The organism is Bradyrhizobium frederickii, assembly GCF_004570865.1.
Classification (GTDB): Bacteria; Pseudomonadota; Alphaproteobacteria; order Rhizobiales; family Xanthobacteraceae; genus Bradyrhizobium; species Bradyrhizobium frederickii.
Map to the genome: position 1 here is coordinate 224,153 of NZ_SPQS01000008.1, position 56,819 is coordinate 280,971.

Here is a 56,819-nt window from a genome sequence, read left to right on the forward strand (position 1 = left end):
TGCCGATCCATGGCGGGTCCTACGGCGTCGGCGTTTCGCGCCTGTTGGGTGCCATCATCGAGGCCTGTCATGATGATGCCGGCATCAAATGGCCGGAGGCGGTGGCGCCGTTCCGCGTCTCGATCCTCAACCTCAAGCAGGGCGATGCCGCCGTCGATGCGGCCTGCGAGAAGCTTTATGCCGAGCTCACCGCCAAGGGCGTCGATGTGCTCTATGACGACACCGACCAGCGCGCCGGCGCCAAGTTCGCCGCCGCCGACCTGATCGGCATTCCCTGGCAGATCATGATCGGGCCGAAGGGGCTCGCCGACGGCAAGGTCGAGATCAAGCGGCGAAGTGACGGCTCCCGCGAGACCATGTCGCCTGCGGATGCGGTCGCAAGACTTGTGGGCTGATAAGGCTGGTCGGCTGAATATTGTTCATCGCGATATCGCGGCCGCCAATCCGGCCACAATTGACCCCGAATCATGGGATTATCGAGCGATGGATGAGACCATGACCGAAACCGTGCAGACCGCGCCTTTTGCGCCATTCGAGTGGATGCTGTCGGCGCGCTATTTGCGGGCGCGCCGCAAGGAGGGATTCATCTCGGTCATCGCCGGGTTCTCCTTTCTCGGCATCATGCTGGGCGTGGCGACGCTGATCATCGTCATGGCCGTGATGAACGGTTTCCGCAAAGAGCTGCTCGACAAGATCCTCGGGCTCAACGGCCACATCCTGGTGCAGCCGCTGGAATCGCCGCTGACCGACTGGAAGGATGTCGCCGACCGCCTCAGCCAGGTCGGGGGCATCCGGCTCGCCGCGCCCGTGGTGGACGGCCAGGCGCTGGCGTCGTCGCCATGGAACGCCTCGGGCGTCCTGGTGCGCGGCATCCGCTCCGACGACCTCAACAACCTCACCTCGATCGCCAAGAACATCAAGCAGGGCTCGCTCGAAGGCTTCGACGAAGGGCAGGGCGTGGCGATCGGCCGGCGCCTCGCCGACCAGCTCTCGCTGCATGCCGGCGACAGCATCACGCTGGTGGCGCCGAAGGGCGCGGTCACTCCGATGGGCACGACGCCGCGCATCAAGCCGTACAAGATCGTCGCGGTGTTCGAGATCGGCATGTCCGAATACGATCTCGGCTTCGTGTTCATGCCGCTTGCCGAAGCGCAGGCCTATTTCAACCGCAGCAACGACGTCACCTCGATCGAGGTGTTCACCACAAACCCCGACAGGATCGACGCCTTCCGCAAGGCGGTGACGGAGGCCGCGGGACGTCCGGTGTTCCTGGTCGATTGGCGGCAGCGCAACTCGACCTTCTTCAACGCGCTCCAGGTCGAGCGCAACGTGATGTTCCTGATCCTGACCATGATCGTGCTGGTCGCGGCGCTGAACATCGTGTCCGGCCTGATCATGCTGGTGAAGGACAAGGGCAGCGACATCGCGATCCTGCGCACGATGGGCGCCTCGCAGGGATCGATCATGCGGATCTTCCTGATCACGGGCGCCTCGATCGGCGTGGTCGGCACGCTGGTCGGCTTCTTCGTCGGGCTCGTGATCTGCCTCAACATCGAATCGATCCGGCAATTCCTGTCCTGGCTGACCTCTACCGAGCTGTTCTCGCCGGAGCTCTATTTCCTGTCGAAGCTGCCTGCCGAAATCGACATCGGCGAGACCACGGCCGTCGTCATCATGGCGCTGACGCTGTCGTTCCTGGCGACGCTGTATCCGTCGTGGCGCGCCGCGCGCCTCGATCCCGTCGAAGCGCTGCGGTACGAGTGAGGGGCTGATGGAGCAGCAGGGGGCTGACGATGTACCGGTCATTTATCTCCACGAGATAAAGCGGCAGTACTTGCAGGGCGAGGTGCCGCTGACGATTTTGGACGGCGCCAAGCTGGCGCTGTGGGCCGGTCAATCGGTCGCGCTGGTGGCTCCGTCGGGATCCGGCAAGTCGACGCTGCTGCACATCGCAGGGCTGCTCGAGGCGCCGGATTCCGGTGAGGTCTATGTCAACGGCGCGCCGACCTCGCAGCTGCCCGACATCGAACGCACCCAGCTGCGCCGCACCGATATCGGCTTCGTCTACCAGTCGCACCGGCTGTTGCCGGAGTTCTCCGCGCTCGAGAACGTCATGCTGCCGCAGATGATCCGTGGCCTGAAGAAGTCCGAGAGCGTCACGCGCGCCAAGGAGATCCTCGGCTATCTCGGCCTCGGCGAGCGCATCACCCATCGCCCCGCCGAGCTGTCGGGCGGCGAGCAGCAGCGCGTGGCGATCGCCCGCGCGGTGGCCAATGCGCCGCGGGTGCTGTTCGCGGACGAGCCGACCGGCAACCTCGATCCGCACACGGCCGATCACGTGTTCCAGGCCCTGATGCAGCTGGTCAAGGCGACCAGAGTGTCGATGCTGATCGCGACCCACAACATGGAGCTCGCCGGCCGCATGGACCGGCGCGTGTCGCTGTCGAACGGCCAGGTGGTCGAGCTCGACTGACAAAACTGCGAAAACAACCCCATGCACAGTAGCCAAGTGTTTGGCGGGACTTGCGAAAAAAATCGGCGATCGCGCTCCGCCGCGCCGCAAGCGGTCAAGGCCGGATCACCGTCATCTTGAACGGCCCGCCATTGGCAGCGGCGTGCGCCACGGCCTCGTTGGTATGGTCGAGGTCGAACGCCGTCGTCTCGTACTCGTCCAGCCTGAGCAGTCCCGCGCGCACCAGCGCGATCAGGCGGCTCGCGGCATCCGGCGGGTACATCCAGACGCCGTGGATGCTGATGCAGTTGCGCATGATCCAGGGGTAGGGCAGCTCGAGCCCGGCGCCGCCGGCCATGCCGACGCCGCCCATCAGTGCGACGCGTCCATAGGGGCGCACGGTCATGATCGCCGCGCGCACGACGGTCGGGCTGACCGAGGGCGGCATGATGTCGAGCACGCAGTCGATCGGGCCGGACGCCGCGCGCTTCATCGCCTCGCGGTCGTCGTCCTCATCGCCAGTGAGCTTGACCGGCTTCACCCGCGGGCCGAAGCGGCGGACGAGATCGGCGAGGATCGTCTCGTTGCGGCCCGGTGCGACCACGCAGGCGGCGCCCATCGCCAGCGCGACGGAGACGGCTGCGCTGCCGAAATTGCCGGTGGCCCCGCTCACCAGCACGGTCTCGCCCGGTCGCAGGTTCGTAGCGAGGAAGCCGCCGTAAGGCACCAGCAGCGTGCCCAGCGCGCACCATTGCGCCGCTTCCTCCGACGTGATCGTGCCGATCCGTTTGACGTTCTCGGTCGGCAGGCGCATCTGCTCGGCAAACGAGCCGTGGCGAAAATGCTGTTGCAGGCGCATGCCGCCGGGACCGGCGGCGGTGAGCCCTTGCAGCGCGATGTCGGGCGCCGCCGCGTCGTCGCGCGAGCGCACCGTCGGATCGCAGAACACCCAGTCGCCGACGCTGAGCCTGGTCGCGTCCGGGCCGATCGCGCGCACCCGGCCGATGCCGCCAGGACCCGGGATGATCGGCAGGTCGAGTGCGTAATTGCGCGTCCCGTCGAAGACTTCGTTCATGTACGACAACACACGCGTGGCGACGACGTCGACGATGACCTCGCCGGTGCCGAGCACCGGCTCGGGGACATTCTCGATCGCCAGCGGCGAACCGAAGGAATTGAGCACGGCAGCTTTCATGATGATCACCTCGACGTCGGGTGATGCCGATATGCGCTGCCTTGGAGGGAACAAAAAGGCCTGGTATTATCCTAGTATTCCAGGGGCCCTCCATGCAGGAGCGACAGCGATGGCCGACCCGCGCCGCGTCGAATTCGGCGATTTTCTCAGGTCCCGCCGCGAAAAGCTGTCGCCGAAGACCGTCGGGCTTCCGGCTGGCCGCCGCCGGCGCACCGCGGGGCTGCGCCGCGAGGAGGTCGCGCAGCTCGCCGGCATCGGCGTCGATTGGTACATCCGGCTCGAGCAGGGCCGCACCGTCAGCCCGTCCGTCACCACCATCGACGCGCTCGCCCGTGCGCTCCGTCTCAGCAAGGCCGAGCACGCGCACCTGAAGGCATTGGCGCGTGACGGTGCCAGAGGCGCGTTCACGCGCGAGATCGTGCCACCGCCGATCCGGCGGATGATCGCGAGCCTGCACCAGCCGGCCTATGTCACCGGGCGGCGCTGGGACGTGCTGGCCTGGAACGAGGCCGCCGAGGACATCTTCGCCTTCGGGCAATTGCCGGAGCAGGATCGCAACACGCTGCTGCTGGTGATGACCAACAAGCAGATGCGAAAATTCTACGGTGCGACCTGGACCGAGGTTGCGAAAAGCATGGTCGCGATGTTCCGCGCCACCCATGACGTCTGGGCCGGCGATCCCGCCTTTACGGAGCTGCTGACGCGGCTGCGCCAGGGCAGTCCGGAATTTGTCAAATGGTGGGAAGCCCACGACATCCGCAGCACGATGTCCGGCCTCAAGACCATGAACCATCCGACCAGGGGCCTGCTCCGGTTCGAGCACACCAGCTTCCAGGCCAACGACGACCCCGCGCTGAAGCTGGTGATTTACACGCCTGTGTGAGGTGTGGAGACGTGAAGGCCAGCGCACATGCCGTCGGGAGGCGCTGTTGCGGGCAGTCCGTACTGCACCGCTTGAGCTGCATTGGACATTTCGAGGGCACCGAGCAGCGGATCAAGGATTTGACCGTAACCACTCCGAGAAGGCGCGGATGGTCCGCGCGCGAGGATGGTTCGGCTTGCTGACCACATGGAAGCTGTAGCCAGGCAAACTCAACTTGAACACTTTCACGAGCGTTCCAGCTGCGAGGTCGTTGGCTACGAGCACATCACTGAAAACCCCCACTCCCTGTCCAGCGATCACCGCCTCGATAGCGTGCAGTTCCTCCCGGAAACTCAAGTGTTGCATGTCCTTGAAGTGGGGCACTTCGCGCCACCTGCGCTGAGCCGTGGCGAGCCATCTCTGCCATGTGGGTGGCTCGCGATCGGCAGGAGACCAATAGGAGTGGATCAGAACGTGGCTTGCAAGGTCGAGTGGTCTTTTCAGCCGCCCCGTTGCAAGTAGACGCGGACTGCAGACGGGCCAGAATGTATCGCTGAAGAGATCATCGACGATTCCGTCTGTCGGCCGGACCCGGCTGGTCGCATAGCGAATGGCGACGTCGCCATCTCCGGCTTGCAGATCGAGCACACTGTCCGTGCCGATGACGTCGAGCCGGACGTCGGGATGCAACGTCCGCCAGAGGGGCAGGCGAGGCACGAGCCAGCGGCTGGCGAAAGCGTTGGTCGTCGTCACCCGAAGAGGCTGTTGGTCGCCTTCCTGCCTGACGGCCATAATTGCAGTCGCAAACACCTCGAGTCCGTCGCGGATGGCGGGAAAAAGCCGCGCGCCGGCATCGGTCAGAGAAAGAGGCCGTGGCCTGCGGCGGAATAGAGCGCGACCACAATATTGCTCAAGCAGTCCGATTTGGTGGCTGATCGCCGTTGGCGTAACGCCGAGTTCGGCCGCGGCCTTCTTGAAGCTCAGGTGGCGAGCGGCAGCTTCAAAGGCGCGAAGCTCGATCAGGGGCGGCAACTTGTGCATGAGGTCAGTGTAGGTGAAATCAATTCACCGTCACCTGAATTCTTCGGATTTGCTCCGAGACAGCCCGCGATCGAGGATATCGCCAGTCAGGCTGAGGAGACCATGTCATGTCGTCGATCGCATCTGTCGCCAGCGCTGCCGCCGATCTTGGCGCTTCCTTCGGAGGACAACTCCTCAAGCCAGCCGACGAGGGTTATGAGGAGGCGCGAAGGGTCCACAATGGGCTGGTCGACAAACGGCCGGCATTGATCGCCAGGTGCCGTAGCGTGGCCGATGTCGTTGATGCCGTCGCGCTTGCGACCAAGCTCGGCCTCGAGGTCGCGGTTCGCGGCGGCGGCCATAATGTGGCAGGGCGCGCAACCATCGACGGCGGGATCATGATCGACCTCTCGCCCATGAAGGGCGTTCGGGTCGACCCCGTCGGCAAGACCGTGTGGGCGCAGGGCGGCGTCACCTGGGGCGAGGTTAATCGCGAAACGCAACTTCACGGGCTTGCGGTCACCGGGGGTGTGGTCTCGACCACCGGGATCGCCGGCCTGACCCTCGGCGGAGGCCTGGGCTGGCTGATGGGCAAGTACGGCCTTGCACTGGATAACTTGCGGGCGGTCGAACTCGTCACCGCAGAGGGCAGGGTTCTACGGGCCAGCAAGCAAGAGGAGCCCGATCTGTTCTGGGCCGTCCGCGGAGGCGGCGGAAACTTCGGGATCGCCACCGGCCTCGAATACGATCTTCATACGGTCGGGCCAATCATCGCCGGCGGCCCGATCATCCACCCGATCGAGCGCTCCCGTGACGTGCTCGAATTCTTCAGGGCCAGCACGCGATCGCTCGCGGACGAGCACATGCTGTTTGCATCCCTGACCCACGCGCCCGACGGGTCCGGCACGGAGGTCGCCGCCCTGGTCACCAGCCATTGCGGTCCGGTCGCGGATGCCGAGGACGCGATGCGGCCGCTCAAACAGTTCGGGGCTCCGATCCTGGATGCGGTCGGACCGATGCCCTATTGCGAACTCAACCGCATGCTAGACGCCAACTATCCGAAAGGCGCCTTCAATTATTGGAAATCGAACTTCCTGACGGAGCTGAGCGATGGTGCGATTGCGACCATGGTCGATTGTTTCGCGCGCTGCCCGACCCCGATGGGTCAGTTCCTCCTCGAACACATCCATGGTGCGGCGGCCCGCGTCGATACAGCGGATACGGCATTTCCGCACCGGCAGGAGGGCTATAATTTTCTGATCCTTGCGCAATGGATGCAACCCAGCGACACGAGCCGCAGCATCTCCTGGGCACGCGAGACCTACGAAAGGATGCGGCCCTTCTTTGCCTCAGGCCGCTATGTCAATTATCTCGACGATGACGAGACCGGCGATCCTGTCGCTGCCGCCTATGGACCGAACTACCGGCGCCTACAGCGGATCAAAGCGAAATACGACCCGACAAACTTCTTCCGCATGAACCAGAACATCCGGCCGCTGGCCTGATTTCCAGACAAGGATTTCGTCGCTCTCATTCTGTTAAGACGTCAGTCAAAGATGACGATGCTGCGACCCGCTTCGTTAGTTGGCCGGGCGTGGCGATTCCGGGGAGGACTCGAATGGCTATCGTGTGCCGGCCCGCTCGCATGGAGGACTTGAAGCAAGCCGACGAAATGGTGGTCGCCAGCATCAATGAACTCACCGAACGGCGGGGCTTCGGAAGGATGGCGTCCTCCCGTCCGCAGGATTTCCAAGCTTTCTCGCTAGCGGACGATCCCGAAGGTCTTTGGGTAGCAGATGACGACGGAGAAGTTGTCGGTTTCGCGTGGAGCTGGGTTTGTGGGGAGCTTTGGTTTCTGGCGCAGCTGTTCGTGGCCCCTGATCGCCAGAGCGATGGCATCGGCAATCAACTCATCAGTAAAACGTTCGCCCAGGCAGATATGCGCGGAGCATCGATCAAGGCGCTAATCACCTTTACATTCAACAACGTTTCTCAAGGATTATACATCCGTCACGGACTGTTCCCGCGCTTTCCGATCTACATGGTCAGCGTGCCTCGTGACCGCTTGGCGTCGCGGTTGGCTGAGCCGCGGCTCCGTCTTGAATCTCTCGCGGACGGGACCGCCGGGTTCGATGAGCTGGGACTCATTGACGTCGGTGCTCTCGGTGTTTCCAGAGCGAAGCATCATCGCTATCTCCTGAGCGATGGCACGACAGGCGGGTACACCATTCACTCGGACAGCGAGTGCGTAGGGTATGTCTATATTTCGGACGGACACATTGGCCCGCTTGCAGTCCGCCGACCGGATCTCGCGGGCTCTGCGCTTGCTGCTGCGTTGTCGTGCGCGGCAAAGAGTGGTTTTCCAACCATTTCGGCCTTCCTACCGGGTGCGAGCGAGCCGGCGCTAAAGGCAGCGATCGACCACGGGATGCGTTTGACATTCCCGATGCTGCTGATGTCGAATCGAACGTTCGGCGATTGGGCCAGCTACCTCCCGCGCAACCCGGGTTTCATGTAGTTCAATTCAGGCTCGTATGGGCGACTCGCCGACGTCCGGGCCGCGAGCATGCGCCCCGCGGAATTGGCGGCGCGGCGGCGGCAAGATTCTCCGGCAGTGCGCTCCGGTTTGCAAGCCGCCCACGCAAACGCTATGCCCCGCTTTTCGTAGAGAGCCCCGACATGACGATCTCCGATGACGACGACCTGACGCGCCTGAAAGAGATCGGGCGCATCGTCGCCAATACGCTGGAGGCGATGGGGAAGGCGATCGAGCCGGGCATGACCACCTCCGAGCTCGACCAGATCGGCCGAAAGCTGCTGGAGGCCGCCGGGGCGCGTTCGGCGCCGGAGCTGGCTTACGATTTTCCCGGTGCGACCTGCATCAGCGTGAACGAGGAGATCGCTCACGGCATCCCCGGCGAGCGGCGGATCGCGAGCGGCGACCTCGTGAACATCGACGTGTCAGCCGAGAAGAACGGGTTCTTTGCCGATACCGGTGCCTCCTTCGCCGTTCCGCCCGTCGCCCGTGCGATTCAGCGTCTTTGCCGGAACGGCCGGCGGGCGATGTGGACAGGCCTGCAGCAGGTTGGCGCCGGCAGGCCGATTGCCGGGATCGGCCAGGCGATCGGGACCTTTGCGCGGAAGAACGGCTACAGCCTGGTCAGGAATCTTGCCAGTCACGGTGTCGGCCTGTCGCTCCATGAGGAGCCGACGGAGATCGCAACGTGGCCCGATCGCTCCGAACGCCGCATCATGACCGATGGCCTGGTGTTCACCGTCGAGCCGTTCCTCTCCATGGGCGCCGAGTGGGCGGAGAATGGCGATGACCCATGGACGCTCTACAGCAGCCCCGAGGCGCCGACCGTGCAGTACGAACACACCGTGGTCGCCACCCGCAACGGACCTTTGATCCTGACGCTGGCCGGTTGAGGCCGCGCGACTTCGCGTCATTCCTGGCTGCATCGCCATCGCCTGTCGCGGTTGCCGCACGATCGCCGCCGACGCACCTTGCTTGCATCCGCATTCGCTCTTGCACTCGACGCGCGCCCAAATGTGGCGAGCGCGAGCGAGAAATGTGGCGACAATGGGCGGAGCTGTTCATCTACGCATTTTCAATTCGGCATCACGCGAATGTGCGCGCGACGTCGTTACGCGCGTACGCAGCTTGCGCCCTCCAGCGAATATGGGAACTACGGAAAACACTTGTTTCAAAGGGTTTCGGACGCGCGCTGATAAATCTTCATTAATGAAGCGCGGGCCTTTGGCGCGAACTGTGGCGTCGAGGTTACAGCAATTCTGTCGATCGCTGATATGACGACGGCACGGCCCGGGGGCCTCTGAAGAAACTGGAACGGGAATCAAATGAAGAAGAATTTGTTGCTTGCTGCTGTGAGCTTGGTCGCGCTGAGCGCGGCGGCGCCGGCGCTGGCTGCTGACCTCGCGGCGCGGCCCTACACCAAGGCGCCTGCGATGGTTGCCGCGATCTACGACTGGAGCGGCTTCTACATCGGTATCAACGGCGGCGGTGGTTCGTCGCACTCCACCTGGGATCTCGTCGGCGGCGGCCGTGAGGGTTCGCACGACGCGACCGGTGGCACTGTCGGTGGCCAGATCGGCTATCGCTGGCAGTCCGGCCAGTGGGTGTTCGGCGTGGAAGGTCAGGGCAACTGGGCCGACTTCTCGGGCGACAATGTCAGCGCGCTGTTCGCCACTCGCAACCGCTCGAAGATCGATTCGTTCGGTCTGATCACCGGTCAGGTCGGCTACGCCTGGAACAACGTCCTGGTCTACGTCAAGGGCGGTGCGGCTGTGGTCGGCGTCAAGTACGACGTGTTCAGCACGGCTTCGGGCGCGCTGCTGTCGTCGAACGACCAGACCCGTTGGGGCGGTACGGTCGGTGCCGGCCTCGAGTACGGTTTTGCGCCGAACTGGTCGGTTGGCGTCGAGTACAACCACATCTTCCTGTCGGACAAGGACGTCACTTTCGCAGGCTTGGCGGGTACCGACCGCATCAAGCAGGACGTCGACATGGGTCTCGTCCGCCTGAACTACAAGTTCGGCGGCCCGGTGCTCGGCCGTTACTGATCCTGATCGCTCTCCTTGGAGCGGTCGTAGAGAAGCCCCGGCCTTGGCCGGGGCTTTTTTATTGCGTGAATTCAGCGAGTTAACCATTGCCCTTGGAGGCCGTCCGCCGCGCTTGACTCTTCAGAACAAAATGAGAACAATGTTCTTCATACGTTCTGGAAAGGGAGCGAGACATGTTCAGGGTTTTCGTCGAAGAAGCCGCCGCACTGGCGTCGATCACGCTGTTCGTCGGGATGATCGCGATCTGGGCTCAAGTCATACCGCAGCTCTGATTGCGGCGCTCCAGGGCGGGAGCCCCGTTGGCCCTTGGGGAAAAGCAGGACGGCGCGGCCAATTGGCCGCTCGGGCGTGGACTCTGAAGCTGCGGCACCTCACCATTGCGAGGCGAGTCGGCAGAAGAGGGCAGATGCGGGTGCATGATGCCTTGAGGCGCCGGCGACCGCTCCATTCCATCTGCAAGAGGCCGTCACGCGACCATGCCGAGCGCCGGATTTGTCCACCTTCACGTTCACTCGGCCTATTCGCTGCTCAAGGGCTCGATCAAGATCGGCAAGCTCGCCGAGCTTGCCAAGAAAGACCACCAGCCGGCCCTGGCGCTGACCGACACCGACAACATGTTCGGCGCGCTGGAGTTCTCCGACAAGATGGCGAGTTCCGGCATCCAACCGATCGTCGGCTGCGAGCTGGCGATCGATTTCGGCGATCAGGATCCGAATGCGCGCAACGCGATGGGGCCGTCGCGCGTGGTGCTGCTGGCGGCGCAGGAGCGCGGTTATCGCAGCCTGATGCGGCTGAACTCGCGCGCGTTCCTGGAGACGCCCGACACCCATGCCTCCCACATCAAGTTCGACTGGCTCGAGGGCGAGACCGAGGGCCTGATTGCGCTGACGGGTGGACCGGACGGGCCGATCTCGCTGGCGCTTGCCGGCGGTCATGCCGAGCTCGCGGCCTTGCGCTGCGAGCGTCTGGCCGCCCTGTTCGGCGATCGCCTCTACATCGAATTGCAGCGCCACAACACCGAGAAGGAGCGGCGCGTCGAAAGCGGCTTGATCGACATCGCCTACGCCAGGGGCCTGCCCCTGGTCGCGACCAACGAGCCTTATTTCGCGACGACCGACGATTACGAGGCGCATGACGCGCTGCTCTGCATCGCCGGCGGGCGGCTGATCGCCGAGACCGAGCGCGAGCAGCTCACGCCCGATCATCGCTTCAAGACGCGCGCCGAGATGGCGGTGCTGTTCGCCGACATTCCGGAGGCGCTGGCCTCAACGGTGGAGATCGCCGAGCGCTGCTCCTTCCGCCCGATGACGCGCAAGCCGATCCTGCCGCTCTTCACCGTCGGCGCCGCGCAGAGCTCGGACGCTGCGGCAGTCGAGGCGGCGGAATTGAAGCGCCAGGCGGAGGAGGGGCTCGCCAAGCGCCTCAGCGTCCACGGCCTGTCGCAAGGCACCAGCGAAGAGGATTACAACAAGCGCCTGGCGTTCGAGCTCGACGTCATCATGCGCATGAAATACGCGGGCTACTTCCTGATCGTGTCCGACTTCATCAAATGGGCGAAGAGCCAAGGCATTCCGGTCGGGCCGGGCCGCGGCTCGGGCGCGGGCTCGCTGGTTGCCTGGGCGCTGACCATCACCGACCTCGATCCGATCAAGTTCGGCCTGCTGTTCGAGCGCTTCCTCAATCCCGAACGCGTCTCGATGCCGGACTTCGACATCGACTTCTGCCAGGACCGCCGCGGCGAGGTGATCAAGTACGTCCAGGAGCGCTACGGCCGCGACCAGGTCGCGCAGATCATCACCTTCGGAACGCTGCAGGCGCGCGGCGTGCTGCGCGACGTCGGCCGCGTGCTGCAAATGCCCTATGGCCAGGTCGACAAGCTGACCAAGCTGGTGCCGCAGAATCCGGCCGCACCGGTGACCCTTGCGGCCGCGATCGAGAGCGAGCCGAAGCTCCAGGCGTTCCGCGACGAAGATCCGATCGTGGCGCGCGCCTTCGACATCGCGCAGCGCCTCGAAGGCCTGACGCGGCACGCCTCGACCCACGCCGCCGGCATCGTGATCGGCGATCGCCCCTTGAGCGAGCTGGTGCCGCTCTACCGCGATCCCAAATCCGACATGCCGGTGACCCAGTTCAACATGAAATGGGTCGAGCCGGCCGGCCTCGTCAAATTCGACTTCCTTGGCCTGAAGACGCTCACCGTCCTCGACGTCGCGGTGAAGCTGCTCAAGCCGCGCGGCATCCATGTCGATCTCGCCACGCTGCCGATCGACGATGCCGAGAGCTACCAGATGCTGGCTCGCGGCGAGGTGGTCGGGGTGTTCCAGGTTGAAAGCCAGGGCATGCGGCGCGCGCTGGTCGACATGCGCCCGGACCGTTTCGAGGACATCATCGCGCTGGTGGCGCTGTATCGGCCGGGCCCGATGGCGAACATCCCGACCTATTGCGCGCGCAAGCACGGCGACGAGGAGCCGGAATATCTGCATCCCGTGCTGGAGCCGATCCTGAAGGAGACCTTCGGCGTCATCATCTACCAGGAACAGGTGATGCAGATCGCGCAGGTGATGTCGGGCTATTCGCTCGGCGACGCCGACCTGCTGCGCCGTGCCATGGGCAAGAAGATCCGCGCCGAGATGGACAAGCAGCGCGACATCTTCGTCGCCGGCGCGGTGAAGAACGGCGTGCCGAAGGGGCAGGCCGAGACCATCTTCGAGCTGCTCGCCAAGTTCGCCGATTACGGCTTCAACAAGAGCCATGCGGCAGCCTACGCGCTGGTGTCCTACCACACCGCCTTCATGAAGGCGCATTACCCGGTGGAGTTCATCGCGGCGTCGATGACGCTCGATCTCAACAACACCGACAAGCTCTCCGAATTCCGCTCCGAGGCGCAGCGCCTCGGCATCAAGGTCGAGCCGCCGAACATCAACCGCTCGGGCGCGACCTTCGAGGTCGGCGAGAAGACGATCTACTACGCGCTCGCAGCGCTCAAGGGCGTCGGCATCCAGGCGATCGAGCAGATCATCGAGGAGCGCACCAAGCGGGGATTATTCACCTCGCTCGCCGACTTCGCCGCGCGGGTCAATCCGCGCGCGATCAACAAGCGCATCATCGAAAGTCTCGCCGCCGCCGGCGCCTTCGACACGCTGGAGCCGAACCGCGCCCGGGTCTTCGCCGGCGCGGACTCGATCCTGGCCGCCTGCCAGCGCGCACATCAGGCCGAGACCATCGGCCAGAACGACATGTTCGGGATGTCGGCGGATGCGCCGACCATCATGCTGCCGCAGATCGAACCCTGGCTGCCGGCGGAGAAGCTCCGCCGCGAATACGACGCCGTCGGCTTCTTCCTGTCGGGCCATCCGCTCGACGATTACGCCACCGTGCTGAAGCGGCTGCGGGTGCAGAGCTGGGCGGAATTCTCGCGCGCGGTGAAGACCGGCGCCACCGCCGGCAAGGTCGCCGCCACCGTGGTCTCGCGCATGGAGCGGCGCACCAAGACCGGCAACAAGATGGGCATCATGGGGCTCTCCGATCCCACGGGCCATTTCGAGGCGGTGCTGTTCTCCGAAGGCCTCGCGCAATATCGCGACGTGCTGGAGCCGGGCGCCGCCGTGCTGCTGCAACTGGGCGCCGAGCTGCAGGGCGAGGACGTCCGCGCCCGCGTGCTGCATGCCGAGCCGCTCGACGATGCCGCCGCCAAGACGCAGAAGGGCCTGCGCATCTTCGTGCGCGATACCAAGCCGCTGGATTCGATCGCCAAGCGTTTGGCCGGCCCCGATATGGCGGCTGCAAACGGCGCTGCGGCGAAGGTCGGCAGTCCGGGCATTGCGCCGCGCGGAAATGGCGACGGCGAGGTCTCGCTGGTGATGATGCTCGACCTCGAGACCGAGGTCGAGATGAAGCTGCCCGGCCGCTTCAAGGTCTCGCCGCAGATCGCCGGCGCGATCAAGGCGGTCGCGGGCGTGGTGGACGTCCAGCAGATCTGATGATGCCTGCACCGTCGCAAACCAAGACTTAACTATCAGATCCACGCATGGTTTCGAACTCTGCCGGGTACAGCTATCAGTTGTTTCCCGGCGCGAAACCAAGGAAGAACAACCATGTGTGACAAATGCTCTGAAAATCCGCATCAATCGCTCGCTCCCTCCCGCCGCTCGATGATGCTTTTGGCCGCCTCCGCGCTCGGGGCCGCGGCGTTTGGTGGGGCCGCGTCGGCCAAGGAGGCGAAGGCACCGCCGAAACCCCAGAACGTGCTGTCGCCCGATGCGGCGCTGAAGCGGCTGATGGAGGGCAATTCGCGCTATGTGTCGGGCGTGTCGCGCCGCCACGATTTCAAGCATGAGCGCGAGGCTCTGGTCGGCGGTCAAAATCCCTACGCAGCCGTTCTGAGCTGCGCCGATTCGCGGATCGCGCCCGAATACGCCTTCGACAGCGGACGCGGCGATCTGTTCGTGTGCCGCATCGCCGGAAATTTTGCCGGCGACGAGACCGTTGCGAGCATGGAATACACCGTGGCCGTGCTCGGCACGCCGCTGATCCTGGTGCTCGGCCACGACAATTGCGGCGCCGTCGACGCCACGATCAAGTCGCTGAAGGACGACAAGCCGCCGCCCGGACACATCCCCACGCTGATCTCCGCGATCGCGCCGGCGGTGAAGACCGCGGCCCAGCAGAGCGGCAACGCGCTCGACAACGCCATCCGCCAGAACGTCATCGACAATGTCGCCAAGCTGAAATCGGCCGCCCCGATCCTCAATGCAGCGGTCGAGCAGGGCAAGCTCAAGGTGGTCGGCGGTATCTATCGGCTGAGCACGGGCACTGTCGAGTTGCTTGCCCAGGGCTAAAGCCCGGCGTTTGGAGCATCGGGCGTCGTGTGCAGCAGCACCGACGTCCGGTCTGCGCGATCTCCGCGATGGTTGTCGGACGTTGTTGCAACCTGTCGCTGATTCCAGCTAGCATGCATCCCGGGGAATGGACTGGGGTGTGCGATGTTGCGACGGGGCGCGTTGTTGTTGGCCGTCGGTGCGATGCTGGTGGGCTGTGTCAGCGATCAGGTCGGGACCGACTTTGCCTCTGTATCAAAGAAAGTCGGACCTCCGCGCGCCGGACATTCGCGCGTCGTCCTGCTCCAGGACAAGCGGAATGGTCTCAGCATGGCCATCTGCGCCTGCGAGGTGAAGCTCGACGGTGCGCCGCTTGGCAAGGTGGTGGCTGGGAAATATGCCTATGCCGATCGGCCGGCAGGTCGCCACGAATTGCTGGTGACGGAGCTGATGTTTCCGGGCGACACCAAGCGCGAGATCGTGATGGAAGCCGGCCGGACGCATTTCTATCTCATCAAGAGCAGCCCCAGGCATGATGCCACGACGGGCGGAGCGGTCCTCGGCGGTCTGATCGGGCTTGCTGCGGTTTCCGTCGCGACGGCGGGCGAGGCCAATCCCGGTCCGGCCGAACTCGTTGCGCTGGACGAGGCGACGGCGCGAACGAAGCTCGCCGAGCTGCAAGCGGTGGAGTGAGGCGCGCTGCGCAGGGACCTGAAGGAGCCTTGCGCCGTTTCGACGCTGACTTGAGGTCGCCGTGAGGCTGCTGCGGAGCTGACGCGAGCGGCGGCGCGGCCACGCCACCGCCTCAATCCGAGCTTTTCGTTCAAGCGCCGTTCAGCTGGCCGCGCGCCTGATGCGTGGTGGCACCGCAACAAGAATAACGGGCAAGCAAGCCATGCGTGGGACGTTCAGAGTCTTCATTTGCCTTCTCCTGCCTATCATGGTCCTTGCCGCCGGCGCGCCGGACGCGGCCCGCGCGCAGCAGCCGGAAAAGCGCGTCGCGCTCGTGGTCGGCAACGGCGCCTATGCCAAGTCGCCGCTGGCAACCCCCGCGAACGATGCCGGCTTGATCGCGCAGACGCTGCAGGCGGCCGGCTTCGACGTCGTCGGAGCGCGCGATCTCGACGGCGACACGCTGCGCAAGAGTCTTCGCGACTTCATCCAGAAGGCCCAGGCCTCGGGGCCGGGAACCGTCGCGATGATCTATCTTGCGGGCTATGGCGTGCAGCTTGCCGGCGAGAACTATTTCATCCCGGTCGATTCCAACATCGCGCGCGATACCGACATTCCGACCGAGGCCCTGCGCATCAGCGACTATGTGCGTCAGCTCGCTGCGATTCCGCTCAAGGCCAACATCGTTGTGCTGGACGCGGCCCGCGCGCAGCCGTTCATCGAGGGCGGGATCGCGGGCGGTCTGGCGCTGGTCGAGCCCGACGCGAACATGCTGATCGCGTTCAACGCGGCGCCCGGCACCGTCGCGCCGGAGGAGCCGGGGCCGTACGGTATCTATGCGCAGTCGCTGGCCGAGATGATCCGCACCGGCGGCCTGCCGCTGGCGGAGGTGTTCGACCGTGTCCGCCTGCGCGTCAACGAGGCCAGCAAGGGCGCGCAGGTGCCCTGGAACGAGCAGAAGATCTCGGCGCCGTTCTCGTTCTTCGAGCGCGGGCCCGACGCGCCGCCGCCGGAGACCGCACCCGACCAGGTCGCCGCGATCCGCAGCAAGCCGATCCGCGATCTCGGCGTGCAGGACGCCTATGCCGCCGCGCTCGCGCGCGACACGCTGCCGGCCTATGAGGAATTCCTCGCGGCCTATCCGGGCGATCCGCTCGCAAAGCGCGTGATGGCGATCGTCGCTGCGCGCCGCGAGGCGATCACCTGGAGGCGGACCTATCGCGCCGATACGCCGGACGCATATTGGTCGTATCTGCGCCGCTATCCGCGCGGGCCGCATGCGGGCGATGCCCGGCGCAGGCTCGCGATCCTGACCGCGCCGCTCGAGCCGCCGCCGACTTTCACGATGCTGGACTACGACGTGCCGCCACCGCCGCCGGAGGAGGTGGTCTATTTCGACCGTCCGGTGCTGTATTTCAGCGACCCCGATTTCGGCTTCGCGCCGCCACCGCCGCCGCCGGTCTATTATCTGCCGCCGCCGCCGCCGGATTTCGTCGTGCTGGCGCCGCCGCTGCCGGTGGTCGGCCTGTTCGTGCTGCCACAGCCGGTGTTCGTGCCGATTCCGGTGTTCGTCCGGCCGCCGGTCTATGTCGCGCCGCCGCCGAACAACATCATCTACCAGAACATCCATAATACGACGGTGATCGACACTGTGATCAATCGCCCGCCGGCACCTGCGCCGGCCGCGGGGCCGGGACCTAGTCCGGCCAATCTGGCGCCGGCGGTTGCCGGCCGTGCCAATCCGGCAGGGCCGGCCGTGCCGCAGGCGGTCGCGCAGCGCGCCGCGCTGATCCAGCAGGGCAAGGCACCGATGCCGCCGAGCGCGACGATCCAGCCGACGGCGAGGCCGGGTATCCCGGCACCAGCTCCGGCCAATGTCGCTCCCGCTACAACAGTGCAGCCTCCGGCCGGGGCCAAGCTGCCGCAGGCCAATACCTTGCCGGCGCCGGGGACGCCGGGCGCTCCGCCGACGGGGGCGGGGGTTGCGCCCGGTGCTGCCGCGCCGAACGCCGCGCCAAGTCCGACCGCGACGGCGCCGACCGGCAATGCTGCGGCGACGCCGCACCCACCAGCGCCCGCCAAGCTGCCGCAGGCGAACACATTGCCGATCCCCGGGACCCCTGGCGGACCGCCGCCGCCGGCTGGTGCAGGGCGCGCGCCCGGCGCTGCCTCACCCCCCGGCAAACCCGTTGCGACCACCACCTCGCCCGCCGGCAACATCCCGCCCGCGCAGCCGAACGCGGCGACCGCGCCGGCGCCCAACCAGCCGCCGTCCGCGACTGACCGGCGTGGCAGGCCGGCCGGTCCCCAGCCTGGCGCATTGCCGCCTCCGAGCGCGGCCACCGGCCGGCCGGGGGTCCCGAGCGCGGTCAGGCCGGCGGCGCCTCCACCGCCGCCGCCGGTGGCAGCGCGGGAGCCGTCCAGGGTTCCGGATCATCGGCCCGGCCCGCCGCCGCCGGCTGCCAAGCCCGTCGCGCCGCCAGCGCATCCGCAGGCTCTGGCGCGACCGACGCCGCCGCCACCGCCTCGGGTCGCACCGCCTCCGCCGCCCCGGGCTGCGCCTCCGCCCGCGGCCGTGGCCCGGCCGGCCCCACCGCCGCCCGTGGCCCGGCCCGCACCGCCTCCAATGGCGCGGCCGGCGCCACCTCCGCCTCCGGTTGCACGGCCCGCGCCGCCGCCACCGCCTGTTGCGCGGCCGGCGCCGCCGCCGATGGCTGCCGCGCCGCCGCGTGCGGCGCCGCCTCCGCCTCCGCCGAGGCCCGCCGGACCTCCCCCGAAGTCTTGCCCGCCCGGCCAGCCGAAGTGCTAGCCGGTCGAGGAGGGCGCCGGGAATCGGCGCCAGCGTAGCGACCGCAGCTTTCGGGCGCGCGCGAGCGCCGCCTTATTTCCTTGCTTCTGACCGAAATGGCGCTATATAGCGCGCCATCTCACACGGAAACATGGCTCACAAGGCCGTCCGGTGGCAGCCGGGGCGAGAACGCTCCGTTTTGCTCACACGTTTCCGGAGGAACCAACCGGAGAAATAGAACGATGGCACTACCCGATTTCACTATGCGTCAGCTGCTCGAGGCTGGCGTGCACTTTGGTCACCAGTCGCACCGCTGGAATCCGAAAATGGCTCCGTTCATTTTCGGTACCCGTAACAACATCCACATCGTCGACCTCGCCCAGACCGTGCCGATGCTGCACCAGGCCCTTCAGGCCGTCAGCGACACGGTGGCCAAGGGCGGCCGCATCCTGTTCGTCGGCACCAAGCGCCAGGCGCAGGACGGCGTCGCCGACGCGGCCAAGCGCTGCGCGCAGTATTTCGTCAATTCGCGCTGGCTCGGCGGCACGCTGACCAACTGGAAGACGATCTCGGCCTCGATCAAGCGCCTGCGTCACCTCGACGACGTGCTGGCGGGCGGCGATGCCAGCTCCTACACCAAGAAGGAGCGCCTGACGCTTCAGCGCGAGCGCGACAAGCTCGACCGCTCGCTCGGCGGCATCAAGGACATGGGCGGTCTGCCCGACCTGATCTTCGTGATCGACACCAACAAGGAAGACATCGCGATCCAGGAGGCCCAGCGCCTCAACATTCCGGTCGCCGCGATCGTCGACACCAATTCCGACCCGAAGGGCATCACCTATGTGGTGCCGGGCAATGACGATGCCGGCCGCGCCATCTCGCTGTATTGCGACCTCATCGCGCGTGCGGCGATCGACGGCATCTCGCGGGCCCAAGGCGATTCGGGCGTCGACGTCGGTGCCTCGACCCAGCCGGTCGTCGAGGAGCTGCCGGCGGCGTCGACGAGCGGCTTCCAGGGCCTTGCAGGTCCGCGCGGCACCGCCGACGACCTCAAGAAGCTCCCGGGCGTGTCGGGTGCGATTGAGAAGAAGTTCAACGACCTCGGCATCTTCCACTACTGGCAGCTCGCCGAGCTCGACCACGACACCGCGCACACGATCGGCGAAGAAGTCGGTCTGCCGAGCCGCGCGGATGCCTGGGTGGCCAAGGCCAAGGCGCTGACCGCAGAAGCGGAATAGTCGAGAGAGCGATGGGCTGGCCGGATGAGATCCGGCCACCATTTCAGTTGACGCGAATTCCTGAGATGGACCGCGGCGGGGCGCTTCGAAGCCACGCCGCGGCGAACCGGCAGGCACAAAGGATTTTCAACGATGGCAACGATCACAGCTGCGATGGTCAAGGACCTGCGCGAGTCGACCGGCGCGGGCATGATGGACTGCAAGGCCGCGCTGACCGAAAACGACGGCAACATGGAAGCGGCGCAGGATTGGCTGCGCAAGAAGGGCCTGTCCAAGGCCGCCAAGAAGTCGGGCCGCGTCGCCGCAGAAGGTCTGATCGGCGCGCTCACCAAGGGCACCAAGGGCGTCGTGGTCGAGGTCAATTCCGAGACCGACTTCGTCGCGCGCAACGGTCAGTTCCAGGGCCTGGTCAAGATGATCGCCCAGGTCGCATTCGACGTCGGCGCCGACGTCGAGAAGATCAAGGCCGCCAAGGTCGGTGACGTCACGGTCGAAGCCGCGATCAACGACGCGATCGCCACCATCGGCGAGAACATGACGCTGCGCCGCGCCGCTGCGCTCGAGGTGAGCCAGGGCGTCGTGGCGCACTACGTCCACGGTGCCGTCGTCGACGGCGCCGGCAAGATGGGCGTGATCGTGGCGCTGGAATCGCCGGGCAAGGCCGACGAGCTCGCAGCGCTCGGCCGCCAGATCGCGATGCATGTCGCCGCCGCCAACCCGCTCGCGCTCGATCCGTCCGGCCTCGATCCGGCGGTCGTCAAGCGCGAGAAGGACGTGCTCGCCGACAAATATCGCCAGCAGGGCAAGCCCGAGAACGTGATCGAGAAGATCGTCGAGTCCGGCCTGAAGACCTATTACAAGGAAGTCTGCCTGCTCGAGCAGGCCTTCATCCACGACACCGGCAAGTCGGTGGCGCAGGCGGTGAAGGAAGCCGAGGGCAAGGTCGGCGGCGCGGTGAAGATCGCGGGCTTTGTGCGCTATGCTCTCGGTGAGGGAATCGAGAAGCAGGAAAGCGACTTCGCCGCCGAGGTCGCCGCGGCCAGCGGCAAGAAGTAAGCGCCGGAACGTTCCTTCCGGCGTGCCGCCGGAAGCGGCGCCCGGACAAGGAAGGTGCTCATGACTGATCCGGTCTATCGTCGCGTCGTGATCAAGCTGTCCGGCGAATATCTCGCGGGACAGCAAGGCTTTGGCATCGACCAGCCGACCGTCGACCGGGTTGCGGATGATCTGATCGCCGCCCGCAAGCTCGGCACCGAGGTTGCGGTCGTGATCGGCGGCGGCAATATCGTGCGCGGCGTCGAGGTCTCCGCCCGCGGCGTCTCGCGCCCGACCGGCGACACCATGGGCATGCTCGCCACCATGATGAACTGCCTCGCGCTGGAAGCCGCGATCGAGCGCAAGGGCACGCCGGCGCGCACGCTGTCGGCCTTCGTCATGCCCGAGATTTCCGAGCTGTTCACCCGCACTGCGGCGCACAAATATCTCGCCGAAGGACGTATCGTGCTGCTCGGCGGCGGAACCGGTAATCCGTACTTCACCACCGATACGACCGCGGTGCTGCGCGCCGCCGAGATCGGCGCTCAGGCGGTGCTGAAGGCGACCAATGTCGACGGCGTCTACTCGGCCGATCCGAAGAAGGATCCCGCCGCCACGCGGTTTGACCGGCTGACCCATTCGCAGGCGATCGAGGGCGGCTACAAGGTGATGGATGCGACCGCCTTCGCGCTTGCCCGCGAGACGTCGCTGCCTATCATCGTATTCTCGATCGCGGAGCCGGGGTCGATCGGCGCGATTCTGCGCGGCGTCGGCCACGGAACCATCGTCGCCGGCTGACGGCTCATCTGGCGCGCCCGAAAGGGAAGGCGCGGGAGCGGTCGCCGGGATTTTGAAGGAGAAACGTGATGCCCACGGGTAATTTCGACCTCAACGAAGTGAAGCGCCGCATGCAGGGCGCCGTCCAGTCGCTCAAGCACGAGCTCGGCGGCTTGCGGACGGGGCGCGCCTCCGCCTCGATGCTCGATCCGGTGCAGGTCGATGCCTATGGCGGTCACATGCCGCTCAACCAGCTCGCCACCGTCAGCGTGCCGGAGCCGCGCCTGATCTCGGTGCAGGTCTGGGACAAGTCTATGGTCAAGGCGGTGGAGAAGGCGATCGTCGATTCCAATCTCGGCCTGTCGCCCGCAACTGAAGGCCAGGTGCTGCGGCTGCGCATCCCCGAGCTGAACGAGGAGCGGCGCAAGGAGCTGGTGAAGGTCGCGCACAAATATGCGGAAGCCGCCAAGGTCGCCGCGCGCCACGTCCGCCGCGACGGCCTCGACGTCCTCAAGAAGCTCGAGAAGAATCACGAGATGTCGGAGGACGACCAGAAGCGTCACGCCGACGAGGTGCAGAAGGCGACCGACGGCACGATCGCCGAGATCGACCAGCTGCTGGCCGCCAAGGAAAAAGAAATCCTCACCGTTTAAGGCATCGCCTTCATGTCCAACGCCGCCGCGCCCGCAACGGAAGGACCCGATCGGTCCGAGGCGCCTGCGCATGTCGCCATCATCATGGATGGCAACGGGCGTTGGGCGGCCGCGCGCGGTCTGCCGCGTGCGGAGGGCCATCGCCGCGGCGTCGAGGCCCTGCGCCGCGTCGTGCGCGCCTCGCACGAGCTCGGCATCCGCTATCTCACCATCTTCTCGTTCTCGTCGGAGAACTGGTCGCGCCCGGCGAGCGAGATCGGCGATCTGTTCGGCCTGCTGCGCCGCTTCATCCGCAACGACCTGGCGAGCCTGCATCGCGACGGCGTCAAGGTCCGCATCATCGGCGAGCGCGAGGGCCTCGAGAGCGACATCTGCGCGCTGCTCAACGAGGCCGAGGAGCTGACACGCGACAATTCACGCCTCACGCTCGTCGTCGCCTTCAACTACGGCTCGCGGCAGGAGATCGCCAAAGCGGCGCAAAAGCTTGCCCGCGAGGTCGCGGAAGGAAAGCGCGACCCTGCTACGATCGATGCCGAGACGCTCGGGGCGCATCTCGATGCGCCCGACATTCCAGATCCCGATCTCATCATTCGCACCAGCGGCGAGCAGCGCCTGTCGAATTTCCTGATGTGGCAGGCCGCCTATAGCGAGCTCGTGTTCGTGCCGATCCACTGGCCCGACTTCGACAAGGCGGCGCTCGAAGGCGCGATCGCCGAATTCGCCAGGCGCGAGCGCCGTTTCGGCGGCCTGGTCGCGAAAACCGCCTCGTGAGCGAACACGATTCCGCACCGGTGGGCGCCAAGCCTGCCCCGAGCAATCTGGTGATGCGGGTCCTCGCAGCGCTGGTGCTGGCGCCGCTCGCCATTGCTATCGCTTATGCCGGCGGCTGGCTCTGGGCGCTGCTCGTGACCCTGGTTTCGATCGGGCTGTTCGCGGAATGGCTGACGGTGGTCGGCGCAGGCTCGGCCGCGCTGACCGGGGCAGGGACGGTCGTCATCGCCATGATGGGCGCCGCCGTGACCTTTGGCGGGCTCAAGACCTCCATCGTCGTTGGCCTCGTCGGCGGCGCGATCGTGACGCTGATCGCGCGCGGCAAGTTCGTCTGGGCAGCGACGGGTTTTGCCTACGCAGCGGCGGCGTTGCTGGCCTCGATCCTGTTGCGCAAGGACCTCGTCAACGGCTTCTCCGCGCTGATGTTCGTGCTGCTCGTGGTGTGGGCGACCGATATCGGCGGCTATTTCGCCGGCCGCAGCATCGGCGGGCCGAAGCTCTGGCCGCGCGTGAGCCCGAAGAAGACCTGGTCCGGCGCGCTCGGCGGCTTCGTGGCGAGCCTTGCGGTGGCCGGAGGTTTTGCCGCTTGCGGCATCGGCAAGGCGGTTCCGCTGCTCTTGGTCGGCGCCGTCCTCTCAGTGGTGTCGCAACTCGGCGATCTCTTCGAATCCGCCGTGAAGCGGCGCTTCGGTGTCAAGGATTCCAGTCACTTAATTCCCGGCCATGGCGGGCTTATGGACCGCCTGGACGGTTTTGTCGCCGCCATCCTGGCGGCCTGGATTATCGGCTTTCTCCGCCATGGTGTGCATAGCGCCGGAAGCGGTCTTATGGTTTGGTGAGGATATGAGCGCGGTCCCATTGCGAAACAACAAGGCTGCGGCGGCGTCCGTCCGCAGCGTCACGGTTCTCGGCGCCACCGGCTCGATCGGCGACAGCACGATGGATCTGCTGCGCGCCTCGCCCGAGCGCTACCGCGTCGAAGCGCTGACGGCGAACGGCAACGTCGAGGCGCTGGCAAAGCTCGCGAAGGAATTTTCCGCGCGTTATGTCGCGATCGCCGACACCTCCAAATTCGCCGAGCTCAAGGCCGCCCTGGCGGGAACGAGCACGGAATGCGGCGCCGGCGAAAGCGCGGTGATCGAAGCCGGCGCGCGTCCGGCCGATTGGGTGATGGCGGCCGTGAGCGGCGCCGCCGGATTGAAGCCGGCACTGGCGGCGGTCGATCGCGGCGCGCACGTGGCGCTGGCCAACAAGGAATGTCTGGTTTGCGCCGGCGATTTCTTCATGCAGCGTGCCGCCAAGGCGGGCGCATGCATCCTGCCGGCCGATTCCGAACACAATGCGCTGTTCCAGGCGCTGAGCTCCGGCAACCGCGACGAACTGGTCCGCGTCATCATCACGGCCTCGGGCGGCCCGTTCCGCACCTGGAAGCCGGCGGACATTGAGCAGGCGACCCTCGAACAGGCGCTGAAGCATCCGAACTGGAGCATGGGCCAGAAGATCACGATCGATTCCGCCTCGATGATGAACAAGGGCCTCGAGGTGATCGAAGCGTCCTATCTGTTCGCGCTTGCGCCCGAGGAAATCGACGTTCTCGTTCATCCGCAGTCGATCATTCACGGCATGGTCGAATTTTCCGACTGCTCGGTGGTGGCCCAGCTCGGCGCGCCTGACATGCGCACTCCGATCGCGCATTGCCTCGGCTGGCCCGACCGGATCAAGGGGCCGGCGGCCAAGCTGGATCTCGCCAAGATCGGCCAGCTGACCTTCGAGGCGCCCGATTTCGAGCGCTTCCCCGGGCTGCGCCTGGCTTTCGATTCGCTCAGGACGGGGAAGGGCGCGACCACGGTCTACAACGCGGCCAACGAGGTCGCGGTCGCCGCGTTCATCGCCGGCAAGATCCGGTTCGGCGCGATCGCACGGCTGGTGGAGGCGACGCTGGACGACTGGATCCGGAGCGGGAACCAGGCACCGCTGACGTCGGCGGACGATGCAATCTCTGTTGACCATGTTGCGCGAAATAGAGCTGCCGCCCTATTGCCTCAAATTGCCTTAAAGGCATCCTAGTTGGTTCGGACCAGGGCCTTGCGGCGCTGGATGAGGGAACTCGATGATCGATTTTTTTACCCATAGTTTCAATACGTTGAGCCATGGGCTCCTCGGCTACGCGGTTCCCTTCCTGTTCGTCCTGACGATCGTCGTGTTCTTCCACGAGCTCGGCCATTTTCTGGTCGCGCGCTGGGCAGGCGTGCGGGTGCTGACCTTTTCGCTCGGCTTCGGACCTGAGCTGATCGGCTTCAACGACCGCCGTGGCACTCGCTGGAAGATTTCGGCCATCCCGCTCGGCGGCTACGTCAAGTTCTTCGGCGACGAGAGCGAGGCCTCGACCCCGTCCGCGCAGACCCTTGCGGCCATGACGGCCGAGGAGCGCGCCGGCAGCTTTCACCACAAGAAGGTCGGTCCGCGTGCCGCCATCGTCGCGGCCGGTCCGATCGCCAATTTCATCCTGGGTGCGCTGATCTTCGCCGGCATGGCCCTGTATTACGGCAAGCCGAGCACGATCGCGCGCGTCGACGGCGTCGTCGCCGATGGCGCGGCGGCTGCGGCCGGCTTCAAGGTTGGGGACGTGGTCGTCCAGATCGACGGTAAGCCGATCGAGAGCTTTGCCGACATGCAGCGAATCGTTGCGATGAATGCGGGTTCGGCGCTTGCCTTCCAGGTGAAGCGGGACGGTACCATCGTCTCGCTGACGGCAACCCCGGCGCTGCTCGAGCGTAAGGATCCGTTCGGCAACAGCCACCGTCTCGGCGTGCTCGGCATCGAGCACAAGGCACAGGCCGGCGAGGCCTCCACCGCGCCGGTGGGCATCGGCGAGGCGCTCAAGATCGGGGTCGAGCAGGTCTGGTTCATCATCACCAGCACCTTCAAGTTCCTTGGCTCGCTGTTCGTCGGGCATGGCAATCCCAACGAGGTCAGCGGCGTCCTGGGAATCGCGAAGATGTCGGGGCAGGCGGCCAGCGCCGGGTTCCAATTCGTGATCAACCTGTGCGCGGTGCTGTCGGTGTCGATCGGCCTGCTGAACCTGTTCCCGATCCCGCTGCTCGATGGCGGCCACCTTATGTTCTATGCGGCGGAAGTGGTCCGCGGCCGGCCGCTGTCCGAGCGGACTCAGGAGATGGGGTTCCGAATCGGGCTCGGCTTGGTGCTGATGCTGATGGTGTTTGCGACCTACAACGACATCCTGCGGATGGCGGCATCTTGATGGAGGCTTTTTTGTGGCGTTGCTGTTGAGCAACGTCTTGGAATGAAATTGAAATCACGACGCTTTCGGCCGTTTGCGGCGTCGGCGAAATTGGCTACAAGTGGCCTCGACTTGGGGAATCTCCGGACCGGCGTTGGGGTTGGGTCTGGCACGGAATGATAAGGGCGCGTTGCGCGATGAAGTTTGGACTGCGACTCCGGGGGGGCTTGCTCGCAACCCTGATCATGTTCGGCGCGCCGGTGGTTGCCCCGGTCGGGGCTGTTTTTGTGTCTTCGTCTGCGCTCGCTCAGACCGTTCAGTCGATTTCCGTCCAGGGAAATCGCCGCGTCGAGGTGGAGACGATCCGCTCCTATTTCAAGCCGGGTCCGGGCGGCCGCCTGGATCAAGGCGCCATCGACGACGGCCTCAAGGCGTTGATCGAGACCGGCCTGTTCCAGGACGTCAGGATCAACCGCGGTCCCGGCGGCCAGATCGTCGTTTCGGTGGTCGAAAACCCGGTGATCGGCCGGATCGCCTTCGAGGGCAACAAGAAGATCAAGGACGAGCAGCTCACCCTTGAAGTCCAGTCCAAGGCGCGCGGCACCTTCTCCCGCGCCATGGTGCAGTCCGACACGCTGCGAATCGCCGAAATCTATCGCCGGTCCGGCCGCTACGACGTGCGCGTCACGCCCGAGGTCATCGAGCAGCCGAACAACCGCGTCGATCTCGTCTTCACGATCGAGGAGGGCGTCAAGACCGGCGTCAAGTCGATCGAGTTCGTCGGCAACAGCGCGTTCTCGTCCTACCGCCTCAGGGACGTCATCAAGACGCGCGAAACGAACCTGCTGAGCTTCCTGGGCAGCGGTGACGTCTACGATCCCGACCGCGTCGAAGCCGACCGCGACCTGATTCGCCGGTTCTATCTCAAGAACGGTTACGCCGACGTCCAGGTGGTGGCCGCGCTCACCGAATACGATCCGGAGAAGAAGGGCTTCAACGTCACCTTCAAGATCGAGGAAGGCGCTCAATATCGCGTCGGCGCGGTCGACTTCCGCTCCAGCATCCCGAACTTCGATCCATCGTCGATGCGCGGTTATTCGCGCGTCCATGCCGGCTCGCTCTACAACGTCGAGTCGGTCGAAAAATCGGTCGAGGAGATGCAGATCGAGGCCTCGCGCCGCGGCTACGCCTTCGCCGTGGTCCGCCCGGGCGGCGACCGCAACTTCGAGGCGCACACCGTCTCCGTCGTTTTCAACATCGACGAGGGCCCGCGCACCTATATCGAGCGCATCAACCTGCGCGGCAATACGCGCACGCGCGACTACGTCATCCGTCGCGAGTTCGACATCTCGGAGGGCGACGCCTACAACCGCGCCCTGGTCGATCGTGCCGAGCGGCGCCTGAAGAACCTCGATTACTTCAAGAGCGTGAAGATCACGACCGAGCCGGGCTCGTCGAGCGATCGCGTGATCCTGATCGTCGACATGGAAGAGAAATCGACCGGCGACTTCTCGGTCTCGGGCGGTTACTCCACCACCGATGGCGCTTTGGCCGAAGTCTCGATTTCCGAGCGCAATCTGCTCGGCCGCGGCCTGTTCGCCAAGGCGTCGGTGACCTATGGCCAATATGCACGCGGCTACTCGCTGTCGTTCGTCGAACCCTATCTGCTCGACTACCGCGTCGCGCTCGGCCTCGACCTCTATCAGCGCCAGCAACTCGCCAACAACTACATCTCCTACGGCACCAAGACGCTCGGTTTCTCGCCGCGCCTCGGCTTCTCGTTGCGTGAAGATCTGTCGCTGCAGCTGCGCTATTCGATCTACCAGCAGGAAATCACGCTGCCGGGCTACTTGGCGAACTGTAACAACAATCCGGGCAGCGCGGCGTTCAATCCGAGCCCGGCTTACGCGGCCGCCAACGGCATCGACCTGAGCTCGAGCGGCGGCCTCGGTTGCTACAGCGATGGCGAGGCCTCGCTACCGGTGCGCAGGGAGCTTGCCAACGGCAAGACGCTGACCTCGGCGCTGGGCTACACGCTCACCTACAACACGCTGGACAACAACAAGAACCCGTCCGACGGTCTGCTCATCGACTTCCGGCAGGATTTCGCCGGCGTCGGCGGCGACGTGTCCTATCTGAAGACCGTGGCGGACGGAAAGTACTATGCCCCGCTGGTGTCCGACATCGTTGGTCTCGTCCGCCTCCAGGGCGGCATTCTGACCAAGATGAACGACGACCTGCGGATGCTCGACCATTTCCAGATGGGTCCGAACCTGGTCCGCGGCTTTGCTCCCAACGGCATTGGCCCGCGTGACTTGAACCCCTTCGGTTCGCGAGACGCGCTCGGCGGCACCAAGTATTGGGGCGCTTCGCTCGAACTGCAGATGCCGTTCTGGTTCCTGCCGAAGGAAGTGGGTCTGAAGGGTGCGGTCTATGCCGATGCCGGCGGCCTCTACGACTATAAGGGACCGACGGGCTGGACCACGACCAACGAAGTCAATGTGCCGGGCTGCATCCCGTCGACCTTCAATCCGTCAACGACGGGAACATGTACCGGCCTCGTCTATGACGACAGCAAGGTCATCCGCTCGTCGGTTGGTGTCGGCCTGATCTGGCAGTCGCCGTTCGGTCCGCTGCGCTTCGACTACGCCGTGCCGCTCAGCAAGGGCAAGTACGACCGTACGCAGGAATTCCGGTTCGGCGGCGGCACCACGTTCTAGTTCGATCAGCACGGCACGATCCGGATCAATGGAGCCGGTTTCCGAAGGGGATCGTGCCATTCCAACAGATGGGGCATGATGCGGCCTGACCGCTTCATGCCGAAGCCGGACCGCGACGGGGTGGAATGGCGCAACCGATCTTCTTCACAAAGCCGCCTGCCTCAGCGCTGGCTGACATTGCCACGCTGGCCAAGGCCGAGCTGGTCGATCCCGGCAGGGGCGGCCACGTCATCACGGGCCTTGCTTCGCTCGACGAAGCCGGCCCGATGCATCTGGCGTTCTTCGACAACCTCAAATATGCCGACGACCTCAAGGCGACCAAGGCCGGCGCTTGCCTGGTCAGCCCGCGCTTCGAGGCCCAGGTGCCCGCCCATGTGGCGGTGCTGCGGGTGGCGCAGCCGTTCCGGGCCTTCGTCAGGATCGCGCGGGAATGGCATGGGGACGCGCTGAGACCGCAATCCTGGGTCGGTAATGACGGTATCGCACCGTCGGCGATCATCGATCCCTCGGCCCGGCTCGAGGACGGCGTGATCGTCGACCCCCTGGCGGTGATCGGCCCGGATGTGGAGATCGGCAGCGGCACGGTGGTCGGCGTCGGGGCGGTGATCGGTCCCGGGGTCAAGATCGGCCGGGACTGCAACGTCGGCGCCCGAACCGCGATCCAGTGCGCCCTGATCGGCAACAACGTGCTGATCCATCCCGGCTGCTCGATCGGCCAGGACGGCTACGGCTTCATCTTCTTCGGCCCCGAGGGCCATCTGAAGGTGCCGCAGACCGGCCGGGTCCTGATCCAGAACGATGTCGAGGTCGGCGCGGGGACCACGATCGACCGTGGCAGCTTGCGTGACACGGTGATCGGCGAGGGGACCAAAATCGACAATCAGGTCCAGATCGGCCACAATGTGACCATTGGCCGGCACTGCCTGCTGGCGGCCCAGATCGGCCTCGCCGGCAGCCTGACCATCGGCGACAACGTGGCACTCGGAGCAAAGGTTGGCATCAACAACCACCTCAAGATCGGCGATGGAGCCCAGGTCACCGCGATGAGCGGCGTCAAGGACGACATCCCGCCGGGCGGACGCTGGGGTGGCCTCTTTGCCAAGCCGACCAAGCAATGGTTCAAGGAGATCATCGCGGTGGAGCGCCTGGTGCGCGACAGCAAGGCCGATGCGAAGGACGAGGGACGGGAATGACGGCGGAATCACCTGTGAAGTTCGAGCTGGTGGATATCAATGCCATCCTCCAGACCCTGCCGCACCGCTTTCCGATGCTGCTGATCGATCGCGTGATCAACATCCGCGCCGATTACAGCGGCATCGGCATCAAGAACGTCACCTTCAACGAGCCGGCCTTCCAGGGGCATTTCCCGGAACGCCCGGTCTATCCCGGCGTCATGATGATCGAGGCGATGGCGCAGACGGCAGGCGTGATCGGCATCAAGTCGGTCGAAGGCACCGAGAAGCCGCGCGCGGTCTATTTTCTCACCATCGACAAGTGCAAGTTCCGCAAGCCGGTGCTGCCCGGCGACACCATCGAGTATCACATGCGCTCGCTCGGCCGCCGCAAGGCCATGTGGTGGTTTCACGGCGACGCCAAGGTCAACGGCCAGGTGGTTGCGGAAGCCGATGTCGGCGCCATGCTGACGGACTGAGCGTTTCCGGCCGAGGCTTACGCGCTGCAATCGTAGCGGCCGCCGGCGGCCTCGCGGCGGATATGCCGATTGAAGAATTGGCCCATGGACGGCGCGCCCAGAAGGCGGTCGACCGTCTCGGCGGCGACGCCGCAATAACGCGCATAGAAGCCGCCAGTCGCGACGACGAGATCGTGCCGCGCGGGGTCGTAACAGACGCGCTGAAGCACGGTGCTGCGATTGATGTCGCGGCATTCGAATGAAGCGAGGTCGACCGGTCGGCGATCACCGGTTTCGACCGTCTCGGACACGATCGGCGCGGCCGCGAGCTGTGCGAGCAGAAGTGCCAAGGTCCTGACCACGAGTGTTGAAGCTCCGCATGAACTTTGGGGCGGACCGGGACGGCCGCCTCATCCGATACTTGAAACAGGCCGAGATGATACGTCACTGGACAGATCGGGCATAGACGCGCTAACCACCGGAAAACTGAATGACTTCAACACATAATCAGAGCTTCCTGACGAGTAAGATTGCTTGATGAGCAAGATTGATCCCACCGCACGGGTCGCGGACGGCGCCGTGATCGGCGAGGGCACCGAGATCGGGCCCTATTGCATCATCGGCCCGAATGTCGTGATCGGCGCGAACTGCAAGCTGATCGGGCACGTGCATGTCACGGCGCAGACGACCATCGGCGACGATTGCACCATCTATCCCTTTGCCTCGCTCGGCACGCCACCGCAGTCGCTCAGCTACCGGGGCGAGCTGACGAAGCTCAAAATCGGATCGGGCTGCACCATCCGGGAATCCGTGACGATGAATGCCGGTACCGTCGCCGGCGGCGGCGTCACCAGCGTCGGCGATCGCGGCTACTTCATGAATTGCAGCCACGTCGGCCATGACTGCCATGTCGGCAATGATGTGATCTTCGCAACCTCCGCCACGCTCGGCGGTCATTGCGAGATCGGCGACTTCGTCTTCATCGGCGGCCTGTCCGCCGTGCATCAGTTCACCCGCATCGGGCCCCAGGTGATGGTCGGCGGCGTCTGTGGCGTGCGCGACGACATCATCCCGTTTGGCCTCGTCAACGGCCAATATGCGGTGCTGGAAGGCCTCAACCTGATCGGCATGAAGCGGCGCAAGTTCACCAAGCAGCGGCTGGCGACGGTGCGGGGGTTTTACCAGAAACTCTTCCACGGCCCCGGTACCTTCGCCGAGCGGTTGGAAGCATCCAGGCCGCTCGCGGGCGAGGATCCGGCGATCGCCGAGATCCTCGACTTCATCGGCAAGGGCAAACGCCCGCTGTGCCTTCCCGCCATCGCGAAGTGACCTTGGGATGGCCCCGGGCATGACATCGGCGGCTTCGCAGGGTTCATCGCCGGTCGGCATCGTCGCCGGCGGTGGCGCCATGCCGTTCGCGGTCGCCGACTCGCTGGCCGCCCGCGGCATCACGCCGGTGCTGTTTCCGCTTCGGGGCGCCTGCGATCCGGCGCGGGTGGAGAAATTCCGTCACCGCTGGATATCGGTCGGCCAGCTCGGCCGTGCGATGCGGCTGTTTCGCGAGGAAGGTTGCCGCGACCTGATCTTCATCGGCACCCTGGTGCGCCCCTCGCTCACGGAGATCCGGTTCGACGTCAAGACGCTGCGCCTGCTCGGGAACGTCATCCGCGCTTTTCGCGGCGGCGACGATCATCTCCTGTCCGGCGTCGGCCGCCTCCTCGAGCAGGACGGCTTTCGCATGGTCGGCATCAAGGACGTCGCCCCCGATCTCCTGATGCCCGAGGGCTGCATCAGCCGTGCCTGGCCGAACGACAACAGCAAGGCCGACATCGAGCGGGGCCGTGCGGTGCTGGCCGCGCTCGGTCCGTTCGACATCGGCCAGGCGGCGGTGGTGATCGACGGCCATGTGGTGGCGGTCGAGGACATCGAGGGCACCGACGCGCTGCTCGCGCGCGTGGCGCGGCTGCGCGAGGAGGGACGCATTCGCGCGGCCGCCGGCCGCGGCGTGCTGGTGAAGGCGCCGAAGAGCGGCCAGGACCTGCGCTTCGACCTGCCGACGATCGGCCCGCGCACGCTCGAAGGTGTGGCCGTCGCAGGGCTCGCCGGCATCGCCGTCATCGCGGGCAATACCATCGCGGCCGAGCCGCAGGCGATGATCGCGCTGGCCGACGCCAAATATCTCTTCGTCATCGGCCTGCCGGCGTGATGCAGTCGCGCGAACCCAAACGCAGGATCTGCCTGATCGCCACCGAGGAATCCGGCGACCGGCTCGGCAGCGCCTTGATGAAGGTGCTGCGCCAGCGCCTCCGCGACGGCGTCGAATTCGTCGGCGTCGGCGGCCGCACCATGGCGCGCGAGGGGCTCGAATCGCTGTTTCCGATCGAGGAGCTGTCGATCGTCGGCTTCGCCGCGGTGGTGCAGCAATTGCCGAAGATCCTGCGGTTGATCCGCAACACCGCGGATGCCGTGCTTGAAGCCGCGCCGGACGCGCTCGTCATCATCGACAGCCCCGATTTCACCCATCGCGTCGCCCGCCGCGTGCGCGCGAAGAATTCCGCGATTCCGATCGTCGACTACGTCTCGCCGCAGCTCTGGGCGTGGCGGCCGGGACGGGCGCGGACCATGCTCGGCTATGTCGACCATGTGCTCGGCCTGTTGCCGTTCGAGCCGGAGGAATACCGCAAGCTCGGCGGCCCGCCATGCAGCTATGTCGGCCATCCCCTGGTCGAGCAATTGTCCTCGCTGCGGCCGAACGCGGAGGAGCAGGCCCGCCGCAACACTGAGCCGCCGGTGCTGCTGGTGCTGCCCGGCAGCCGCCGCAGCGAGGTCAGGCACCATCTCGGCGTGTTCGGCGCAACGATCGGCCGCTTGCAGGCGGAAGGCCGCGCCTTCGAGCTGATGCTGCCGACCATGCCGCATCTGGAAGCCACCATCCGCGAGGGCATCGCGAGCTGGCCGGTCAAGCCGAACATCGTGTTCGGCGAGAACGAGAAGCGCGCCGCGTTCCGCATCGCGCATGCGGCGCTGGCCAAGTCCGGCACGGTGACGCTGGAGCTCGCGCTATCGGGCATTCCGATGGTGACGGCCTATCGTGTCGGCGCGATCGAGGCCTTCATCCTGCGCCGCGCGATCCGCGTCCCCTCGGTGATCCTTGCCAATCTCGTGATCGGCAGGGAAGTGATTCCGGAATATTTGCAGGAGGAGTGCACGCCGGAGAAGCTGGCGCCCGCGCTTCACGACGTGCTGACGGATTCCCCGCTGCGGCGGCAGCAGGTCGAGGCCTTTGCCCAGCTCGACCGGATCATGTCGACCGGCAACAAGTCACCGAGCGTGCTCGCAGCTGATATCGTGCTGGCGACGATACGCAAGGGCAGGGGAACGGGCTCGGGTGTTTCCTCATAAGCGTCGGCTTGCAGCGGCCCAGCGGAAGTCACTTGGCTTTGGCGCAATTGGCGGCTTATGACCCATTGCGGACTGCGAACTGAGGACCAGCGTCGCAAGCTCGCGGATGGACACTTGGCTCAAGGTTGTGCCATGTTTGTTGAGCAACCACAGAAATCAGGTCGCTCAATGAATCGCTTGCCGTACATTCTAACCACTGCTCTGCAAGTTCTGCTTGGTGTCAGTCTAGCTGGGTTCTTGATGGGGAAAGGCGCCGAAGGCGCCGTGAATCGCTTGCCGTATATTCTAACCACTGCTCTGCAAGTTCTGCTTGGCGTCAGTCTAGCTGGGTACCTAATGGGGAAAGGCGCTGGGGACATTCTCTATACAGGTCTACTTGCTTTGTTTTTTTCGTTACTTTTTTCGACCGTGCTGTTGCGTCGGAGAGGGCTGTCACTCAGCGCAACCTCGGACGAGTATCGTCGTCGGGTGAGGTCGCTTCGCGACGAGGTCACACGAGTTTGATCCTGGCAGATCTTGTAGGTGGGCAAAGCGAAGCATGCCCACCAAATGTCTCAGTCGAGGAGAGAGACGGTGGGCACGCTTCGCTTTGCCCACCCTACGACACTTGCTCGGTTGCAGAGAGATGGTGGGCACGGCACTTTGTGCCTTTGCCCACCCTACAAGATTACGCAAGGCCGGCATCGACCCGAAAACATTGGCCGGTGATGCGCTGGCTTTCATCGGAGGCGAGGAACAGCGCCATGTTGGCGATGTCTTCGGGCGTGACCGCATCCGGAACGGCCTGGCGCGAGCGCATCGCGGCGATGACCTGCTCGTCCGGATACCACAGCCGGCGCTGCCGCTCGGTGACGACCATGCCGGGCGCGATCGCGTTGACGCGGATGCGGTCGGGGCCGACCGACCGGGCCAGCGAGTTGGTGAAGCCGACGATCGCGGCCTTGGCCCCGGCATAGACCGGGAGCGCAGGCGCACCGCGCATCCAGGCGATCGACGACATGTTGATGATCGAGCCGCCGCCGCGTTCCTGCATTTGCGGCACCACCGCTTGCGCGGCAAAGAAGACGTGCTTGAAGTTGACGCCGATCATCCAGTCGAACTCGGCGGGCGTCACCTCGGCCAGCACCTGGCGCTGGTCGTTGGCGGCGTTGTTGACGAGCACCGCTGCGTCGCCGAGCGATCGCCGAACCTCCGCCATGGCGGCGCGCAAGGCGTCGACGTCCAGGAGATCGCAGGGCAGGAACAGCGGCGCGGTGCCGCATGCGGCCGCGACCTCGGCGGCCAGCGCCGCGCCGGCTGCCGCATCGATATCGAGGAACGCGACGCGGGCGCGCTGAGCGGCGAAGGCGCGCACGAAGGCGGCGCCGATGCCGCTGGCGCCGCCGGTGATCAGCACCACGCGGTCCGCGAGACCGGCATAGCTCGTCTTGGTCATACGATCAGTCGCTCCGTCTTGGGGTCGAACAGGCAAATGCGGCGCGTGTCGAGCGCGAAAGAGGCGGACGCGCCGGGCACAGGCCGGATATCGGGCGAGATGCGCGCCATCGCCGGCTCGCCCCCGAGCCGCAGCGACACCATCGTCTCGGCGCCGGTCGGCTCGACCATGTCCACCGGCGCGTCGACGAGGACGGGCGCATCGTTCGAAAACGCGCGGCTGCCCTCGGCGATGCATTCCGGCCTGATGCCGAACACCACGTCGCGTCCGACAAAGGACGCTGCGCCGTCATAGCCTCTCAGGCGCAGGCGGATCTCGTCCGGCCGGCCCGCGCCGATCACGACCACCAGCCCGTCATTTTCGCTCTCGAGCCGTGCCGGCAGCGTGTTCATCGGAGGCGAGCCCATGAAGCGCGCGACGAACAGATTGGCGGGATAGCGGTACACCGTATCGGGGTCGGCGAATTGCTGCACGCAGCCCTGATGCATCACGGCGATCCGCGTCGCCATCGTCATGGCCTCGATCTGGTCGTGGGTGACATAGACGATGGTGGCGCCGATGCGCTGGTGCAGGCGCTTGATCTCCATCCGCATCTCGACGCGCAGCTTTGCGTCGAGATTGGAGAGCGGCTCGTCGAACAGGAAGAGCAGGGGATCCCGGACCAGCGCACGCCCCATCGCGACGCGCTGACGCTGGCCGCCGGAGAGTTGCGACGGCTTGCGGCCGAGCAGCGTCTCGATCTGAAGCAGCTTTGCGACATTCGCGACCGCGGCGTCCTGCTCGGCCCTGGGCACGTGACGGCATTCCATGCCGAAGGTGATGTTCTGCCGCACCGTCATCGACGGGTAGAGCGCGTAGGACTGGAACACCATGGCGATGTCGCGGTCCTTGGGCGGGACGTCGTTGACGACGCGTCCGCCGATCTCGATCGTCCCCGCGCTCGGGCGGTCGAGCCCGGCGACGATGTTGAGCAGCGTGGACTTGCCGCAGCCGGACGGTCCGACCAGCACGGTGAATTCGCCGCTCTCGATATCGAGCGCGATGTCCTTCAGCACCTCCAGATTGGCGTAGCGCTTGGACAGGGCGCGAATGCTCAGTGCTGCCATGACAACTCCATCATTTCACGGCCCCGGCAGTCAGGCCGCGGACGAAGTACTTGCCGCCCAGAAGGTAGATCAACAGCGTCGGCAGCGCGGCGATGATCACCGCCGCGCTCTGCACGCCATGCTGCGGGATATCGGCGACCGCGGCGGAGAGCGCGATCAGAGCCGCCGTGACGGGCTGCTGCTGGCCGGTCGTGAAGGTCACGCCATAGAGGAACTCGTTCCAGATATGCGTGAACTGCCAGATCACCGTGACGATCAGGATCGGCCCGGAGAGCGGCAGGATGATGCGCCAGAAGATGCGGAAGAAACCGGCGCCGTCGATCCGCGCCGCCCTGATCAATTCATGGGGAATGGCGACATAGTAGTTGCGGCAGAACAGCGTGGTGAAAGAGAGCCCCTGGATGGTGTGGATCAGCACGAGGCCGGCCAGCGTGTTGATCAGACCGAGGTCCCGCAGCACGATGGTCCAGGGAAGAAGGCGCATCTGCTGGGGCAGGAAAAGGCCGAGGGTCACGATGCCGTAGATCCAGTTGTCGCCGCGAAAGCGCCAGAGCGACACTGCGTAGCCGGCGATGGCGCCGAGCAAGGTCGAGAAGATCGTCGCGGGAATCGTCACCAGCGCGGAGTTCAGCATATACGGCCGGATGCCGGCGCAGGTCTCGGCCACGCAGAAGCCGCTCCAGGCGGCGGCGTAGTTGCTCCAGGCCAGATGTTGCGGCCAGCCGATCATCGACCCCTGCGCGATCTCCTCGTTGGTCCGCAGCGAGTTCAGAACGACGACCGCCAGCGGCGCCAGCCAGGCCGCGGCGATCAGTGCAACGACGAGATAGATCCAGATCCGGCTCGGGGCGAAGCTGCGATCACGCATGGAGGGCTCGCCGTCGCTGGACGTACCGCCACGCCGCATAGGGCACGAGCACCGCGAGAAGGATGAGCAGCATCAGCACGGCCGCCGCCGCGCCGCGACCGAGCAGGCTGCGCTGGAACATCAGGTCGTAAACGACGAGAGCGGGCAGCTGGGTCGCAATTCCCGGCCCACCATTGGTCAGGGCGCGGACGAGGTCGAACGTCGAAATCGCGAACTGCAGCTGGATCACGACGACGGTGATGGTGATCGGCCAAAGCGAGGGCAGAATGATGCGCCGGTAGATCCGGACCGGTCCGGCGCCGTCGATCTGCGCGGCCTTGATGATGTCGGCATCGACGGAGCGCAGGCCGGCAAGAAACAGAGCCATGGCAAAGCCCGAGGACTGCCAGATCGCAGCGATGACGATGGTCCAGATCGCCATGTCGCGGTCGATCAGCCAGTCGAACTTGAAGGAGGTCCAGCCAAGATCGTGGACCAGCTTCTGAATGCCGAGGCCAGGATTGAGCAGCCAGCTCCAGACCGTGCCGGTGACCACGAACGACACTGCGAGGGGATAGAGGAAGATCGATCGCAGCACGTTCTCGCCGCGAATACGCTGATCGAGCAGGATCGCAAGAACGAGGCCGGTCGCCGCGCTCAACACGACGAATGCGCTGCCGAACAGCAGCAGATTGTCGAAGGCGATTTGCCAGTTCCGCGATGCCAGGACGGCCGTGTAGTTGCGCAAGCCCACCCAGCCCGAGACTGGCACCAGCGTGGACGGCGTAAACGAGATCCAGATCGTCCACAGCGAGAATGACACGAGGTGCGCTGCGGACAGCAGCAGCGGCACCCAGATCATCAGATATTCGGGCAGCCGGCGCACCCATTCAGGAAGCGCCGGCCGGCCCGGTCTTATCGCGGCGGCATTGCTCAACGTGCGCCCTCGACGGCCTCGGCGAGGCGGGTGGCCGCCTGCTCCGGCTTGATCGTCTTGTTCTTCACGTATTCCGTGATCACGTCGATCATGGCTGCGGTCATGCCGTTTTCCTGCGCCATGTTGTGCGCCATGCTGAGCACCGCCTGGTTGCTGCCGATCGCCTCCTTCAGAGCCTTTGCGGTCGTTCGTTGACCCTCCGACCAGCCTTCGCCGGACAGGTCGACATCGGTGCGTACGGGGATCGATCCCGTGATCTGCGAATACATCGTCTGGATCGCCGGATCCATCACGAGCTGGGCCATCAGCGTCTGGCCGGCCTGCAGGTCAGCCTCCTTGCGCTGCCAGAAGATGAAGGCGTCGGCATTCAGCAGGAAGACCGGCTTGCCGTTGTCGCTGGGACCTGGCGCAATCATGAAGTCCTCGAGCTTGAAACCGGCATTGCGCAACACGCCCTGGGCCCAGCCGCCCATGATCATCATGCCCATGTCGCCGTCGATGAAGCGCTTCAGATTGGTCGAGAAGTGCTGGGCGCCGACGTTGGGGTCCATCCAATCGGCGATCTTGCGCACCTGCGCGAACGCAGCCTTGATCTCGGGACCCTCCAGAGCCTTCTTCTCGAGATTCATGATGGCGGCGCGGTATGCGAGGGGACTGATGCCGGCGAGAGCGGCCTCGAATTTCTGCCCGTCATCCGGGCGGGTCCCGCCGTTGGCGATGGGAGAGGCGACGCCGCCGGCTTTCATCTTTTCAGCAAGGTCGTTGAAGTCCGCCCAGGTGACCGGGACCTTGTCGGCCTTGGCCTTGTCCATGGCACGCTTGGACAGGAACAGCATGTTGGTGCTGTAGATCTGAAGCGGCAGTGCGATCCATTTGCCGCCCGGCTTGTGCAATTTCGCAAGGTCCGGCGCGACGACCTTCTCGTAACCGGCGGCAGCGACGACGGCGTCGAGATCGACGGTCGGGGCTATCTTCGACCAGGCCGCAATCTCGGGCCCCTTGAGCTGCGAGCAGGCGGGCGGATCGCCGGCCATGATCTGAGCGCGCAACTTGTTCATCATTTCCGTGGTGAAGCCGGGGACCGGCGAATGCTGCCAAACGCCTCCCTTCTCCTCGAACTTCTTGCCGAGCGCCGTGATGGCCGCGCCATCGCTGCCCGCGGACCATTGCGAGATCGCGGTCAGGCGCGGCTTGACCGCCCCTTGCGCGCGGGCAAAGGCCGGTAGTGCGAGCGTAGCGACGGAGCCAGCGAGCAGACGACGCCTTGTTGTGGTGATCGGCATGGCAGTTCCTCCCGGTGTGAAAGTTTCGGCGCGTGTGGGGCGTGCAGGTTCAGCGCATGTCAGGCCGCCTCCGTCGAGCTGGCGGGCATGCCGCCACGGCTGGCGAGACAAAAGGCGGCGAAGGCGAGCGCGGCCTGCGGATCGTTGCCGGTCGACGGCGGCACGAAGGCGATCGACACCTGCGCCAGTTTACGTCCGCCGAGCAGGCAGGCATCGATCCCTTCGACCACGGCATTGCGGTCGTCTGCGGCGAGAAGCGACGGCCAGCCGCTGATCGCAACGCCGCCGCACGGTTTCACGTTCAGCGTGTTGCCGATGGCAAGGCCGAGCCGGAACAGCCGCCGGCGCAGCTCCTGTCGCACGCGCGATGAGATCGGAATCGTGTTCACCCATTCGTTACCGAGCTGAAGCAGCTCGGCTTCGGCAACGCCGAGAAGCTCGGCCAGGGCCGGAATCGACGCATAGGCCTCGACGCAGCCATGATGTCCGCAGCGGCAGCGCGGGCCCTCAGGCTCGAACACCATGTGGCCGAGCTCGATCGCTTGCAGCGCATCGGCCTTCGCCGGATCATCCATCCAGGCGCCGGCAACGCCGTGGCTGACGAGCACGAACAGATGCGTGTCGCTGAACGGATAATTCTCCGTGCGGCAGCGGTGAAAGGTGGCGTGGGCGACCACCGAATTGGTGATCTCGAGCGGCACGCCGGGAAACATCTCGTCGAACATCCCGCCGACGCGCCCGACATCGCAGGGAATGATCGGGTTGGCCGATATGCTGAGACGGCCGAGGCCTGGAATGGAGACGCCGATCTGGGAGAGGGTGATCCGGCGCCGCCGCGTCCAGTCGCGCAGCAATGTCATGGCTTCGCGAAACGCCTGGCCGACGGTCTCGGCGGTCGGCATCTTCGGCAGCTCCACCCGCTCGGTGTAGTGCAGTTCGCCCGACAGGCCGCCGACGCCGACGCTGAGATGCTGAGCGGTCAGCTCGAAGGCTGCGAGGGCGACCGAGCCATCGAGCGACACGAGGCCGGTCGGGCCGCCGACGTAGGGAGCAGGGCGCCGCACTTCCTCGATCAGGCCTTCGGCCTTCAGGTCGAACAGGATGCGCGACAGGCTCGCTTCGGACAGGCGCACGGCCTTGGCCAGAGGCGGACGGAACGAGCCGCCCGACTGAAGCAGATGGGTCAAAATGGCAGCGCGCGTCTGCCGCCGACTTCTCGGCTGCTCCGGCATTTCCATCCCTGTCGTCATTCTTACTTAGTGTAAGAATGCGCGCCGAGCAGTTCGACTGTCAAGGCGCTTGCCGCCATGGACATGGACTTGTTGTTGTGCGCGGCAGCAAGATGGGAGCGGCACGTTCGTAGGGTGGGCAAAGCGCAGCGTGCCCACGATTTCGTACCCGTCGCGGACCAATGGTGGGCACGCTTCCGCCTTCGCTCTTCGAGCTACGGCGGACAAGTCGCGTTGCCCACCCTACGGCACCTGCACAAACAAAAACGGCGCCATCTTGCGATGGCGCCGTTTCGGTAGCCGTATTGGCTCAGGACTTACTTGCGATCCTTCATCGCGACGTAGTCGCGCTTGGTGACGCCGGTGTAGAGCTGGCGGGGACGACCGATCTTCTGCTGCGGGTCCTCGATCATCTCGCTCCACTGGCTGATCCAGCCGACGGTGCGGGCGACCGCGAACAGCACGGTGAACATCGAGACCGGGAAGCCCATCGCCTTCAGCGTGATGCCCGAATAGAAGTCGACGTTCGGGTAGAGCTTGCGGTCGATGAAGTACTGGTCGCTGAGCGCGATCTTCTCGAGCTCCATCGCCACCTTCAGCATCGGATCGTCGCCATGGCCGGTCTCCTTGAGCACGGCGTGACACATCTTCTGCATGAGCTTGGCGCGCGGATCGTAGTTCTTGTAGACGCGGTGACCGAATCCCATCAGGCGGACTTCGGAGTTCTTGTCCTTCACCTTGGCGATGAATTCGGGAATCTTGTCCACGGTGCCGATCTCGGCGAGCATCGCGAGCGCGGCTTCGTTGGCGCCGCCATGCGCCGGGCCCCAGAGGCAGGCGATGCCGGCGGCGATGCAGGCGAACGGATTGGCGCCCGACGAGCCGGCGATGCGTACCGTCGAGGTCGAGGCGTTCTGCTCGTGGTCGGCGTGCAGGATGAAGATCTTGTCCAGCGCGTCGGCGAGCACCGGGTTGATCTTGTACTCCTCGCACGGCACGGCGAAGCACATGTGCAGGAAGTTCTCGGCGAACTTCAGCGAGTTCTTCGGGTACACGAAGGGCTGGCCGATCGTGTACTTGTAGGCCATCGCCGCCAGGGTCGGGATCTTCGCAATCATGCGCATGGATGCGATCATGCGCTGCTTCGGATCGTTGATGTCGGTGCTGTCGTGATAGAACGCGGCGAGCGCCCCGACTGCGGCGACCATGATCGCCATCGGATGAGCATCGCGGCGGAAGCCCTGGAAGAAGCGGGCCATCTGCTCGTGCACCATCGTGTGATGGATCACGCGGTCGTCGAAATCCTTCTTCTGCGCGGCGGTCGGCAGGTTCCCGTAGAGCAGGAGATAGCAGGTCTCGAGGAAGTCGCCGTTCTCGGCGAGCTGCTCGATCGGGTAGCCGCGGTATTCCAGCACGCCCGCGTCGCCGTCGATATAGGTGATCTTGGACTGGCAGCTCGCGGTGGAGGTGAAGCCCGGATCGTAGGTGAACAGGCCGGACTGGCCGTAAAGCTTGCCGATATCGATGACGTCAGGCCCGACGCTGCCGCTGTGGATCGGGAGATCGTAATTCTTGTTTCCGACCGTCAGCGTAGCGGTCTTTGGGCTTGGTTTTGCGTCCATCAGAGGTCCCCGATGTATGGTGAAACGGGCCGGAGCCGGAGGCCCCGAGGCAGATCCTGGGGGCAGGCCGGATGTTCCAGAAGGTACGGGGCAGATGGGTATATTATTGCTATGTGCGCTGCAAGATCGCCGCACGCATGGTCGACTTACGTCGTAGCCTGATCCTTGAGCCGGCCAAGGCTTTCCTGGCGTCCCAGGACGTCCAAAACCTCAAATATACCAGGCGAGGTGGTCCGTCCGGTCAGCGCCGCCCGCAGGGGCTGGGCGACCGCGCCGAGCTTGAGACTATTTTCCTCGGCAAAGGCGCGCAGCGCGGCTTCGGTGGCGGCGCCGCTCCACGTCTCGACTTTCTCCAGCGCGGAATGAAGCTGGCCGATCAGCCTGCGGTTTTCCGGTGTGAGCAGGGCCTGCGCCTTCGGATCGAGCTCCAGCGGCCGGTCGGCGAAGAGGAAATAGGCGCCGTCGATCAGCTCGATCAATGTCTTGGCGCGCTCCTTCAGGGCCGGCATCGCCTTGGCGAGTTGCGCGCGCGTGGTGTCGTTCAACTTGGCCTTGAGCTCGCCCCGTCCCGGCACGTGGTCGAGCACGTCCTCGAACATCTTCACGAGTGATTGATCGTCGGCGTGGCGGATGTAGTGGCCGTTGAGGTTTTCCAGCTTGGCGAAATCGAAGCGTGCGGCGGCGCGGCCGACACTGGCGAGGTCGAAGGCCGCGATCATCTCCTCGGTCGAGAAGATCTCCTGGTCGCCATGGCTCCAGCCAAGCCGGACGAGGTAATTGCGCAGCGCCGCCGGCAGGTATCCCATGGCGCGGTAGGCATCGACCCCGAGCGCGCCGTGGCGCTTGGACAGCTTCGAGCCGTCCGGGCCGTGGATCAGGGGAATGTGGGACATGCTCGGCAGCGTCCAGCCCATCGCATCGTAGATCTGCTTCTGGCGGGCGGCGTTGATCAGATGGTCGTCGCCGCGGATCACGTGGGTGACGCCCATGTCGTGGTCGTCGACCACCACGGCGAGCATGTAGGTCGGGTTGCCATCGCCGCGCAGCAGGACGAGGTCGTCGAGGTTCTCGTTCTGCCAGACCACACGGCCCTGAACCTGATCCTCGATCACGGTCTCGCCGGTCTGCGGCGCGCGCAGGCGGATGGTCGGCTTGACGTCGCCAGGGGCGGTCGCGGGATCGCGGTCGCGCCACATGCCGTCATAGAGGCGGGTGCGCCCTTCGGCGCGCGCCTTCTCGCGCATGGCGGCGAGCTCCTCGGCACTGGCGTAACAGCGATAGGCCTTGCCGTCGGCGAGCAGCTGCTCGGCGACCTCGCGGTGACGCGCGGCGCGGGCGAACTGGTAGATGACCTCGCCGTCCCAGCCGAGCTCGAGCCATTTGAGACCGTCGAGGATGGCGCCGATCGCGGCCTCGGTGGAGCGCTCGCGGTCGGTGTCCTCGATCCGCAGCAGCATCTTGCCGCCGTGCTTCTTCGCATAGAGCCAATTGAACAGCGCCGTGCGGGCGCCCCCGATATGGAGGAAGCCGGTCGGAGAGGGGGCGAAGCGGGTGACGACGGAATCGGTCATTCTTGGCAGGGCCTATGCATTGGAAGCGGTGGTGTATAGCAGGACCGGCGCATAACTAAAGCCCGACGGCGGACCTGCCGGGCCTGCTTAAGCTCTTGGCTCAGCCTCCCGAATTTGGCAGAAGGACCGCTGATTTCCCGACAGGATTTTCGTAATGACAGAACCGGTGGCAGCTGAGGTTGGGCGCGATTTCATTCGTGACATCATCCAGGCCGACCTCGACCAGGGCAAGTACAGGGAGATCGTGACCCGGTTCCCGCCGGAGCCGAACGGCTACCTGCATATCGGCCACGCCAAGTCGATCGCACTCAATTTTGGCATCGCCCAGGAGTTTCCGGGCCGCTGCCATTTGCGCTTCGACGACACCAATCCGGTCAAGGAAGAGCAGGAATACATCGATTCCATCCAGGCCGACGTGCGGTGGCTCGGCTTCGACTGGGGCAAGAACCTGTTCTTCGCCTCGGACTATTTCGACCGCCTGTACGAATGGGCCGAGCAGCTGATCCGCGACGGGCTCGCCTATGTCGACGACCAGACCCAGGACGAGATCCGCGCCTCCCGCGGCACGCTGACCGAGCCGGGCAAGAACTCCCCGTTTCGCGACCGCAGCGTGGAGGAGAACCTCGACCTGTTCCGTCGCATGAAGGCCGGCGAATTCCCGAACGGCGCGCGCGTGCTGCGGGCCAGGATCGACATGGCCGCAGGCAACATCAACCTGCGCGATCCCGTGCTGTACCGCATCCTGCACGCGCACCATCCGCGCACCGGCACGAAGTGGAGCATCTATCCGAGCTACGATTATGCGCACGGCCAGTCGGACGCGATCGAAGGCATCACGCACTCGATCTGCACGCTGGAGTTCGAAGACCACCGGCCGCTCTACGACTGGTTCATCGAGAAGCTGCCGGTGCCGTCCAAGCCGCATCAGTACGAGTTTGCGCGCCTGAACCTCACCTACACGCTGCTGTCCAAGCGCGTGCTGACCCAGCTCGTCCGCGACGGCCATGTCGCGGGTTGGGACGATCCGCGCATGCCGACCATGGCGGGGATGCGCCGCCGCGGCGTGCCGCCGGCCGCCTTGCGCGAATTTGTCAAGCGCATCGGCGTTGCCAAGGCCAACAGCGTCGTCGATGTCGGCATGCTGGAGTTCTGCATTCGCGAGGAGCTGAACCGCACCGCGCAGCGCCGCATGGCGGTCTTGAAGCCGCTCAAGGTCGTGATCGAGAACTATCCGGAAGGGCAGACCGAGGAGCTCGAGGCGATCAATCACCCGGATGATCCCTCGGCAGGCACGCGGAAAATCACATTCGGCCGCGAGCTCTATATCGAGCAGGACGACTTCATGGAGAACCCGCCGAAGAAGTTCTTCCGCCTGTCGCCGGGCAACGAGGTGCGGCTGCGCTACGCCTATTTCGTCAAATGCACCGGCGTGATCAAGAACGACAAGGGCGAGGTCGTGGAGCTGCGCTGCACCTATGACCCCGCGACCAGAGGCGGCAACGCGCCCGACGGCCGCAAGGTCAAGGCGACCATGCACTGGCTGCCGGCCGCGACGTCGAAGCCTGCGGAAATCCGCATCTACAACCAGCTGTTCGCCAATCCGAGCCCGGACGCCTCGAACTTCGCGCCCGATCTCAATCCGAACTCGCTCGAGATCCTGTCCGATGCACGGATCGAGGCAGCGGTGGCCGAGAGCAATTCGACCGAGCCGATGCAGTTCGAGCGCCAGGGCTATTTCGTGCGCGACAAGGACTCGACGCCGGGCAAGCCGGTGTTCTCGCGCACCATCGGCCTGCGCGATACCTTCGCGAAGGAAGTCGCGAAGGGTTGAGGCACGCATGAGCACGGAGGCCGACGACATCGTTTCCGCCATCATCGCGAAATGGTGCGCCGGCTTCGCGACGCTCGACGCGGCCGCGCTCTCGTCGCTCTATTCGAAGAACGCGTTCTTCTTCGGCTCCAACCCGAAGCTCTACCGGGGTCGGGATGGCGTTACCGACTATTTCAACGGCCTGCCGCGCTGGCGCCAGCCGAGCGCCGTGTTCTCCGACGTGACCACAACGCAGGCCGGCCCGGACCTGATCAACATGGCCGCGACCATCTCGTTCGATCTCGCCGGCGAGCGCGACGATCTCATCGTCAAGATGAGCTGGGTCATCATCCGCGAGGACGGCGAGTGGAAGATCGTCAACCACCACGCCTCGTCGCAGGCGCCGCTGATCTGATTGGCGCAATCTTCGTAGTTTTGTCATTCCGGGATGGCCCGACGGGCCAGGCCCGGAATCCATAACCCCAGCTCGTGGTTATGGATTCCGGGCTCGCGCCAAGTGGCGCCCCCCGGAATGACAGCAGGATAAGAACCCGAGTTCTCTCGCTGCGTTGGCGTGGGTCCAACAAGGAACCCGCCATCGGCGCCGACGGCGTCCATGTCGGCACGGTCGACAAGGTCGAAGGCAACCGCATCAAGCTGACCAAGAAGGACAGCGGTGAGGGCAGCCACAAGGGCCATCATCATTTCATCGACAAGGGCCTCGTTGCCGACGTCGAGGGCAACAAGGTGCGGCTGTCCGCCAAGGCGTCGGTGGCCGTGACGATGGAAGAGGAAAAGTAGGGGCGCCTTCTCGCGTTCCTGATCTGTACCGCTATTCGCCCGCCTGCACGTTCCGGTAGCCTTGGCGCCTATCGCGTCGCGTAAGGTGCAGGGGAATGGCGGAGCCGGGCCGGCCAGTACGGTCCCAGGGTATTGCCGGGACGTGGCCGGTCGGCCGCGCCGCGCCCGCTGGCGGCTTTGCGCCGGCGGGTTTTGGCATCTGGCCGGCGATCGTCGAAACGCTCCGCGGATGGGCCCGCGCCGAGGCCGGTCCCGGGCGCCTGCTGCCGTGGGTGCCGGTCGCCTTTGGCGGCGGCATCGCACTCTATTTCGCCGCCGATCATGAACCGGTGCTGTGGGTTGTCGCGACGACGGCGGCCGCGCTGCTGCTCGGCGCGATCCTGCTGCGGCGGAGCCGGCTGTTCGCGCCGGCGATCATGATTGCGGCGGTCGCTTCCGGCTTTGCCGGGGCGACCTGGAAGACGGCACGCATCGCCCATACCGTGCTGGCCAAGCCGCTCTATTCGGTGTCGCTGTCGGGCTTCGTCGAGACGCGCGATATCCGGGAGCGCACCGACCGCTTCGTGCTGCGCGTCACCGCGATGGAGGCGCAGCGCAGCGACGTCAGGCTCGATCGCGTCCGCCTGTCGGTGCGCAAGGGCACTGCGCCCGAGGTCGGCAGCTTCGTTCAATTGAAAGCGCGGCTGATGCCGCCGCTCTCGCCGGTGCGCCCGGGAAGCTACGACTTCTCGCGCGACATGTTCTTTCAGGGCATCGGCGCCTCCGGCTTCGTGATGGGCGCGATCACGACGTCAGTGCCGCCGGACGCCGGCGGCCTGCGGCTGCGCTACGCCGCCTTCATGCAAGGTCTGCGTGACGCGATCGACGCCCGCATCCGTGCAACGCTCGAGGGCGACAACCGTGCGATCGCGACCGCGCTGCTCACCGGGCGGCGCGATGCGATCTCCGCGCCCGTCAACGACGCGATGTTCATCTCGGGGCTCGGACACGTTCTCTCGATCTCCGGCTATCAGATAGCGTCAGCAGTCAGAAGCATTCACTAGGCTTCAAAATCCACAGTTTTCAATGGCTTACGGCCAGAAGCACGTGGCGGCTTGGTTCACCTAACGTCACTATTGGTCATCGGTTTGCGTCCCCCGTGCTTCCCAAAAAAGGATGGACTGCTTCCCATGCTCAAGATTTCCGACGATCGCATCCGCTTCACCGATGCCTATGTGCGGCGGCTCAGTCTGCCGGCGGGAAAGGCCGACCATATCGCCTGGGATCCGGACCTGCCGGGCTTTGGCGTTCGGCTGCGGCCCGGGAAGGCATCCTACGTGGTCCAGTACCGCGTGGGGATCGACCAGCGGCGCAAGAGCCTCGGCGATATCCGGAAAGTCACTCTTGAGGATGCACGCGGCATCGCTCGGAAAAAGTTCGCCCAGGTCGAGCTCGGCATTGATCCAGACGCTGAGGAGGCCAGCCGCCGTGCAGAGCAGGCCGCGGACGCGCTCACCTTTGAAAAGGCTGCGGAACAGTACCTCGCTGCACAGGAAGCACGGCTGGCGGCTGGGTCACTGCGGCGGAACACGTTTATTGCCGAGGAGCGATATCTGCGCCGGCACTGCGGGCCTCTCCAGAAGAAGCCCGTTGCCAAGGTGACCTTCGAGGACGTCGCCAAATTGATCCGCGACCTAATCCGTGACCACGGACCGACCTCGGCAGCTCGAGCCCGAGGCGCCATATCGACGTTCTATGCGTGGTGCATGCGCCAGGGCCTCGGCGTAAAGGCCAACCCGACAATCGGAACTGACAATCCGGTTTATGGGCAGGCCCCGCGCGATCGTGTGCTGACCGACGACGAAATTCGCAGCATCTGGAGGCACTGCCTCGACGACGATTTCGGACGGATCGTTCGGCTATTGCTGCTGACGGCGTGTCGCCGTGATGAAATCGGTTCGCTGCGGTGGTCTGAAATCGACCGGAGCACCGGTAAGCTGCTGCTGCCGAAGGAGCGGACAAAAAGCAAGCGGCCGCACGAGCTGAAGGTGCCGGCAACTGCGATGGCGATCATCGACAAGATTCACCGGCGCAACAGTTGCGACATGCTATTTGGCGGTGGCGCTTCAGGCTTTTGCGCTTGGTCGTATTGCATGATGGCTCTCAATACGCGCATCGCCGTTGCTGAGGCGAAAGCGTTGGCGCCATGGCGATTGCACGATCTTCGCCGGACCGTTCGCACTCGAATGGGAAAGCTTGGTGTTCTGCCGCACATCGCCGAGCTAGTGCTGAATCATTCGGGCCACAAGTCCGGCATCGGTGGGGTTTACGATCACCACGATTACGGCCCCGAGATCGCGGACGCCCTGCAGAAATGGGAGGCGCACCTGCTGGCGATTTTGGACGGCGAGAACGTCATCTAGCTCCGCCAAGTCGAGTGAATGAGATGGGCAGGCCTCCTTCCAAGTTCGTATCTGATCCGCGGCACGCGGGGGAAAAGAGCCGCAAACGGGAAGACTACTTCACGCGCGCCGAGCTCGTTGCTTTGGAGCAGTCGTGGCTCCTCGGCAACCCGCAGGCGGGGAAGGAGGCCTTCTACCGCTGGTACGCCGAGACCTACTTCGGGATCGCACCGGAGAAGATCGGACGAGCCGAGATGGAACGTGTCCGTCAGTTGTTTCGCGACGCCAAGGTTCGCGCGCGCGATGAAGGGTGGTTGAAAGATTGAGGGCGGAGTTATTTTACGGTTACAGCCTTGCCCGCGCTGAATACTCCTTTGGCATCTTAGATGCTCAGGGAGCGTTTCGTGACCGACGACCTCGCATTATCCGACATTCGGATGCTCTCCTTCGATGAGTGGTGCCGCCTCAATGGTTTCAGTCGCAGCACAGGGCAACGCCTGTTGCGTGATGGCAAGGGCCCCCAATTTGTAAGGATCTCGACTCGCCGCATTGGCGTGACGATCGGCGAAAATCGTCGCTGGCTTGCATCTCGCATGACTGAGACGGCGGCCTGACCATGGGAGCACGCAAGACGGAGCTCGCCGAGCGGGTCGTCGTCGACCAGTTTTGGGCCAACCGCCGCCACGACGCGATCATCACCGAGCTGTCGACCTACCAGGGCCACAACCTGATCAATGTGCGCAAGCACGCGATGAGCAGGGAAGGGAAGCTCGTCCCCACGGCAAAGGGCGTCGCAATCAAGGTGACGCGGCTGCCGGACCTCGTGAAGGCCATCAACAAGGCGCTGGCAAAGGCCCAGGAGCTTGGCCTGCTCGACGGGGGCGATGAAGAATGAGCATTGTCGCCGCATTCGAAGAGTTCTGCCACGACTATGTTGGCTGGTGGCTCGATGGCATCTTGGAGAAAATCGACGCGGTCGACTGCGTTCAACGGCATGCAGGGCTGTGGGGTGTCGTCGACGAGATCGGCCAGGACGAGGTGCAGCGCCTGATGAGTGAGTACTTCGCGCCGCCGCCGGAAGTGCCTTCGGATTATGCGGCGCGACTGATTCGCGATTGGGAGATGGCCGACGAACGGGACCGCCATCGCTGGACTGGCGAGCTGCCTCCCGTGCAGCAGGTCGTCGTGGCTCAGAAGCTGCCTCACCGACCGGCGCAATCCACTGTCGACGCATTCCGCTATGTCATGAGAGTGGGCGATCCCGAGCGGCTGACGGCTTGGCTTCGCAATCATCCGGACGACGCCCCCGCGCTGCTCGAGATGTTGGAGGCCGCCTGATGTTGAGCCCTCCAAATCGGGCAATGGCCCTCCAGGTATTCAAAGACTTGGGTTACGAGCGCGAAATGTCACCGGCCGACGAGCCGCCTCCCGTCGATTCCTTTGACGCTTACAATGACGTCGCACCGGCAGCGCCAGCGCACGTGGGTGCAGCAGAGAATCTGCCTTGGCTTGATATGACGGGCTGGGATGGCAGGGCCATTCCCGAGCGCAAGTGGGCGATCAAGGATCGCGTGCCACTGCGGCAGGCCGGCCTGTTCAGTGGGGAGGGCGGCACCGGCAAGAGCATAATCGAGCTGATGAAGAACGTCGCCCACGTCACCGCGAAGGACTGGCTGGGGACGCTCCCGGAGCCCGGGCCCGCGTTCTATCTCGGCGCCGAGGACGACCAAGACGAAATCCACATCCGCCTCGCAGCGATCGCCCAGCATTACGGCGTGACCTTCAGGGATCTGACCGATGGCGGACTGCACGTGCTCCCGCTGCTCGGGCAAGACGCTACGTTGGTCGCGCCGACCAAAAGCGGAAAGGTGGAGCTGACCGCCCTTTACCGCCGTCTCTACGAGGCAGCTGGCGACATCAAGCCGAGAAACATCTCGATCGACACGCTCTCTCGAGCCTTCTCGGGCAACGAGATTGACCGGGTGCAGGTCTATGCCTTCGCGATGCACATGCAGGCCCTTGCCAAGGTCGCCGACGGGTCGGTGACCGTTCTCAGCCATCCGAGCCTTCAGGGTATCAATTCAGGATCTGGCCTGTCCGGCTCGACCGCCTGGCATGGCGCCTTCCGCTTCCGGCAGTACCTCAAGGGCGTCAAGGGCGAGGATGGAGAGCAGGCGGACAACGACCTCCGTGAGCTCGAATTCAAGAAGAACCAGTATGGGCCCCGCGGTGAGACGCTCGTGCTGCGCTACCAGCGCGGCCTGTTCCTGCCCGAGGGCGGCGCCTCCAGCCTCGACAAGCTCGCGCGGGAGGCCAAGACCGAAGAGACATTCCTCGACCTGCTCAGGCGCTTCGCCGGACAAGGTCGCAACGTGAGCGCGACACCAACGGCGCCGAACTATGCCCCGACAGCCTTCGCCGACGATCCCGACGCCAAAAGGCTCGGCTTCCGGAAGGCCGATTTCAAAGATGCTATGGCGCGTCTGTTCAGCGCCGGCAAGGTCCACATCGAGAACTATGGCCGCCCCTCTCGCCCTGCCTCCCGACTGGCGGTGAAGCAATGACAGGTATCGTGCAGCTAGCGTGTTGCTCGGGTGCAGCTACGTGCAGCTACCCGTGTAGCCCACTCCTCTGCCTAGCCATAGGCAAGCTGCACGCCTGCACGCGTGCTGCACGCTTGCCTCACGGCATAGGCAATTGCTCAAGGCGAAAAACACCTCGTTATCCGCAAGCATGCCGTAACGCGAAGAAGCATGCCGCGGACGCCGTCGATTGGAGGCCCGGGCTGCTGTATTACCCGCGGATCTGTTTCGTCGGGCGGAGGCAGCCTGGCCGAAGAAGTAACTGTTACCTCGGTTACGGTCGAGGCCGGCATGCGTTTCCCATGCGCTTCCCACGGCCGCGTGACACACCCCGATCAAGCGGTAAGGCACTGATCGTGCTGCCCAACAGCGATCGTGATCCGATCTGTCCCAATCATGTGGCGCCGTTCGGAAAGGGGTTTTCGCGCGCGCTCTCTCATGAACTTCAACACTCTTGGAAGCCGACGCGCGTGCACGCGAGCCAACCGATCGGCTGCCAGATAGCCAGGCGTTGGCTTGATGAAATCCAGGATCGAGGGGGTGGGGGGAAAATCCCACGCGCTATCCGATTTGTACCTGCCCGTTCTCTTTCGCGGCGGCCTCCAAAAATTTCGGCCGCCATCTTTCGCAAACATTGTTGAGCATCGTCTGACATGAGACCGCGCATCATCGCATCGCGCGAGCAGTTGCTACAGGTCGTCCGCGACCGGCGTGATGAGCTCGACCTGAGCCACGAGACGCTCGACGGCATCACGGGCCTGCAAGGGGGCTATGTGAGTAAGCTGCTCGCCGACCCACCGATGAGGGGCTTCGGTGAAATGTCGCTCCAAGCCCTTCTGGACGCTCTAGGCATGCGCATCGCCTTCGCGGTGATTGTGGAGGACCCCGAGCGGGCGGAACGCGTGCGGTCGCGCTGGCGACCTCGGAAGCGGCGCCCGGCGAAGAAGGCATCCGCGGCCAACCCGCCACCGGAAAATTTGTGGTGCGTTGCTAGCAATCCGCAAATCACGATGGTGTCGAACACAGTTCATCAGAGGCAAGTGATGGCAAACACGAAGATGATCGGCGCGCGGGTCAAGCCTGATCTTGAGGAGCAAGTGAAAGAAATCGCCGCGCGCGATCGGCGCACGGTCTCGGACTGGATCCGGTGCCGGCTGGAGGACGCTGTCGCCGCGGCGCGTCGGCAGGATCAGCACCAGAGCGAGGCAGCGTGAGGATTGTGAGCATGTTCCGCAAGAAATCCAGCGAAGCCGCCGTAGAGCATTCGCCGCCGCAAGTCGACGCATCGGTGCCGCGCGCGCCGGCGGTTCGGGAGAAGCTTGATTGCGCCCTTGGAGCGCTGGCCGAGCTCGAGGCGCAGGGGGCGGAATACGCGCTCCAGGCGGCCGAGCGAGAGCCTGGGGCAGCGGATAAGCTGGCTGGCCACCGCAGCAGGATCGAGGCCGCCAGAACGGCTGTTGCCGAGCTACGCGCGGCCTTGCAGCTGGCGCAACGCCAGGACAACGAGGCGGAGCTTGCTTACCAGGCGGCTGCCCGCGACCAGCAACTGCGCGATTTCGCGGCGACAGCCGAGGAGTGGACGCGGGTTGGCGTCGAGCTGGCCGAACATCTGGAAAAAGCGGCTGGCTTGCGCATCAGGCTCGGGACACTTTCGGAGGAGTTGCAGCGGCAACTTCCCATCGGCATCGTCCCGCATCCGGTCGACTTCAAGACCGTAGACATCCTGGTGGGCGGTGTCGCGAACCCGACCGCGATCGATGCTCTGCTCGCCGGCGAGATGTTCAAGCACGGCCAGCCGAATGCATTCCTGCCCGGCGCGCGGCCGCCGCACGCGCTACTGGCGCACGATAGGCCTTCCATCGAACCCGCGGCCACCGCGCTCCGCCGTGCCGGCGCGTACTTCGTCGGCCTCCTGCGTGACCGTTTTGACGCGCTCAAATCTCACACTTCGGAGGCCGCATGACCGATCAGACCCAGACGCCGGCGACCCCAGCCGAGGCGCGTGCGCAGATCGACGTTCTCTCGAGTAACGTTGAATTCGGCTCCAAGCTCTTGTCGGGCGACGTGGCAGCGACGCAGCAGTGGAACGACTTGCATGGCGTGCTGGGAAAAGGCGGGGATGAAATCGAGAACGCCATGAATGGCGTGATCCTCGGAGCCGACACGATCCCCGACGGCGACTCCAAGCGCCTCGCCGAGGGCGCGTCCTGGATGCGCAGTCTTGGCTTGTCCGATGGCGTGGTCCGCGAAGCGTTGGAGGGCGCCGGCGTCACCAAGGAAGAATACCGCATGGTTTCGGACTGGCGGACTCGACACATGAATGATCCGGCGTTCTCAAAGCGCTTTCTCGCTGGCGACGCGGAGGCGGTCCGGCTGATGACCACAGCAAACGTCGTGCTCTCAAACGGCATCAAGGGCGAACGGAAAGGCTTCTGAACATGTTCGAATATCAAATCGACGTCGTCGACCCGAAGAGCAACGAAGAGCGGCAAGTCACCGTATCGGTCACGCCTCTCGAGCGCGCGCGGGCGAAGCGCAGCAGCGACTGGATGCGCGCAATTCAGGATCTCGCGCGACCGCTGATCCCGGCCGGCTTCTTGCCGATCGGTAATCGCGTCCGCCTGCTTTAGGACACCGACCATGGCCGATCATTTCATCGCTGTTGCCCGCGGGCTCCAAGGCACCAAGCAGACCGACTTCACCACCGGCACATCGTCGAGCGCGGCATCAGGGATCGAGTTGCGAATTCTCGACGGCGCTGGCTGGACAAAGAAAGATGCTGTGCTCGCACTGAAGGCATTCGAGCGCTTCCTGGAGACCGCACCTTGGGTCGCGGCCGCCGGGGTCGACGTGAAATTGTGAGGCTCCAGGGGCTTGCGTGAGCCCTTTCATCAAGGCTTGGCGGTTCGCCTTGGGAGACTGAACCGCCACTTCGTTGCGTAACGCGTACAGCCCCGCAAGGACAAGGCTGCATCAGTGAACCGCCCCGAGCCTCGCGCTCGATACGGCACCAGAAAGGAGACGACCGGGCCGCGAAGACGACACCCCGGAACTGACGAACGCCTTCACCGGCGCTCGTTCAATTCAGGCTATCGTTTCGATGCTCGCTCATTCCTTCAAGAGGCTTGCGCCCGCTGCAGCGCTTGTCGCGTCGCTAGTGCTGCCAGTCATCGCCGCGGCCCAGACCTTCCCAACCGTGCCGTCAGGGACCGTCATCGGCCGGACCCAGTCAGGGACCGGGCCCGCGCAGGCGATCCCGTTCTCGCAGCTCATCGCGTCGATGCTGTCGAGTTCGCTAGATCTCAACACGATCAACGTCAACTCGGTTGTCTACAAGGGCTCGACCAGCGGGCAGGCGACCATCAGCGCCCAGGCCGCAGCCGGAACTCCGACCATCAAATGGCCGACGCAATCCGGTACGGTGGCGACCGGGGCAACCTCTCCGATTGTCCTCGATGCCGTCACTGGCGTTATTAGTTGCCCGACCTGCGCGACAAGCTTCGTTGCGGCATCTCCGATTGTCGCCTCCCGCGCCCTCGCGCAGACGCTGAACCTATCGGACTTCGACGGAGTGGTGACAGCAGGTCACGCCTCTGCCGGCGATGGCGGCGGGGCTACGTTCAAAAAGATCGCCGGCACGTTCCTTGATACCCGCGCGCTGACCGGTTCGATCACGACGAACGGCACCTCCGGCTGCACCAATGGCACCTATTACGGTGTGGACCTCGACGGTGGCTCCGGACGAGGTCTGACGGGATCGGTCAGCGTGGCAGGCGGCGTTATCACTGCCATAACCCCGGCGTTCACCTCGTCGGCCGGGTATGCCGCTGGCGATGTGCTCTCGATCGGTAGCACCATTCCGGGCTGCTCCGGATCCAAGACTTACACCATCGCAACTGTTACCACCCCGACGGGCTCTTTCACCGACGCAGTCGGCAATAAGTTTCAGATCGTCTTCCCGGCGGAAGGCCTCGACGCGCGCGCGATGGGCGTCAAGTTCGATTGGGACGGCACCGATGGCACAGCCACCGACAACTTCACCACGCTGCAAAATGCGCTGAGCTTCGCTTATTACAAGACGAACACTCGCTCCGATCTCGGCGGCGCGCTCGGCGGACTGGTGCTGCTTGCCAAGGGCACCGCGATGGTGGGCTGCAGCGGAACCGCGGCGCTGGTCTCGCCCTATGGCGTGAAGGTAAAGGGGCAAGGTAACTACACTACCGTCATCAAGTTCTGCGACACGTTCTCCGCTGGTGCAAATCAGTGGGAGCTTTGCGACAAGACGAGCCATCTCGCGTGTTTCGGAACGCTGCTGGAAGACTTCCAGATCTTCAATGTCGTCGGCACCAACGGCAATTCTTCGCGCTCGGTGGTCTACACCAACAACGCGCAGCATGAGGCCGGGATGCGCCGCATGGCGATCTATCCAGGCGGCTGCGGGCGCGGCGTCACATATGAGACAGGCTACGGCGGCGCGACCTACATTCTGTTGGACAGCGTCGAGTTCAAGGGCGGTAAGTCGGATGCGAACTGCGGAGGCGCTGGCGGCGCGCAGGTCTACATCAACTATGGTTCGACACAGGTCCTGGTCCACAATCTAAACGTATCCGGCTTTTCTTCCGGTTCTGGAGGTCCCAGGGCCAACGGCCTCGCAATCGACGGCGGGTTCGTCGACATCGTCGGCTTCCACACCGAGCAGGTCATCAATCCTGTTACCCTCAATATCCCCACGGATATTTCCAAGGGCATGGTGAGAGCGCGCTCAGTTGTTGGTGGCGTCGACTGCGTGGGTCTGTTCTCCCTGTCCGGCGTGAACATTGCCGGAAATTTCATGTTAAGCCCGCCGATGGCCCTCAACGGCTGCACGCGGCTGGTCACGAACGGACAATCCGGAGCGACCACGAATCTGACGTCCGTGTCTGCAACTGATGTTGTGTTCACCCCTAATCCACGCGCTTGGTAATGCAGGATCGTATGCTGTCGGGGAAGTCGCATGTTTCGGCACGCAGTGATGTGGACCTGGGGCGCGTTACGGATCATCGCTAAAACGCGATAACCGGTCTCGCAGTGAAACAATCTCGGCACGAACTCGCTCAATTGGATTCTCAATTTTCAGTACAGGCGCGGCGGCGCGGTATCGGGCCTGCTCTCTTACACGCGAGAGTTCATTGAACAGCTCGACAAAGCGTCGGTCAACGTTGCCAAGCTTTGACCACCAGTTGATCTTGGCTCCGACCGTGCGATGAGTTCTGACCTCGTCTTCGTGGGCCGCTGTGATCAGCCTTGCCCTGGCCAGCAATTCCGACGAATTGTATAAGTTATCGATGAAGGGACCTTGAAGACCCTGCGACAATGCAA

At 64.8% G+C, this 56,819-nt stretch carries 53 protein-coding genes and 1 pseudogene (2 of these 54 running past the window's edge); 42 read left to right on the top strand and 12 right to left on the bottom strand.

Going from position 1 to position 56,819, the window contains the following annotated elements; translation table 11 throughout:
- The 3 genes from proS to E4K64_RS16265 form a co-directional block, all read left to right on the top strand.
- A protein-coding gene (gene proS, locus E4K64_RS16255) for a proline--tRNA ligase (RefSeq protein WP_135164410.1) crosses the window boundary here: on the top strand, positions 1–395 show its final stretch. It extends 925 nt beyond the left edge of the window; only the last 395 of its 1,320 coding nucleotides appear in the window; its start codon lies beyond the left edge, outside the window; the stop codon is at positions 393–395.
- Positions 396–483: 88 nt separating this feature from the next.
- The gene (locus E4K64_RS16260) at positions 484–1,764 is read left to right on the top strand and encodes a lipoprotein-releasing ABC transporter permease subunit (RefSeq protein ID WP_028136099.1); all 1,281 of its coding nucleotides are present in this window, start codon (positions 484–486) and stop codon (positions 1,762–1,764) included.
- Between the two features lie 7 nt (positions 1,765–1,771).
- Positions 1,772–2,473 carry an ABC transporter ATP-binding protein gene (locus E4K64_RS16265; RefSeq protein ID WP_164718564.1) on the top strand — a complete coding sequence of 234 codons (702 nt, stop codon included), beginning with the start codon at positions 1,772–1,774 and terminating at the stop codon, positions 2,471–2,473.
- A gap of 94 nt (positions 2,474–2,567) precedes the next feature.
- Here the strand turns inward: E4K64_RS16265 and E4K64_RS16270 are convergent, their stop codons facing one another.
- The gene (locus tag E4K64_RS16270; RefSeq protein ID WP_167772041.1) at positions 2,568–3,647 is read right to left on the bottom strand and encodes a zinc-binding dehydrogenase; all 1,080 of its coding nucleotides are present in this window, start codon (positions 3,645–3,647) and stop codon (positions 2,568–2,570) included.
- Between the two features lie 109 nt (positions 3,648–3,756).
- Between E4K64_RS16270 and E4K64_RS16275 the strand changes: the two genes are divergently transcribed.
- Positions 3,757–4,530 (top strand): helix-turn-helix transcriptional regulator, encoded by a 774-nt coding sequence (locus E4K64_RS16275; protein WP_135164412.1) that lies wholly within the window; start codon positions 3,757–3,759, stop codon positions 4,528–4,530.
- Between the two features lie 111 nt (positions 4,531–4,641).
- Here E4K64_RS16275 and E4K64_RS16280 read toward each other — a convergent pair whose 3' ends face one another.
- Complete coding sequence (locus tag E4K64_RS16280) at positions 4,642–5,550, bottom strand: LysR substrate-binding domain-containing protein (RefSeq protein ID WP_135164413.1); 909 nt, start codon at positions 5,548–5,550, stop codon at positions 4,642–4,644.
- Positions 5,551–5,657: 107 nt separating this feature from the next.
- On the opposite strand from E4K64_RS16280, the gene E4K64_RS16285 reads away from it, so the two are divergent.
- The 19 genes from E4K64_RS16285 to fabZ all read left to right on the top strand — a co-directional run bounded on the left by E4K64_RS16285 (position 5,658) and on the right by fabZ (position 30,476).
- A complete protein-coding gene (locus E4K64_RS16285) occupies positions 5,658–7,034 on the top strand; it encodes an FAD-binding oxidoreductase (protein WP_135164414.1) in 1,377 nt (458 codons plus the stop codon).
- Between the two features lie 113 nt (positions 7,035–7,147).
- Positions 7,148–8,047 carry a GNAT family N-acetyltransferase gene (locus E4K64_RS16290; protein WP_167772042.1) on the top strand — a complete coding sequence of 300 codons (900 nt, stop codon included), beginning with the start codon at positions 7,148–7,150 and terminating at the stop codon, positions 8,045–8,047.
- A 161-nt stretch (positions 8,048–8,208) separates the two neighbouring features.
- Positions 8,209–8,958: a type I methionyl aminopeptidase gene (map, locus tag E4K64_RS16295; protein WP_135164415.1), complete on the top strand. Its 750-nt coding sequence runs from the start codon at positions 8,209–8,211 to the stop codon at positions 8,956–8,958.
- Positions 8,959–9,390: 432 nt separating this feature from the next.
- Positions 9,391–10,113: an outer membrane protein gene (locus E4K64_RS16300; protein ID WP_135164416.1), complete on the top strand. Its 723-nt coding sequence runs from the start codon at positions 9,391–9,393 to the stop codon at positions 10,111–10,113.
- 476 nt (positions 10,114–10,589) lie between these two features.
- Positions 10,590–14,093 (top strand): DNA polymerase III subunit alpha, encoded by a 3,504-nt coding sequence (dnaE, locus tag E4K64_RS16305; RefSeq protein ID WP_135164417.1) that lies wholly within the window; start codon positions 10,590–10,592, stop codon positions 14,091–14,093.
- Between the two features lie 114 nt (positions 14,094–14,207).
- Positions 14,208–14,951 carry a carbonic anhydrase gene (locus E4K64_RS16310; protein WP_135164418.1) on the top strand — a complete coding sequence of 248 codons (744 nt, stop codon included), beginning with the start codon at positions 14,208–14,210 and terminating at the stop codon, positions 14,949–14,951.
- Positions 14,952–15,095: 144 nt separating this feature from the next.
- A complete protein-coding gene (locus E4K64_RS16315; protein ID WP_167772043.1) occupies positions 15,096–15,623 on the top strand; it encodes a DUF2846 domain-containing protein in 528 nt (175 codons plus the stop codon).
- 202 nt (positions 15,624–15,825) lie between these two features.
- Positions 15,826–18,411 (top strand): caspase family protein, encoded by a 2,586-nt coding sequence (locus E4K64_RS16320; RefSeq protein WP_135164419.1) that lies wholly within the window; start codon positions 15,826–15,828, stop codon positions 18,409–18,411.
- Between the two features lie 221 nt (positions 18,412–18,632).
- Entirely contained in the window at positions 18,633–19,628 is a 996-nt protein-coding gene (locus tag E4K64_RS16325) for a 30S ribosomal protein S2 (protein WP_126257370.1), read from the top strand.
- Positions 19,629–19,760: 132 nt separating this feature from the next.
- Positions 19,761–20,684, top strand: a complete 924-nt coding sequence (gene tsf, locus E4K64_RS16330; RefSeq protein WP_126257371.1) for a translation elongation factor Ts — start codon at positions 19,761–19,763, stop codon at positions 20,682–20,684.
- Between the two features lie 60 nt (positions 20,685–20,744).
- Positions 20,745–21,461, top strand: coding sequence for a UMP kinase (pyrH, locus tag E4K64_RS16335; RefSeq protein WP_135164420.1), 717 nt, complete (start codon positions 20,745–20,747; stop codon positions 21,459–21,461).
- 68 nt (positions 21,462–21,529) lie between these two features.
- A complete protein-coding gene (gene frr / locus E4K64_RS16340; RefSeq protein WP_126257373.1) occupies positions 21,530–22,093 on the top strand; it encodes a ribosome recycling factor in 564 nt (187 codons plus the stop codon).
- Positions 22,094–22,105: 12 nt separating this feature from the next.
- Positions 22,106–22,864: an isoprenyl transferase gene (locus E4K64_RS16345; RefSeq protein ID WP_126257374.1), complete on the top strand. Its 759-nt coding sequence runs from the start codon at positions 22,106–22,108 to the stop codon at positions 22,862–22,864.
- The gene (locus E4K64_RS16350; protein ID WP_135164421.1) at positions 22,861–23,703 is read left to right on the top strand and encodes a phosphatidate cytidylyltransferase; all 843 of its coding nucleotides are present in this window, start codon (positions 22,861–22,863) and stop codon (positions 23,701–23,703) included. The genes E4K64_RS16345 and E4K64_RS16350 overlap by 4 nt, the downstream gene beginning before the upstream one ends.
- 4 nt (positions 23,704–23,707) lie before the next feature.
- Positions 23,708–24,931, top strand: a complete 1,224-nt coding sequence (dxr, locus tag E4K64_RS16355; RefSeq protein ID WP_126257376.1) for a 1-deoxy-D-xylulose-5-phosphate reductoisomerase — start codon at positions 23,708–23,710, stop codon at positions 24,929–24,931.
- A gap of 43 nt (positions 24,932–24,974) precedes the next feature.
- On the top strand, positions 24,975–26,126 hold the full coding sequence (gene rseP / locus E4K64_RS16360; RefSeq protein ID WP_135164422.1) for an RIP metalloprotease RseP: 1,152 nt from the start codon (positions 24,975–24,977) through the stop codon (positions 26,124–26,126).
- A gap of 176 nt (positions 26,127–26,302) precedes the next feature.
- Positions 26,303–28,825 (top strand): outer membrane protein assembly factor BamA, encoded by a 2,523-nt coding sequence (gene bamA, locus E4K64_RS16365; RefSeq protein WP_135164423.1) that lies wholly within the window; start codon positions 26,303–26,305, stop codon positions 28,823–28,825.
- 125 nt (positions 28,826–28,950) lie between these two features.
- Positions 28,951–30,018, top strand: a complete 1,068-nt coding sequence (gene lpxD, locus E4K64_RS16370) for a UDP-3-O-(3-hydroxymyristoyl)glucosamine N-acyltransferase (protein ID WP_135164424.1) — start codon at positions 28,951–28,953, stop codon at positions 30,016–30,018.
- Entirely contained in the window at positions 30,015–30,476 is a 462-nt protein-coding gene (fabZ, locus tag E4K64_RS16375; protein ID WP_024341283.1) for a 3-hydroxyacyl-ACP dehydratase FabZ, read from the top strand. The genes lpxD and fabZ overlap by 4 nt, the downstream gene beginning before the upstream one ends.
- Positions 30,477–30,493: 17 nt before the next feature.
- Here the strand turns inward: fabZ and E4K64_RS16380 are convergent, their stop codons facing one another.
- Complete coding sequence (locus E4K64_RS16380) at positions 30,494–30,817, bottom strand: KTSC domain-containing protein (RefSeq protein ID WP_135164425.1); 324 nt, start codon at positions 30,815–30,817, stop codon at positions 30,494–30,496.
- Between the two features lie 175 nt (positions 30,818–30,992).
- Here E4K64_RS16380 and lpxA point away from each other — a divergent pair, with 175 nt between their 5' ends.
- The 3 genes from lpxA to lpxB are packed head-to-tail and all read left to right on the top strand — an operon-like array spanning position 30,993 to position 33,857.
- A complete protein-coding gene (gene lpxA, locus E4K64_RS16385; protein WP_135164426.1) occupies positions 30,993–31,784 on the top strand; it encodes an acyl-ACP--UDP-N-acetylglucosamine O-acyltransferase in 792 nt (263 codons plus the stop codon).
- A 19-nt stretch (positions 31,785–31,803) separates the two neighbouring features.
- On the top strand, positions 31,804–32,661 hold the full coding sequence (locus tag E4K64_RS16390; RefSeq protein WP_167772044.1) for an LpxI family protein: 858 nt from the start codon (positions 31,804–31,806) through the stop codon (positions 32,659–32,661).
- A complete protein-coding gene (gene lpxB / locus E4K64_RS16395; RefSeq protein WP_135164428.1) occupies positions 32,658–33,857 on the top strand; it encodes a lipid-A-disaccharide synthase in 1,200 nt (399 codons plus the stop codon). Before E4K64_RS16390 ends, lpxB begins: the two co-directional genes overlap by 4 nt.
- Before the next feature lie 667 nt (positions 33,858–34,524).
- On the opposite strand, the gene E4K64_RS16400 is transcribed toward lpxB, so the two are convergent.
- The 8 genes from E4K64_RS16400 to gltX form a co-directional block, all read right to left on the bottom strand.
- Positions 34,525–35,292, bottom strand: a complete 768-nt coding sequence (locus tag E4K64_RS16400) for an SDR family NAD(P)-dependent oxidoreductase (protein ID WP_135164429.1) — start codon at positions 35,290–35,292, stop codon at positions 34,525–34,527.
- Positions 35,289–36,398, bottom strand: a complete 1,110-nt coding sequence (locus tag E4K64_RS16405; protein ID WP_135164430.1) for an ABC transporter ATP-binding protein — start codon at positions 36,396–36,398, stop codon at positions 35,289–35,291. Before E4K64_RS16405 ends, E4K64_RS16400 begins: the two co-directional genes overlap by 4 nt.
- 10 nt (positions 36,399–36,408) lie before the next feature.
- On the bottom strand, positions 36,409–37,266 hold the full coding sequence (locus E4K64_RS16410; protein ID WP_167767710.1) for a carbohydrate ABC transporter permease: 858 nt from the start codon (positions 37,264–37,266) through the stop codon (positions 36,409–36,411).
- On the bottom strand, positions 37,259–38,182 hold the full coding sequence (locus E4K64_RS16415; protein ID WP_167772046.1) for a carbohydrate ABC transporter permease: 924 nt from the start codon (positions 38,180–38,182) through the stop codon (positions 37,259–37,261). Before E4K64_RS16415 ends, E4K64_RS16410 begins: the two co-directional genes overlap by 8 nt.
- Entirely contained in the window at positions 38,179–39,465 is a 1,287-nt protein-coding gene (locus E4K64_RS16420) for an ABC transporter substrate-binding protein (protein ID WP_135164432.1), read from the bottom strand. The genes E4K64_RS16415 and E4K64_RS16420 overlap by 4 nt, the downstream gene beginning before the upstream one ends.
- Positions 39,466–39,524: 59 nt before the next feature.
- A complete protein-coding gene (locus E4K64_RS16425) occupies positions 39,525–40,703 on the bottom strand; it encodes an ROK family transcriptional regulator (RefSeq protein WP_209311965.1) in 1,179 nt (392 codons plus the stop codon).
- 308 nt (positions 40,704–41,011) lie between these two features.
- A complete protein-coding gene (gltA, locus tag E4K64_RS16430; protein ID WP_126257390.1) occupies positions 41,012–42,316 on the bottom strand; it encodes a citrate synthase in 1,305 nt (434 codons plus the stop codon).
- A gap of 146 nt (positions 42,317–42,462) precedes the next feature.
- Entirely contained in the window at positions 42,463–43,887 is a 1,425-nt protein-coding gene (gltX, locus tag E4K64_RS16435) for a glutamate--tRNA ligase (RefSeq protein ID WP_135164434.1), read from the bottom strand.
- 154 nt (positions 43,888–44,041) lie between these two features.
- Between gltX and E4K64_RS16440 the strand changes: the two genes are divergently transcribed.
- From E4K64_RS16440 to E4K64_RS16515, 16 genes and pseudogenes are all read left to right on the top strand, one after another.
- Positions 44,042–45,718, top strand: coding sequence for a glutamine--tRNA ligase/YqeY domain fusion protein (locus tag E4K64_RS16440; RefSeq protein ID WP_135164435.1), 1,677 nt, complete (start codon positions 44,042–44,044; stop codon positions 45,716–45,718).
- A gap of 7 nt (positions 45,719–45,725) precedes the next feature.
- Positions 45,726–46,112 (top strand): nuclear transport factor 2 family protein, encoded by a 387-nt coding sequence (locus E4K64_RS16445; protein ID WP_135164436.1) that lies wholly within the window; start codon positions 45,726–45,728, stop codon positions 46,110–46,112.
- A 149-nt stretch (positions 46,113–46,261) separates the two neighbouring features.
- A complete protein-coding gene (locus tag E4K64_RS16450) occupies positions 46,262–46,498 on the top strand; it encodes a DUF2171 domain-containing protein (protein ID WP_209311967.1) in 237 nt (78 codons plus the stop codon).
- Positions 46,499–46,593: 95 nt separating this feature from the next.
- Positions 46,594–47,517: pseudogene (locus E4K64_RS16455) on the top strand (ComEC/Rec2 family competence protein); the annotation flags it as partial.
- A 150-nt stretch (positions 47,518–47,667) separates the two neighbouring features.
- Positions 47,668–48,900 (top strand): tyrosine-type recombinase/integrase, encoded by a 1,233-nt coding sequence (locus E4K64_RS16460; RefSeq protein WP_135164437.1) that lies wholly within the window; start codon positions 47,668–47,670, stop codon positions 48,898–48,900.
- A gap of 23 nt (positions 48,901–48,923) precedes the next feature.
- Complete coding sequence (locus E4K64_RS16465) at positions 48,924–49,205, top strand: hypothetical protein (protein ID WP_135164438.1); 282 nt, start codon at positions 48,924–48,926, stop codon at positions 49,203–49,205.
- A gap of 78 nt (positions 49,206–49,283) precedes the next feature.
- A complete protein-coding gene (locus tag E4K64_RS16470) occupies positions 49,284–49,493 on the top strand; it encodes a helix-turn-helix transcriptional regulator (protein WP_235884683.1) in 210 nt (69 codons plus the stop codon).
- Between the two features lie 2 nt (positions 49,494–49,495).
- Positions 49,496–49,774 carry a PC4/YdbC family ssDNA-binding protein gene (locus E4K64_RS16475; protein ID WP_135164440.1) on the top strand — a complete coding sequence of 93 codons (279 nt, stop codon included), beginning with the start codon at positions 49,496–49,498 and terminating at the stop codon, positions 49,772–49,774.
- The gene (locus tag E4K64_RS16480; RefSeq protein WP_235884684.1) at positions 49,771–50,217 is read left to right on the top strand and encodes a hypothetical protein; all 447 of its coding nucleotides are present in this window, start codon (positions 49,771–49,773) and stop codon (positions 50,215–50,217) included. The genes E4K64_RS16475 and E4K64_RS16480 overlap by 4 nt, the downstream gene beginning before the upstream one ends.
- A gap of 23 nt (positions 50,218–50,240) precedes the next feature.
- On the top strand, positions 50,241–51,443 hold the full coding sequence (locus tag E4K64_RS16485; protein WP_167772047.1) for an AAA family ATPase: 1,203 nt from the start codon (positions 50,241–50,243) through the stop codon (positions 51,441–51,443).
- Between the two features lie 671 nt (positions 51,444–52,114).
- On the top strand, positions 52,115–52,675 hold the full coding sequence (locus E4K64_RS16490; RefSeq protein ID WP_135164442.1) for a hypothetical protein: 561 nt from the start codon (positions 52,115–52,117) through the stop codon (positions 52,673–52,675).
- Between the two features lie 11 nt (positions 52,676–52,686).
- Positions 52,687–53,424, top strand: a complete 738-nt coding sequence (locus E4K64_RS16495; RefSeq protein ID WP_135164443.1) for a hypothetical protein — start codon at positions 52,687–52,689, stop codon at positions 53,422–53,424.
- Complete coding sequence (locus E4K64_RS16500; protein ID WP_135164444.1) at positions 53,421–53,897, top strand: hypothetical protein; 477 nt, start codon at positions 53,421–53,423, stop codon at positions 53,895–53,897. Before E4K64_RS16495 ends, E4K64_RS16500 begins: the two co-directional genes overlap by 4 nt.
- A 2-nt stretch (positions 53,898–53,899) precedes the next feature.
- Positions 53,900–54,091, top strand: a complete 192-nt coding sequence (locus E4K64_RS16505; RefSeq protein WP_135164445.1) for a hypothetical protein — start codon at positions 53,900–53,902, stop codon at positions 54,089–54,091.
- 10 nt (positions 54,092–54,101) lie between these two features.
- A complete protein-coding gene (locus E4K64_RS16510; protein WP_135164446.1) occupies positions 54,102–54,323 on the top strand; it encodes a hypothetical protein in 222 nt (73 codons plus the stop codon).
- A 238-nt stretch (positions 54,324–54,561) separates the two neighbouring features.
- Entirely contained in the window at positions 54,562–56,424 is a 1,863-nt protein-coding gene (locus tag E4K64_RS16515; RefSeq protein ID WP_135164447.1) for a hypothetical protein, read from the top strand.
- 66 nt (positions 56,425–56,490) lie between these two features.
- Here the strand turns inward: E4K64_RS16515 and E4K64_RS16520 are convergent, their stop codons facing one another.
- Positions 56,491–56,819, bottom strand: the 3' portion of a protein-coding gene (locus tag E4K64_RS16520; RefSeq protein WP_135164448.1) for a HEPN domain-containing protein. Its footprint extends 454 nt past the window's final position; only the last 329 of its 783 coding nucleotides appear in the window; its start codon lies off the right edge, out of view; it ends in the stop codon at positions 56,491–56,493.

Excerpts from the sequence above, each read along its gene's own strand:
- E4K64_RS16260 (WP_028136099.1), top strand. The coding sequence starts at position 484 with ATGGATGAGACCATGACCGAAACCGTGCAGACCGCGCCTTTTGCGCCA.
- E4K64_RS16265 (WP_164718564.1), top strand. The coding sequence starts at position 1,772 with ATGGAGCAGCAGGGGGCTGACGATGTACCGGTCATTTATCTCCACGAG.
- E4K64_RS16270 (WP_167772041.1), bottom strand. The coding sequence starts at position 3,647 with ATGAAAGCTGCCGTGCTCAATTCCTTCGGTTCGCCGCTGGCGATCGAG.
- E4K64_RS16275 (WP_135164412.1), top strand. The coding sequence starts at position 3,757 with ATGGCCGACCCGCGCCGCGTCGAATTCGGCGATTTTCTCAGGTCCCGC.
- E4K64_RS16280 (WP_135164413.1), bottom strand. The coding sequence starts at position 5,550 with ATGCACAAGTTGCCGCCCCTGATCGAGCTTCGCGCCTTTGAAGCTGCC.
- E4K64_RS16285 (WP_135164414.1), top strand. The coding sequence starts at position 5,658 with ATGTCGTCGATCGCATCTGTCGCCAGCGCTGCCGCCGATCTTGGCGCT.
- E4K64_RS16290 (WP_167772042.1), top strand. The coding sequence starts at position 7,148 with ATGGCTATCGTGTGCCGGCCCGCTCGCATGGAGGACTTGAAGCAAGCC.
- map (WP_135164415.1), top strand. The coding sequence starts at position 8,209 with ATGACGATCTCCGATGACGACGACCTGACGCGCCTGAAAGAGATCGGG.
- E4K64_RS16300 (WP_135164416.1), top strand. The coding sequence starts at position 9,391 with ATGAAGAAGAATTTGTTGCTTGCTGCTGTGAGCTTGGTCGCGCTGAGC.
- dnaE (WP_135164417.1), top strand. The coding sequence starts at position 10,590 with ATGCCGAGCGCCGGATTTGTCCACCTTCACGTTCACTCGGCCTATTCG.
- E4K64_RS16310 (WP_135164418.1), top strand. The coding sequence starts at position 14,208 with ATGTGTGACAAATGCTCTGAAAATCCGCATCAATCGCTCGCTCCCTCC.
- E4K64_RS16315 (WP_167772043.1), top strand. The coding sequence starts at position 15,096 with ATGTTGCGACGGGGCGCGTTGTTGTTGGCCGTCGGTGCGATGCTGGTG.
- E4K64_RS16320 (WP_135164419.1), top strand. The coding sequence starts at position 15,826 with ATGCGTGGGACGTTCAGAGTCTTCATTTGCCTTCTCCTGCCTATCATG.
- E4K64_RS16325 (WP_126257370.1), top strand. The coding sequence starts at position 18,633 with ATGGCACTACCCGATTTCACTATGCGTCAGCTGCTCGAGGCTGGCGTG.
- tsf (WP_126257371.1), top strand. The coding sequence starts at position 19,761 with ATGGCAACGATCACAGCTGCGATGGTCAAGGACCTGCGCGAGTCGACC.
- pyrH (WP_135164420.1), top strand. The coding sequence starts at position 20,745 with ATGACTGATCCGGTCTATCGTCGCGTCGTGATCAAGCTGTCCGGCGAA.
- frr (WP_126257373.1), top strand. The coding sequence starts at position 21,530 with ATGCCCACGGGTAATTTCGACCTCAACGAAGTGAAGCGCCGCATGCAG.
- E4K64_RS16345 (WP_126257374.1), top strand. The coding sequence starts at position 22,106 with ATGTCCAACGCCGCCGCGCCCGCAACGGAAGGACCCGATCGGTCCGAG.
- dxr (WP_126257376.1), top strand. The coding sequence starts at position 23,708 with ATGAGCGCGGTCCCATTGCGAAACAACAAGGCTGCGGCGGCGTCCGTC.
- rseP (WP_135164422.1), top strand. The coding sequence starts at position 24,975 with ATGATCGATTTTTTTACCCATAGTTTCAATACGTTGAGCCATGGGCTC.
- bamA (WP_135164423.1), top strand. The coding sequence starts at position 26,303 with ATGAAGTTTGGACTGCGACTCCGGGGGGGCTTGCTCGCAACCCTGATC.
- lpxD (WP_135164424.1), top strand. The coding sequence starts at position 28,951 with ATGGCGCAACCGATCTTCTTCACAAAGCCGCCTGCCTCAGCGCTGGCT.
- fabZ (WP_024341283.1), top strand. The coding sequence starts at position 30,015 with ATGACGGCGGAATCACCTGTGAAGTTCGAGCTGGTGGATATCAATGCC.
- lpxA (WP_135164426.1), top strand. The coding sequence starts at position 30,993 with ATGAGCAAGATTGATCCCACCGCACGGGTCGCGGACGGCGCCGTGATC.
- E4K64_RS16390 (WP_167772044.1), top strand. The coding sequence starts at position 31,804 with ATGACATCGGCGGCTTCGCAGGGTTCATCGCCGGTCGGCATCGTCGCC.
- E4K64_RS16400 (WP_135164429.1), bottom strand. The coding sequence starts at position 35,292 with ATGACCAAGACGAGCTATGCCGGTCTCGCGGACCGCGTGGTGCTGATC.
- E4K64_RS16405 (WP_135164430.1), bottom strand. The coding sequence starts at position 36,398 with ATGGCAGCACTGAGCATTCGCGCCCTGTCCAAGCGCTACGCCAATCTG.
- E4K64_RS16410 (WP_167767710.1), bottom strand. The coding sequence starts at position 37,266 with ATGCGTGATCGCAGCTTCGCCCCGAGCCGGATCTGGATCTATCTCGTC.
- E4K64_RS16420 (WP_135164432.1), bottom strand. The coding sequence starts at position 39,465 with ATGCCGATCACCACAACAAGGCGTCGTCTGCTCGCTGGCTCCGTCGCT.
- E4K64_RS16425 (WP_209311965.1), bottom strand. The coding sequence starts at position 40,703 with ATGGAAATGCCGGAGCAGCCGAGAAGTCGGCGGCAGACGCGCGCTGCC.
- gltA (WP_126257390.1), bottom strand. The coding sequence starts at position 42,316 with ATGGACGCAAAACCAAGCCCAAAGACCGCTACGCTGACGGTCGGAAAC.
- gltX (WP_135164434.1), bottom strand. The coding sequence starts at position 43,887 with ATGACCGATTCCGTCGTCACCCGCTTCGCCCCCTCTCCGACCGGCTTC.
- E4K64_RS16440 (WP_135164435.1), top strand. The coding sequence starts at position 44,042 with ATGACAGAACCGGTGGCAGCTGAGGTTGGGCGCGATTTCATTCGTGAC.
- E4K64_RS16445 (WP_135164436.1), top strand. The coding sequence starts at position 45,726 with ATGAGCACGGAGGCCGACGACATCGTTTCCGCCATCATCGCGAAATGG.
- E4K64_RS16460 (WP_135164437.1), top strand. The coding sequence starts at position 47,668 with ATGCTCAAGATTTCCGACGATCGCATCCGCTTCACCGATGCCTATGTG.
- E4K64_RS16465 (WP_135164438.1), top strand. The coding sequence starts at position 48,924 with ATGGGCAGGCCTCCTTCCAAGTTCGTATCTGATCCGCGGCACGCGGGG.
- E4K64_RS16475 (WP_135164440.1), top strand. The coding sequence starts at position 49,496 with ATGGGAGCACGCAAGACGGAGCTCGCCGAGCGGGTCGTCGTCGACCAG.
- E4K64_RS16480 (WP_235884684.1), top strand. The coding sequence starts at position 49,771 with ATGAGCATTGTCGCCGCATTCGAAGAGTTCTGCCACGACTATGTTGGC.
- E4K64_RS16485 (WP_167772047.1), top strand. The coding sequence starts at position 50,241 with ATGGCCCTCCAGGTATTCAAAGACTTGGGTTACGAGCGCGAAATGTCA.
- E4K64_RS16490 (WP_135164442.1), top strand. The coding sequence starts at position 52,115 with ATGAGACCGCGCATCATCGCATCGCGCGAGCAGTTGCTACAGGTCGTC.
- E4K64_RS16495 (WP_135164443.1), top strand. The coding sequence starts at position 52,687 with ATGTTCCGCAAGAAATCCAGCGAAGCCGCCGTAGAGCATTCGCCGCCG.
- E4K64_RS16500 (WP_135164444.1), top strand. The coding sequence starts at position 53,421 with ATGACCGATCAGACCCAGACGCCGGCGACCCCAGCCGAGGCGCGTGCG.
- E4K64_RS16505 (WP_135164445.1), top strand. The coding sequence starts at position 53,900 with ATGTTCGAATATCAAATCGACGTCGTCGACCCGAAGAGCAACGAAGAG.
- E4K64_RS16510 (WP_135164446.1), top strand. The coding sequence starts at position 54,102 with ATGGCCGATCATTTCATCGCTGTTGCCCGCGGGCTCCAAGGCACCAAG.
- E4K64_RS16515 (WP_135164447.1), top strand. The coding sequence starts at position 54,562 with ATGCTCGCTCATTCCTTCAAGAGGCTTGCGCCCGCTGCAGCGCTTGTC.